Annotated in this window: 59 protein-coding genes and 1 pseudogene (1 of these 60 cut by a window edge); 24 read left to right on the forward strand and 36 right to left on the reverse strand. The window is 70.5% G+C overall.

Annotation, left to right across the window (positions count from 1 at the left end):
- Positions 1-11 precede the first annotated feature (11 nt).
- Positions 12-1,046 carry a heat-inducible transcriptional repressor HrcA gene (gene hrcA, locus ACFQS9_RS22745; RefSeq protein ID WP_378408828.1) on the reverse strand — a complete coding sequence of 345 codons (1,035 nt, stop codon included), beginning with the start codon at positions 1,044-1,046 and terminating at the stop codon, positions 12-14.
- Positions 1,047-1,246: 200 nt separating this feature from the next.
- Here hrcA and ACFQS9_RS22750 point away from each other — a divergent pair, with 200 nt between their 5' ends.
- A complete protein-coding gene (locus ACFQS9_RS22750) occupies positions 1,247-1,549 on the forward strand; it encodes a type II toxin-antitoxin system VapB family antitoxin (RefSeq protein WP_027499959.1) in 303 nt (100 codons plus the stop codon).
- A 6-nt stretch (positions 1,550-1,555) separates the two neighbouring features.
- Here ACFQS9_RS22750 and ACFQS9_RS22755 read toward each other — a convergent pair whose 3' ends face one another.
- A complete protein-coding gene (locus ACFQS9_RS22755; RefSeq protein ID WP_378408829.1) occupies positions 1,556-1,882 on the reverse strand; it encodes a hypothetical protein in 327 nt (108 codons plus the stop codon).
- Positions 1,883-1,955: 73 nt separating this feature from the next.
- A complete protein-coding gene (locus tag ACFQS9_RS22760; RefSeq protein WP_378408830.1) occupies positions 1,956-2,714 on the reverse strand; it encodes an endonuclease/exonuclease/phosphatase family protein in 759 nt (252 codons plus the stop codon).
- Between the two features lie 78 nt (positions 2,715-2,792).
- Here ACFQS9_RS22760 and ACFQS9_RS22765 point away from each other — a divergent pair, with 78 nt between their 5' ends.
- Positions 2,793-3,185, forward strand: a complete 393-nt coding sequence (locus tag ACFQS9_RS22765; RefSeq protein ID WP_378408831.1) for a hypothetical protein — start codon at positions 2,793-2,795, stop codon at positions 3,183-3,185.
- 46 nt (positions 3,186-3,231) lie between these two features.
- On the opposite strand, the gene hemW is transcribed toward ACFQS9_RS22765, so the two are convergent.
- Positions 3,232-4,428 (reverse strand): radical SAM family heme chaperone HemW, encoded by a 1,197-nt coding sequence (gene hemW, locus ACFQS9_RS22770; RefSeq protein WP_378408832.1) that lies wholly within the window; start codon positions 4,426-4,428, stop codon positions 3,232-3,234.
- A 143-nt stretch (positions 4,429-4,571) separates the two neighbouring features.
- Here hemW and ACFQS9_RS22775 point away from each other — a divergent pair, with 143 nt between their 5' ends.
- From ACFQS9_RS22775 to ACFQS9_RS22805, 7 genes are all read left to right on the forward strand, one after another.
- Positions 4,572-4,655 (forward strand): Ms4527A family Cys-rich leader peptide, encoded by an 84-nt coding sequence (locus ACFQS9_RS22775; protein WP_354581628.1) that lies wholly within the window; start codon positions 4,572-4,574, stop codon positions 4,653-4,655.
- Positions 4,656-4,776: 121 nt separating this feature from the next.
- A complete protein-coding gene (locus ACFQS9_RS22780) occupies positions 4,777-6,474 on the forward strand; it encodes a nitrite/sulfite reductase (protein ID WP_378408833.1) in 1,698 nt (565 codons plus the stop codon).
- A gap of 23 nt (positions 6,475-6,497) precedes the next feature.
- The gene (locus ACFQS9_RS22785; protein WP_378408834.1) at positions 6,498-7,223 is read left to right on the forward strand and encodes a phosphoadenylyl-sulfate reductase; all 726 of its coding nucleotides are present in this window, start codon (positions 6,498-6,500) and stop codon (positions 7,221-7,223) included.
- A complete protein-coding gene (gene cysD, locus ACFQS9_RS22790; protein WP_378408835.1) occupies positions 7,220-8,155 on the forward strand; it encodes a sulfate adenylyltransferase subunit CysD in 936 nt (311 codons plus the stop codon). Before ACFQS9_RS22785 ends, cysD begins: the two co-directional genes overlap by 4 nt.
- A 106-nt stretch (positions 8,156-8,261) precedes the next feature.
- On the forward strand, positions 8,262-9,545 hold the full coding sequence (locus ACFQS9_RS22795; protein WP_378408836.1) for a sulfate adenylyltransferase subunit 1: 1,284 nt from the start codon (positions 8,262-8,264) through the stop codon (positions 9,543-9,545).
- 40 nt (positions 9,546-9,585) lie between these two features.
- Positions 9,586-10,350, forward strand: coding sequence for a sirohydrochlorin chelatase (locus ACFQS9_RS22800; RefSeq protein WP_378408837.1), 765 nt, complete (start codon positions 9,586-9,588; stop codon positions 10,348-10,350).
- Between the two features lie 116 nt (positions 10,351-10,466).
- Positions 10,467-11,381, forward strand: a complete 915-nt coding sequence (locus ACFQS9_RS22805) for an esterase/lipase family protein (protein WP_378408838.1) — start codon at positions 10,467-10,469, stop codon at positions 11,379-11,381.
- Between the two features lie 11 nt (positions 11,382-11,392).
- Here ACFQS9_RS22805 and ACFQS9_RS22810 read toward each other — a convergent pair whose 3' ends face one another.
- The 8 genes from ACFQS9_RS22810 to ACFQS9_RS22845 all read right to left on the reverse strand — a co-directional run bounded on the left by ACFQS9_RS22810 (position 11,393) and on the right by ACFQS9_RS22845 (position 17,545).
- Positions 11,393-12,643: an RNA polymerase sigma factor gene (locus ACFQS9_RS22810; protein ID WP_378408839.1), complete on the reverse strand. Its 1,251-nt coding sequence runs from the start codon at positions 12,641-12,643 to the stop codon at positions 11,393-11,395.
- A 5-nt stretch (positions 12,644-12,648) separates the two neighbouring features.
- Positions 12,649-12,990: a YciI family protein gene (locus ACFQS9_RS22815; protein ID WP_378408840.1), complete on the reverse strand. Its 342-nt coding sequence runs from the start codon at positions 12,988-12,990 to the stop codon at positions 12,649-12,651.
- Positions 12,991-13,154: 164 nt separating this feature from the next.
- Positions 13,155-14,147, reverse strand: a complete 993-nt coding sequence (locus ACFQS9_RS22820) for a sulfate/molybdate ABC transporter ATP-binding protein (RefSeq protein WP_378408841.1) — start codon at positions 14,145-14,147, stop codon at positions 13,155-13,157.
- 19 nt (positions 14,148-14,166) lie between these two features.
- On the reverse strand, positions 14,167-14,943 hold the full coding sequence (gene cysW, locus ACFQS9_RS22825) for a sulfate ABC transporter permease subunit CysW (protein ID WP_378409054.1): 777 nt from the start codon (positions 14,941-14,943) through the stop codon (positions 14,167-14,169).
- A gap of 26 nt (positions 14,944-14,969) precedes the next feature.
- Complete coding sequence (gene cysT, locus ACFQS9_RS22830) at positions 14,970-15,764, reverse strand: sulfate ABC transporter permease subunit CysT (RefSeq protein ID WP_378409055.1); 795 nt, start codon at positions 15,762-15,764, stop codon at positions 14,970-14,972.
- 127 nt (positions 15,765-15,891) lie between these two features.
- Positions 15,892-16,938: a sulfate ABC transporter substrate-binding protein gene (locus ACFQS9_RS22835; RefSeq protein ID WP_378408842.1), complete on the reverse strand. Its 1,047-nt coding sequence runs from the start codon at positions 16,936-16,938 to the stop codon at positions 15,892-15,894.
- Between the two features lie 177 nt (positions 16,939-17,115).
- Positions 17,116-17,205, reverse strand: a complete 90-nt coding sequence (locus tag ACFQS9_RS22840; RefSeq protein ID WP_354003507.1) for an Ms4533A family Cys-rich leader peptide — start codon at positions 17,203-17,205, stop codon at positions 17,116-17,118.
- A gap of 133 nt (positions 17,206-17,338) precedes the next feature.
- Positions 17,339-17,545 (reverse strand): hypothetical protein, encoded by a 207-nt coding sequence (locus tag ACFQS9_RS22845; RefSeq protein ID WP_378408843.1) that lies wholly within the window; start codon positions 17,543-17,545, stop codon positions 17,339-17,341.
- 125 nt (positions 17,546-17,670) lie between these two features.
- Between ACFQS9_RS22845 and ACFQS9_RS22850 the strand changes: the two genes are divergently transcribed.
- The gene (locus ACFQS9_RS22850) at positions 17,671-19,614 is read left to right on the forward strand and encodes a glycoside hydrolase family 15 protein (RefSeq protein ID WP_378409056.1); all 1,944 of its coding nucleotides are present in this window, start codon (positions 17,671-17,673) and stop codon (positions 19,612-19,614) included.
- Between the two features lie 22 nt (positions 19,615-19,636).
- Here the strand turns inward: ACFQS9_RS22850 and ACFQS9_RS22855 are convergent, their stop codons facing one another.
- The 3 genes from ACFQS9_RS22855 to lepA all read right to left on the reverse strand — a co-directional run bounded on the left by ACFQS9_RS22855 (position 19,637) and on the right by lepA (position 23,540).
- Positions 19,637-20,614, reverse strand: coding sequence for an ABC transporter substrate-binding protein (locus ACFQS9_RS22855; RefSeq protein ID WP_378408844.1), 978 nt, complete (start codon positions 20,612-20,614; stop codon positions 19,637-19,639).
- Between the two features lie 79 nt (positions 20,615-20,693).
- Positions 20,694-21,623 (reverse strand): NAD(P)H-dependent flavin oxidoreductase, encoded by a 930-nt coding sequence (locus ACFQS9_RS22860; protein ID WP_378408845.1) that lies wholly within the window; start codon positions 21,621-21,623, stop codon positions 20,694-20,696.
- A gap of 33 nt (positions 21,624-21,656) precedes the next feature.
- The gene (gene lepA, locus ACFQS9_RS22865) at positions 21,657-23,540 is read right to left on the reverse strand and encodes a translation elongation factor 4 (protein WP_378408846.1); all 1,884 of its coding nucleotides are present in this window, start codon (positions 23,538-23,540) and stop codon (positions 21,657-21,659) included.
- Positions 23,541-23,622: 82 nt separating this feature from the next.
- Between lepA and ACFQS9_RS22870 the strand changes: the two genes are divergently transcribed.
- Complete coding sequence (locus ACFQS9_RS22870) at positions 23,623-24,180, forward strand: type II toxin-antitoxin system PemK/MazF family toxin (RefSeq protein ID WP_378408847.1); 558 nt, start codon at positions 23,623-23,625, stop codon at positions 24,178-24,180.
- A gap of 72 nt (positions 24,181-24,252) precedes the next feature.
- On the opposite strand, the pseudogene ACFQS9_RS22875 reads toward ACFQS9_RS22870, so the two are convergent.
- A pseudogene (locus ACFQS9_RS22875) lies at positions 24,253-24,438 on the reverse strand (DUF3224 domain-containing protein); the annotation flags it as partial.
- Between the two features lie 258 nt (positions 24,439-24,696).
- Between ACFQS9_RS22875 and ACFQS9_RS22880 the strand changes: the two are divergent.
- Positions 24,697-26,139, forward strand: coding sequence for an RNA-guided endonuclease InsQ/TnpB family protein (locus ACFQS9_RS22880; protein ID WP_378408848.1), 1,443 nt, complete (start codon positions 24,697-24,699; stop codon positions 26,137-26,139).
- A 55-nt stretch (positions 26,140-26,194) separates the two neighbouring features.
- Here ACFQS9_RS22880 and ACFQS9_RS22885 read toward each other — a convergent pair whose 3' ends face one another.
- Positions 26,195-26,971 carry an aquaporin gene (locus ACFQS9_RS22885; RefSeq protein ID WP_378408849.1) on the reverse strand — a complete coding sequence of 259 codons (777 nt, stop codon included), beginning with the start codon at positions 26,969-26,971 and terminating at the stop codon, positions 26,195-26,197.
- A gap of 219 nt (positions 26,972-27,190) precedes the next feature.
- On the opposite strand from ACFQS9_RS22885, the gene rpsT reads away from it, so the two are divergent.
- Complete coding sequence (gene rpsT, locus ACFQS9_RS22890) at positions 27,191-27,451, forward strand: 30S ribosomal protein S20 (protein ID WP_378408850.1); 261 nt, start codon at positions 27,191-27,193, stop codon at positions 27,449-27,451.
- A gap of 60 nt (positions 27,452-27,511) precedes the next feature.
- Here rpsT and ACFQS9_RS22895 read toward each other — a convergent pair whose 3' ends face one another.
- Both ACFQS9_RS22895 and holA read right to left on the reverse strand, forming a co-directional pair.
- Positions 27,512-28,279, reverse strand: coding sequence for a class I SAM-dependent methyltransferase (locus ACFQS9_RS22895; protein WP_378408851.1), 768 nt, complete (start codon positions 28,277-28,279; stop codon positions 27,512-27,514).
- Positions 28,276-29,250: a DNA polymerase III subunit delta gene (holA, locus tag ACFQS9_RS22900; protein ID WP_378408852.1), complete on the reverse strand. Its 975-nt coding sequence runs from the start codon at positions 29,248-29,250 to the stop codon at positions 28,276-28,278. Before holA ends, ACFQS9_RS22895 begins: the two co-directional genes overlap by 4 nt.
- 186 nt (positions 29,251-29,436) lie before the next feature.
- Between holA and ACFQS9_RS22905 the strand changes: the two genes are divergently transcribed.
- Positions 29,437-30,435: an AurF N-oxygenase family protein gene (locus tag ACFQS9_RS22905; protein WP_378408853.1), complete on the forward strand. Its 999-nt coding sequence runs from the start codon at positions 29,437-29,439 to the stop codon at positions 30,433-30,435.
- 15 nt (positions 30,436-30,450) lie between these two features.
- Here ACFQS9_RS22905 and ACFQS9_RS22910 read toward each other — a convergent pair whose 3' ends face one another.
- The 11 genes from ACFQS9_RS22910 to ACFQS9_RS22960 form a co-directional block, all read right to left on the reverse strand.
- The gene (locus ACFQS9_RS22910) at positions 30,451-31,191 is read right to left on the reverse strand and encodes a TetR/AcrR family transcriptional regulator (protein WP_378408854.1); all 741 of its coding nucleotides are present in this window, start codon (positions 31,189-31,191) and stop codon (positions 30,451-30,453) included.
- Between the two features lie 28 nt (positions 31,192-31,219).
- Positions 31,220-33,568, reverse strand: coding sequence for a ComEC/Rec2 family competence protein (locus ACFQS9_RS22915; protein WP_378408855.1), 2,349 nt, complete (start codon positions 33,566-33,568; stop codon positions 31,220-31,222).
- On the reverse strand, positions 33,569-34,450 hold the full coding sequence (locus ACFQS9_RS22920) for a ComEA family DNA-binding protein (protein ID WP_378408856.1): 882 nt from the start codon (positions 34,448-34,450) through the stop codon (positions 33,569-33,571).
- 69 nt (positions 34,451-34,519) lie between these two features.
- Positions 34,520-35,422, reverse strand: a complete 903-nt coding sequence (locus ACFQS9_RS22925) for a DegV family protein (RefSeq protein WP_378408857.1) — start codon at positions 35,420-35,422, stop codon at positions 34,520-34,522.
- A gap of 4 nt (positions 35,423-35,426) precedes the next feature.
- Positions 35,427-36,200 (reverse strand): diglucosylglycerate octanoyltransferase, encoded by a 774-nt coding sequence (octT, locus tag ACFQS9_RS22930; RefSeq protein WP_378408858.1) that lies wholly within the window; start codon positions 36,198-36,200, stop codon positions 35,427-35,429.
- On the reverse strand, positions 36,190-36,858 hold the full coding sequence (locus tag ACFQS9_RS22935) for a histidine phosphatase family protein (protein WP_378408859.1): 669 nt from the start codon (positions 36,856-36,858) through the stop codon (positions 36,190-36,192). Before ACFQS9_RS22935 ends, octT begins: the two co-directional genes overlap by 11 nt.
- Positions 36,855-37,289, reverse strand: a complete 435-nt coding sequence (gene rsfS / locus ACFQS9_RS22940; protein ID WP_136910151.1) for a ribosome silencing factor — start codon at positions 37,287-37,289, stop codon at positions 36,855-36,857. The genes ACFQS9_RS22935 and rsfS overlap by 4 nt, the downstream gene beginning before the upstream one ends.
- The gene (gene nadD / locus ACFQS9_RS22945; protein WP_378408860.1) at positions 37,289-37,963 is read right to left on the reverse strand and encodes a nicotinate-nucleotide adenylyltransferase; all 675 of its coding nucleotides are present in this window, start codon (positions 37,961-37,963) and stop codon (positions 37,289-37,291) included. Before nadD ends, rsfS begins: the two co-directional genes overlap by 1 nt.
- A gap of 124 nt (positions 37,964-38,087) precedes the next feature.
- Entirely contained in the window at positions 38,088-39,530 is a 1,443-nt protein-coding gene (locus ACFQS9_RS22950) for a vWA domain-containing protein (protein ID WP_378408861.1), read from the reverse strand.
- 31 nt (positions 39,531-39,561) lie between these two features.
- On the reverse strand, positions 39,562-40,440 hold the full coding sequence (locus ACFQS9_RS22955) for an AAA family ATPase (RefSeq protein WP_378408862.1): 879 nt from the start codon (positions 40,438-40,440) through the stop codon (positions 39,562-39,564).
- Positions 40,441-40,488: 48 nt separating this feature from the next.
- Positions 40,489-41,796 carry a glutamate-5-semialdehyde dehydrogenase gene (locus ACFQS9_RS22960; RefSeq protein ID WP_378408863.1) on the reverse strand — a complete coding sequence of 436 codons (1,308 nt, stop codon included), beginning with the start codon at positions 41,794-41,796 and terminating at the stop codon, positions 40,489-40,491.
- Between the two features lie 71 nt (positions 41,797-41,867).
- On the opposite strand from ACFQS9_RS22960, the gene ACFQS9_RS22965 reads away from it, so the two are divergent.
- Positions 41,868-43,262 (forward strand): amino acid permease, encoded by a 1,395-nt coding sequence (locus tag ACFQS9_RS22965; protein WP_378408864.1) that lies wholly within the window; start codon positions 41,868-41,870, stop codon positions 43,260-43,262.
- Between the two features lie 22 nt (positions 43,263-43,284).
- Here ACFQS9_RS22965 and folE read toward each other — a convergent pair whose 3' ends face one another.
- Both folE and ACFQS9_RS22975 read right to left on the reverse strand, forming a co-directional pair.
- Entirely contained in the window at positions 43,285-43,908 is a 624-nt protein-coding gene (folE, locus tag ACFQS9_RS22970; RefSeq protein ID WP_378408865.1) for a GTP cyclohydrolase I FolE, read from the reverse strand.
- A complete protein-coding gene (locus ACFQS9_RS22975) occupies positions 43,905-44,339 on the reverse strand; it encodes a DoxX family membrane protein (RefSeq protein WP_378408866.1) in 435 nt (144 codons plus the stop codon). The genes folE and ACFQS9_RS22975 overlap by 4 nt, the downstream gene beginning before the upstream one ends.
- Before the next feature lie 87 nt (positions 44,340-44,426).
- Between ACFQS9_RS22975 and ACFQS9_RS22980 the strand changes: the two genes are divergently transcribed.
- From ACFQS9_RS22980 to ACFQS9_RS23015, 8 genes are all read left to right on the forward strand, one after another.
- Positions 44,427-45,113, forward strand: a complete 687-nt coding sequence (locus ACFQS9_RS22980) for a helix-turn-helix transcriptional regulator (protein WP_378408867.1) — start codon at positions 44,427-44,429, stop codon at positions 45,111-45,113.
- A gap of 9 nt (positions 45,114-45,122) precedes the next feature.
- Entirely contained in the window at positions 45,123-46,007 is an 885-nt protein-coding gene (locus tag ACFQS9_RS22985) for a ribokinase (RefSeq protein WP_378408868.1), read from the forward strand.
- Complete coding sequence (locus ACFQS9_RS22990) at positions 46,004-46,279, forward strand: DUF1905 domain-containing protein (protein WP_378408869.1); 276 nt, start codon at positions 46,004-46,006, stop codon at positions 46,277-46,279. Before ACFQS9_RS22985 ends, ACFQS9_RS22990 begins: the two co-directional genes overlap by 4 nt.
- Before the next feature lie 37 nt (positions 46,280-46,316).
- Positions 46,317-48,410, forward strand: a complete 2,094-nt coding sequence (locus ACFQS9_RS22995) for a RecQ family ATP-dependent DNA helicase (RefSeq protein WP_378408870.1) — start codon at positions 46,317-46,319, stop codon at positions 48,408-48,410.
- A gap of 120 nt (positions 48,411-48,530) precedes the next feature.
- A complete protein-coding gene (gene ectA / locus ACFQS9_RS23000; protein ID WP_378408871.1) occupies positions 48,531-49,067 on the forward strand; it encodes a diaminobutyrate acetyltransferase in 537 nt (178 codons plus the stop codon).
- On the forward strand, positions 49,064-50,326 hold the full coding sequence (gene ectB, locus ACFQS9_RS23005) for a diaminobutyrate--2-oxoglutarate transaminase (RefSeq protein ID WP_378408872.1): 1,263 nt from the start codon (positions 49,064-49,066) through the stop codon (positions 50,324-50,326). The genes ectA and ectB overlap by 4 nt, the downstream gene beginning before the upstream one ends.
- Positions 50,327-50,339: 13 nt before the next feature.
- Complete coding sequence (locus tag ACFQS9_RS23010; RefSeq protein WP_378408873.1) at positions 50,340-50,738, forward strand: ectoine synthase; 399 nt, start codon at positions 50,340-50,342, stop codon at positions 50,736-50,738.
- A gap of 26 nt (positions 50,739-50,764) precedes the next feature.
- Entirely contained in the window at positions 50,765-51,688 is a 924-nt protein-coding gene (locus ACFQS9_RS23015; protein ID WP_378408874.1) for a D-isomer specific 2-hydroxyacid dehydrogenase family protein, read from the forward strand.
- Here ACFQS9_RS23015 and ACFQS9_RS23020 read toward each other — a convergent pair.
- Together ACFQS9_RS23020 and ACFQS9_RS23025 are read right to left on the reverse strand one after the other, a co-directional pair.
- Positions 51,682-51,855 (reverse strand): hypothetical protein, encoded by a 174-nt coding sequence (locus tag ACFQS9_RS23020; RefSeq protein WP_378408875.1) that lies wholly within the window; start codon positions 51,853-51,855, stop codon positions 51,682-51,684. The two genes, ACFQS9_RS23015 and ACFQS9_RS23020, sit on opposite strands and share 7 nt — an antisense overlap.
- Positions 51,856-51,896: 41 nt before the next feature.
- Positions 51,897-52,376: a VOC family protein gene (locus ACFQS9_RS23025; RefSeq protein ID WP_378408876.1), complete on the reverse strand. Its 480-nt coding sequence runs from the start codon at positions 52,374-52,376 to the stop codon at positions 51,897-51,899.
- Between the two features lie 68 nt (positions 52,377-52,444).
- Here ACFQS9_RS23025 and ACFQS9_RS23030 point away from each other — a divergent pair, with 68 nt between their 5' ends.
- Positions 52,445-53,296 (forward strand): NAD-dependent protein deacetylase, encoded by an 852-nt coding sequence (locus ACFQS9_RS23030; RefSeq protein ID WP_378408877.1) that lies wholly within the window; start codon positions 52,445-52,447, stop codon positions 53,294-53,296.
- On the opposite strand, the gene proB is transcribed toward ACFQS9_RS23030, so the two are convergent.
- Together proB and obgE are read right to left on the reverse strand one after the other, a co-directional pair.
- Positions 53,293-54,414 carry a glutamate 5-kinase gene (gene proB, locus ACFQS9_RS23035; protein ID WP_378408878.1) on the reverse strand — a complete coding sequence of 374 codons (1,122 nt, stop codon included), beginning with the start codon at positions 54,412-54,414 and terminating at the stop codon, positions 53,293-53,295. The two genes, ACFQS9_RS23030 and proB, sit on opposite strands and share 4 nt — an antisense overlap.
- Positions 54,414-54,680: the end of a GTPase ObgE gene (obgE, locus tag ACFQS9_RS23040; RefSeq protein ID WP_378408879.1), read on the reverse strand. It continues 1,194 nt past the right edge of the window; the window shows 267 of its 1,461 coding nt (coding positions 1,195-1,461); its start codon lies off the right edge, out of view — the gene reads right to left on this strand; its stop codon occupies positions 54,414-54,416. Before obgE ends, proB begins: the two co-directional genes overlap by 1 nt.

The raw sequence follows: 54,680 nt of genomic DNA on the forward strand, positions 1-54,680 counted from the left end.
CACCGCGCGCGTCAGCGCTCGGCGAGCACCTCGCCGATATACCTCGCAACGGCGGCGACCGAGGCGATTGTTCCCGGGTAGTCCATCCGGGTGGGACCGAGCACGCCCATGCCGCCGAAGACGTTGCCGCCCGCGCCGTAACCGGTGGTGATCACCGAGGTGCCGCGGATCTGCTCCATCTGCGTCTCCTCGCCGATCCGGACGGTCACCTTGCCCGCGTCGCCGGTGGCGGCCAGCAGCTTGAGCACGATCACCTGCTCCTCGAGCGCCTCGAGGACCGACCGCAGCGAACCGGGGAACCCGGTGAAGTCCGCCGCGTTGCGGGTCAGGTTCGAGGTGCCCCCCAGGACCAGTCGCTCCTCGGGGTGCTCGACGAGGGTCTCGATCAGCACGGTCGCCGAGCGGACCACCGCGTCGCGCAGGTGGTCCGGGGCGTCGGCGGCGAGCTCCGAGACCGCGATGGAGGCGGCGGCCAGGCGCTTGCCCTCCAGCGCGCCACCCAGCAGGTCCCGCAGCCGGGACAGGCTCTCGTCGTCGATGACGTCGCCCAGTTCGACGATGCGCTGGTCCACGCGGCCGGAGTCGGTGATGAGCACCAGCAGCAGCCGGGCCGGGGTCAGCGCGACCACCTCGAGGTGGCGGACCGAGGAGGACGAGAGGGTCGGATACTGCACGACCGCGACCTGCCGGGTCAGCTGGGCCAGCAGCCGCACCCCCCGGCGGAGCACGTCGTCCAGGTCGACGCCGGATTCGAGGAACTCCAGGATGGCGCGGCGTTCGGCGGGCGAGAGCGGCTTGACGTCCGCGATCCGGTCCACGAACTGCCGGTATCCCTTGTCGGTCGGCACCCGGCCGGAACTCGTGTGCGGCTGGGCGATGTAGCCCTCGGCCTCGAGGACGGCCATGTCGTTGCGCACGGTGGCGCTGGAGACGCCCAGGTTGTGGCGTTCGACGAGGGCCTTCGAGCCGATCGGTTCCTGGGTGGCGACGTAGTCGGCGACGATCGCGCGCAGCACCTCGAAGCGTCGTTCATCGGTACTCGACACAGCGGCCACCTCCGTCACCCAACTCCCCCGTCCGGAAGTCCGGCGAGACCATCGTCACGGCCGACGTGGTTCACACCCCCGCGACCGGCTACCAGTCTAATCGCCCTGCCGGGCACTCCCCCCTAGGCCTTACTGTGTGTGGTGCGCGAACGGCGCCAGGTGCCGACCGCGCACCCCCGACTACCGCGACGGAAGCACCGATGATCTTCAAGGGAGTGAGGGACGGCAAGCCGTACCCGGACCATGGGCTGTCGATCCGAGACTGGTCGAAGATCCCGCCGCGACAGGTGCGCCTCGACGAGATCGTGACCACCACCAAGGTCCTGGAGCTGGACCGCCTGCTGTCCGAGGACTCCACCTTCTACGGCGACCTGTTCCCGCACGCGGTGCTCTGGGACGGCGTGATCTACCTGGAGGACGGCCTGCACCGCGCGGTCCGCTCCGCCCTGCGCAACAGGGTCGTCCTGCACGCGCGGGTCTTCGACTACGACGCGATCCGCTGACGCGACCTAGCAATACCGGTCGAGATCGAAGATCGGGATCGGGATACACAGGGGCGCGGGCGTGGTTTCCTGCCTCGGCTTGGACTCCCGCTCGGGATCGGGCGGCGGCGGGGGCGTGGGGGTCGGCGGCGTGAGTTGGATCGGACCGAGGAGCTCCAGGATCCATTCGAGACCCCCGTCTCCGCCGGTCTGGGTTATCGGGAGACCGGCCCGCGTGTCCGCTGCCGGGGCCGGCCCGAGCGGCAGCGGCGCGGCGTTGGCGCCGGCGAGCCCGAGCGTCGCGGCGGCGGCGGCCGTGAGTGCGAGGGTTGTCGTGATTCGTCGAAGGTACATCTCTTGCATCCAATCGCGTTGTGGGAGAACACAAGTGTCGCAAGCGGTGCGCGTGCCCGAGAGATGAAATCCCTCAGCCCTTGGTGTCGCGAATTTCCCCACTAGGAGCGAGATCGGACTGGATGTCCCCCGAATGCAACCGAGCGACCACGCCTGCGTGATCGCTCAGCCGGCCGTCGTCGTCGTGGCCGGGCCAGGCCTGCACCGCGCTGCAGGCAAGATCCGACGCGATGTGGTCGATCAGCGGACCGTGCTCGATCTCACCGGCCGTGTGTAACTGCCAGGGACCCCGAACGTCCGCGAGCCGCTGCGCCACCCGAATCGGCTGCCGACCGCGAGGGACGCGCTGATTGAGATCGCCTGCGACGACGGTCGGGACGCGCGGGTCGAATCCCGAGGCCAGCTGCTGAATCTGGTCGCAGCACTCGAGGTGCTCGGACCAGTTGCTCGCGTCTCGGCGCCCGGTGCTGACGTGGGCACTGGCCCACGGGATGCAGACCGCGAGGACCCGGATCCGCCCGATCGACGACTCGGTCTCGGCCACCACCACTCTGCCCTTGCCCGCGCCCTCGCCTATCGGCGCCACCTCGGTCAGCGGCCACCGCGACCAGAGCATCGTCTTGCGCCGATGCGGCGGCGAGGCGTAACCCCAATCCGTTCCAGCATCGATCGCATGCCCACCGGGCGGCAGCAGGTCGCGACTGCCCTCGGTCACCACCATGAGGTCCGCGGCCACGTCGCGCAGGCGCGCTGCCACCCGAATGCCGCGCGGGCTGGACCCGGTCGCCCACTCCGCATTCCATGCCGCGACGGTGATCTGGCGCGCATCCATGGCCGAACCCTAGTCGGGTCGCTCGCACCCCTGGTCCCGACCGGCCCGCACTGGCATGATTCCTGCCGACCGTCGCCCTTGACGCAAGGAGCCACCATCAACATCGCCAGCGCATTCATGCTGCCCGAACGCGTGGTCACGCGCGGGTTCGGTGAGCTCCGCGACCTGGAGCGCCAGTTCATGGCGACCCTCGCCGCGGCCCGCGGCGTTTTCGACGCGTTCGACCCGATCGTGGACCGCGCGCAACAGCTCGGTGCGCTCATCGACCGGCTCGGACCCGCCCTCGACGACCTCTCCGAGCTACTGGTGGCGGCCCGGCAGATCGCCGAGAGTGCAGAACGGATCGCGGTGAGCGCACAGGGCATCGACGGCAGCGCCGCGATCATCGCGCGCGACGCCGAGATACTCGCCCGCGACGCGGGCCGACTGGCGCGGTTCACCGATCGGATCCCCGGAGGCGGGAAGCGCTAGTCGCCCGCCCGTGCCGCGGCGACGTGAAGGACCCGACGGGGCGGGGTCAGCTCAGGATGTCGCGGATGACGCCGTCGGCCAGCAGCCGGCCGCGGTCGGTGAGCACCAGACGGTCGTCGGCGCGCGCGAGCAGCCCGTCCGCGACGGCCCGCTCGGCCGCCACGAGCTCGCCGGGCCGCAGGTCCGCCGCCGGCAGCCCGGACCGCAGCCGAAGCGTGAGCATCACCCGTTCCATGTGCCGATCCTCCGCGGTGAGGTGCTCGCTGTCCGCCACCGGCAGCTCACCCGCCGCGAGCTGGTCGGCGTATCGGGCCGGGTGCTTGACGTTCCACCACCGCACGCCGCCGACGTGGCCGTGCGCGCCGGGACCCGCACCCCACCAGTCGCCGCCGTCCCAGTAGCCGAGGTTGTGCCGGCACGCCGCGTCGTCCTTCGCCCAGTTCGACACCTCGTACCAGCTCAGGCCCGCCTCCGCGAGCCGCGCATCGATCCGCTCGTATCGGGCCGCGAGGACGTCGTCGTCCGGGGCGGGCAGGTCCCCACGCCGGACCTTCCTGGCCAGTGCGGTGCCGTCCTCCACGATCAGCGCGTACGCCGACACGTGGTCGACGCCTGCGGAGAGCACCGCGTCCAGGGACGCGTCCAGGTCCTCGTCGCGCTCTCCCGGCGTGCCGTAGATCAGGTCCAGGTTCACGTGCTCGAATCCCGCCGCGCGCGCCTCCTGGGCCGCGGCCACCGGCCGACCGGGGGTGTGGGTGCGGTCGAGGATCCGCAGCACGTGCTGCGCCGCGGACTGCATGCCCAGCGACACCCTGGTGAACCCGGCCTCCCGGAGGCGGCCGAAGAACTCCGGCGAAGTCGACTCGGGGTTCGATTCGGTGGTCACCTCCGCGCCCTCGGCCAGGCCGAAGCTCGAGCGCACCGCGCCCAGCACGTCGGCCAACCCGTCGCCACCGAGCAGCGACGGCGTGCCGCCTCCGACGAACACCGTCTCCGCGGCGGGCACCGCGCCCGAGGCACCGAGCATCACGGCGGCCGCATCGAGTTCGCGGCGCAGACCCTCGAGCCACGACTGCGGCGACGCGGAGGTACCCAGCTCCCCCGCCGTGTACGTGTTGAAGTCGCAGTACCCGCAGCGCGTCGCGCAGAACGGGACGTGGATGTAGATGCCGAACGGCCGCGACCCCACTCCGGCCAGGGCATGGTCCGGCAGCGCAAACGCAGCAGCCACCGGCTCGGTCATCGATCCACTCACCCCACCAGTGTCCCCTACCCGACGACGTGACGAGCGCCACACATCGACCCTGCCTGCGCATTCCCCCCGAAATCGGGGGAAATAGCGTCCGGGTGTCGGAATCGGCGAGGTGATCTGGCACAATTGGCCGGGTGACCGGACTTGGGATTGCGCTCGTGGCTCGACGCCACGTCGATCTCAAGCGTGTCTGTAGCTGTCTGCCCTTGCCTGCGTAGACGCCATTCCGCCAGCCCCCTCTCAGTCCCGGCCGGTCTCGGATGTGCCTGCGGGGACAGCCCTCCCCGTCGGCGTTGCATTACAGACCGGCGCACCGAAGAAGATTCTGGAGCGCCTCCGATGTCGCAAAGTGTCGACACTCCTCCTCCCGCCCGCGCGCCGCGGCCGGCCAAGCGCCGCGCCGAGGGCCAGTGGGCCCTCGGCTACCGCGAGCCGCTGAACGCCAACGAGCAGGCCAAGAAGGACGACAACCCGCTCAACGTGCGTGCCCGCATCGAGAACATCTACTCGAAGCAGGGATTCGACAGCATCGACAAGTCCGACCTGCGCGGCCGGATGCGCTGGTGGGGCCTCTACACCCAGCGCGAGCAGGGCTACGACGGCACCTTCACCGGCGACGAGAACATCGACCTGCTCGAGGCCAAGTACTTCATGATGCGAGTGCGCTGCGACGCCGGCGCCCTCAACGTCGAGCAGCTGCGCACCATCGCGGGCATCTCCACCGAGTTCGGCCGCGACACCGCCGATCTCTCCGACCGCGAGAACGTCCAGTACCACTGGATCGAGGTCGAGAACGTCCCGGAGATCTGGAAGCGACTCGAGTCGGTCGGCCTCAAGACCACCGAGGCCTGCGGCGACTGCCCCCGCGTCGTGCTCGGGTCCCCGCTGGCGGGCGAGTCGCTCGACGAGGTCCTCGACCCCACCCCGGCGATCGACGAGATCGTCCGCCGTTACATCGGCAAGCCCGAGTACTCGAACCTGCCGCGCAAGTTCAAGACCGCGATCTCCGGCCAGCAGGACGTGGTGCACGAGATCAACGACGTCGCGTTCATCGGCGTGAACCATCCCGAGCACGGACCGGGCCTGGACCTCTGGGTCGGCGGCGGCCTGTCGACGAACCCGATGCTGGCGCAGCGCGTCGGCGTCTGGGTGCCGCTCGACGAGGTGCCGGATGTGTGGGAGGCCGTGGTCTCAATCTTCCGCGACTACGGCTACCGCCGGCTGCGGTCCAAGGCACGGCTGAAGTTCCTCATCAAGGACTGGGGCATCGAGAAGTTCCGTGAGGTGCTCGAGACCGAGTACCTCAAGCGGAAGCTGATCGACGGCCCGGCGCCCGAGCAGCCCAAGCGGCCCATCGACCACGTCGGCGTGCAGAAGACCCGCAACGGCCTCAACGCCGTCGGCTTCGCGCCGATCGCGGGCCGGGTCTCCGGCACCATCCTCGCGAAGGTCGCCGACGCCGCCGAGAAGGCCGGCAGCGACAAGATCCGCTTCACGCCGTACCAGAAGCTGATCATCCTCGACGTCGCCGACGACAAGCTCGATCAGCTGATCGCCGACCTCGACGAGCTGGGCCTGCCTGCCCGCCCGTCGCACTGGCGGCAGAACCTGATGGCCTGCTCCGGCATCGAGTTCTGCAAGCTGTCGTTCGCCGAGACCCGCAAGCGCTCGCAGGTGCTGGTGCCCGAGCTCGAGCAGCGCCTCGCGGACATCAACGCGCAGCTCGACGTGCCGATCACCATCAACATCAACGGCTGCCCCAACTCCTGCGCCCGCTCGCAGGTCGCGGACATCGGCTTCAAGGGCATGCTCATCGACGACGGTGAGGGGAATCAGGTGGAGGGCTTCCAGGTTCACCTGGGAGGCAGCCTCGGATTCGACGTGGCGTTCGGTCGCAAGCTGCGCCAGCACAAGGTCGCCAGCACCGAGATGGGCGACTACATCGACCGGGTGGTCCGGCAGTTCGTCAAGCACCGCAATGCGGGCGAACGCTTCGCCGAGTGGGCCGTCCGAGCAGGCGAGGGGGATCTCCGATGAGCGAAGCGAAGAGCGTAGACACGATGACCGACAGCACAAAGCTCGACCTGGCCACCGCGACCGCGGACGACCTCCGCGCGCTGGCTGCGCAGGGTGCGGCGAGTCTGGACGGCGCGTCCGCGCAGGAACTCCTGCAGTGGACGGAGGACACGTTCGGGACCGACTACATCGTCGCGTCGAACATGCAGGACGGCGTCCTGGTGCACCTGGCCGCCCAGGTGCATCCCGGCGTCGACGTGCTGTTCCTCGAGACCGGCTACCACTTCGCGGAGACGATCGGCACCCGCGACGCGGTCGAGGCGGTGTACGGGGTGAACGTCATCAACGTGCAGGCCGAGGCCAGCGTCGCCGAGCAGGACGCCGCCGAGGGCAAGGACCTGTTTGCGCGCGATCCCGGCCGGTGCTGCGCACTGCGCAAGGTCGCGCCTCTGAAGAAGGCGCTCACCAGCTATAAGGCCTGGGTGACCGGCATCCGCCGGGTCGAATCCCCCACCCGCGCCAACGCCCCGCTGATCTCGTTCGACGAGGCGTTCGGGCTCGTGAAGATCAACCCGATCGCCGCGTGGTCCGACGACGACATGCAGGCCTACATCGACAAGCACTCGATCCTGGTGAATCCGCTTGTCGACGAAGGCTATCCATCAATCGGGTGCGCACCGTGCACCGCCAAGCCAGCCCCCGGCGCCGATCCGCGCAGCGGACGGTGGGCCGGTAACGCCAAGACAGAATGCGGGTTGCACGCCTCATGACTGCTGAACTGACCGACATCCGACCGCAACTCGACGGCACCGACTTCGATACGCTCGCTGCCCTCGAGTCAGAGGCCATCCACATCTTCCGTGAGGTGGCGGGCGAGTTCGAGCGCCCGGTGATCCTGTTCTCCGGCGGCAAGGACTCCACGGTGCTGTTGCACCTGGCCATCAAGGCCTTCTGGCCGGCGCCGCTGCCGTTCGCGCTGCTGCACGTGGACACCGGGCACAACCTGCCGGAGGTGCTGGCCTTCCGCGACCACGTGGTCGAGAAGTACAACCTGCGCCTGCACGTGGCCAAGGTCGAGGACTACCTCGCCGACGGCCGGCTCACCGAGCGGGCCGACGGCATCCGCAACCCGCTGCAGACGGTGCCGCTGCTGGACGCCATCGCCGAGAACCGCTTCGACGCGGTGTTCGGCGGCGCCCGCCGCGACGAGGAGCGGGCCCGCGCCAAGGAGCGGATCTTCTCGCTGCGCAACGCGTTCGGCCAGTGGGACCCGAAGAAACAGCGTCCCGAGCTGTGGAACCTGTACAACGGCAAGCACTCCCCCGGCGAGCAGGTCCGTGTGTTCCCGCTGAGCAACTTCACCGAGCTCGACATCTGGCGCTACATCGCCCGCGACAACGTGGAGCTGGCCAGCATCTACTACGCCCACCAGCGCGAGGTGTACCAGCGCGACGGCATGTGGATGACCTCCGGTGTCTGGGGCGGACCGCGTGAGGGCGAGCAGGTGCAGACGCTGTCGGTGCGCTACCGCACCGTCGGCGACGGCTCCACCACCGGCGCGGTGCTCTCCGATGCGGCCGACAACGAGGCCATCCTGGCCGAGGTCGCGGCGTCCCGACTGACCGAGCGCGGCGCCACCCGTGGCGACGACCGAGTTTCCGAAGCGGCCATGGAAGACCGCAAGCGAGAAGGCTACTTCTGATGCACATCACCGAACCGAGCGCGGCGCACAGCGTCCATCCCTGGGTGAGCGACGACCGAGTTTCCGAAGCGGCCATGGAAGACCGCAAGCGAGAGGGCTACTTCTGATGAGCGACCTCCTTCGACTCGCCACCGCCGGCAGCGTCGACGACGGCAAGTCCACCCTGGTGGGCCGGCTGCTGTACGACACGAAATCCGTTCTCGCCGACCAGATCGACGCCGTCACGCGCGCCTCGGTTGACCGTGGGCTCGACACCCCGGACCTGTCGCTGCTGGTCGACGGCCTGCGCGCGGAGCGTGAGCAGGGCATCACCATCGACGTGGCGTACCGCTACTTCGCGACGCCCAAGCGCACCTTCGTGCTGGCCGACACCCCCGGCCACGTGCAGTACACCCGCAACACCGTCTCCGGCGCGTCCACCGCGCAGATGGTGATCCTCCTGGTCGACGCGCGCAAGGGCGTCATCTCGCAGACCCGCAAGCACGCCGCCGTGCTCGCGCTGCTCGGCGTGCCAAAGCTGGTGCTCGCGGTCAACAAGATCGACCTGGTCGAGAACCCCGCCCAGGTGTTCGCGGACATCTCCGAGGAGTTCAACGCGCTGACCACCTCGCTGGGGTGGGCATCCGAGGACGTCGTGGAGATCCCCGTCTCGGCGCTGCACGGCGACAACGTGGCCGTGCGCTCCGAGAACACCCCGTACTACAACGGCCCCACCCTGATCGAGCACCTCGAGTCGATCCCGGTGGACGCCGAGCCGCACCGGGTGGGCCTGCGCTTCCCGGTCCAGTACGTGATCCGGCCGCGCACCGCCGAGTTCCTCGACTACCGCGGCTACGCCGGTCAGGTGGCCGCGGGTTCGGTCCGCCCGGGCGACGAGGTCGTGATCCTGCCGTCCGGCACCCGCACCACGGTCGAGCGCGTCGACACCGCCGACGGTGAGCTCGACGTCGCGAACGCCGGACGCAGCGTCACGCTGATCCTGGCCGACGACGTCGACGTCTCGCGCGGCGACACCATCGCCTCCGTCGAGGACGCGCCCGAGCCGATCGGCGAGTTCGAGGCGACGGTCTGCTGGCTCGCCGAGAAGCCGCTGCGGCCCGGCGCCCGGCTGCTGCTCAAGCACGGCACCCGCACCACGCAGGCGATCGTCGGGGGCATCGTGGAGCGGTTCGACGAGCAGGACCTCAGCACCGAGCAGAACCCGGACACCCTCGAGCTCAACGAGATCGGCAAGATCTCGGTGCGTGTCGCGGAGCCGATCGTGGCGGACGACTACACCGTCAACCGGCACACCGGCAGCTTCCTGCTGATCGACCCGGCGGGTGGCAACACCCTCGCGGCCGGCCTGGTCGGCGACGCGATCGCCGCCGTCGAGCTCGCCCGCGTCTAGCGCCGTGTTCGACGTCCAGGTCGGGGACCACACCTCCCCGATGTCCGTCCCGGCGCCGCTGATCGCGGTGGCGCACGGCAGCCGCGACCCCCGCTCCGCGCGGGCGGTCGCGGCCGCGGTGGACGGCATCCGGGCGGCGCGCCCCGACCTGGACGTCCGGCTCTGCTTCCTGGACCTGTCCGCCCCGTCGGTGGACCAGGCGATCGATGCGGTTGCCGCCGAGAGACATTCGTCGGCCGTCGTGGTGCCCCTGCTGCTCGGCAGCGCCTTCCATGCGCGGGTGGACCTGCCCGCGCTGCTCGCGGCCGGCCGCCGCAGGCACCCCGGACTCGACCTGGTCCAGGCCGACGTGCTCGGCGACGACACCCGGCTGGTCTCGGCCGTGCGCGACCGTATCGCCGAAACGGGCACCGCCCTCGGCGATCCCGGGGTCGGCGTGGTCCTGGCCGCGGTCGGCTCCTCGTCGGCAGCAGCCAACGAACTGACCTCGCGAATCGGTCCGCGCCTGCGGGCGGGCACCGCGTGGGCCGGCGTCGAGGTCTGCTTCGCCACCACCGAACCGTCTGTTCCACAGGCCGTCTCGCGACTGCGCGCGCACGGCGCCCGCTCCGTCGTCGTCGCCCCGTGGTTCCTGGCCCCCGGCCTGCTCACCGACCGGATCGGCCGGGCCGCCGCCGACTGCGCCCCGGAGGCACTGCACGCCGGCGTGATCGGCGCCCACCCCCTGCTCGCGGAGGTCGCCCTGGACCGCTACCGCACCGCCGTCGAGTTCGTCCCGAGCGCCCGCACCGCGCTCTCCGCATAGCCGCTCGCGCGAACCCTGCGGGGCCGATCCACCGGCTGTGCTCGTGTTGACACTGGCCGCGAGGTCTGTTGCCATGACAGCGGGCGACCGTCCATTGCTGAAGGGGTGTGCAGCACATGATGATCGGGAATCTCGGACGATGCGTGTCCGCGCGGGCGGGCGTCGTGGGACTTGCCCTCGTGAGCGCACTCGCGATCGCGACTGGACCCGCGGGCGCGGTTCCGGACAGTGGCTCGGCCGCTCCGCAGGTGCCGGCCGGGACGGTGGTCGCGCCTCCCGTCGATTGTCGGCCGACCAGCGCCCGTCCGTATCCGGTGATCGTGCTGCCGGGAGCAGACGGCACCACGGCCGACACCGCGGCCCAGTGGGCGGTGATGACATCGGCGCTGCGAGCGCAGAGTGCGTGCACCCTGGTGTTCCAGGGCGGGATCGTCAACGGCCGGCGGTGGGCGGGTGACATGCCCAGTTCGGCACGTCAACTGGCGCAGTTCGTCGCCGAGGTCAAGGAGACCACCGGGGCGGCCGAGGTCGACATCGTCGCCCACTCGGCGGGTTCCTTCGTGGCGAACTACTACCTCAAGGTGCTCGGCGGCGCAGACGTGCACAACGTGGCCCTGCTGGCACCCGAGGCGCGCGGGTGCGACGGCGTGGGCCTGCTGGCCCAGTACGGGGTGACGGATCCGCCGGTCACCCCGGTGCAGGTCCTGCAGGCCATGCCCTGGCTGTTGCCGGTGATGACCGCGGCGATGCCGGACATGGCGCCCGCCCTGCAGCTCAGCCCCGTCTCCGAGGTCTATCGGGCCGTGATGGACAACGGTCCCCTCACCCAGCCAGGGGTGCGCTACGCGGTGATCGCGACCAAGAACGACGCAGTCGCCACCCCTGCCGGGCCCTGCTCGTTCATCACCGAGCCCGGCGTCACCAACGTCTTCTACGAGGACGTGTTCCCCGGCGGTCCCGCGGTGGATCATTCGAGCCTGCGGTCGAGCCCGGATGCCGCGAACTGGGTTGTGGCACAGCTCTACCCGTAGGCCGCCCGACCTCACCCCTCGAGCTCGTCGAGCCTGCGCTGTAGGTGTTCGCGTTCGGCGTCGGTGCCGACCGACCCGAGTGCGGTCCGGTAGGCCGCCGCGGCCTCGGGGAACCGGCCGAGACGCTGGAGCAGGTCCGCACGGGCCACCGCGAACGGATGGTAGTCGCGCAGCCGCGGCTCGCCCGCCAACCCGTCGAGCAGCGTCAGGCCGGCCTCCGGACCGTCCCGCATCGCCACGGCCACGGCCCGGTTCAGCGCGACCACCGGCGACGGCGAGAGCGCGAGCAGCACGTCGTAGAGAGCGACCACCTGCGGCCAGTCCGTCGTCGCGACGCCCGGCGCCTCGTCGTGCAGGGCGGCGATGGCGGCCTGCACCCCGTACACGCCCGGCGGGCCGCCCGTCAGCGCGACCACCACCAGGGCGCCGCCCTCCTCGATGGCGTCGCGGTCCCAGTGTGTGCGGTCCTGGTCGTCGAGCAGCACCAACTCGCCGCCCGGACCGGTCCTGGCGTCGCGGCGCGCGTGGGTCAGCAGCATCAGCGCGAGCAGCCCGGCGACCTCCCGTTCGGCGGGCAGCAACCGCCGCAGGATCCGCGCGAGCCGGATCGCCTCCTCTGCGAGGTCGGGGCGCTGCAGGTCGGGACCCGAGCTGGCCGCGTAGCCCTCGGTGAAGATCGAGTAGATCACCCCGAGCACCCCGGGCAGGCGGTCCGGTAGCTCGTCACTACCTGGCACCCGGAACGGGATCCGGGCCTGCCGGATCTTCTTCTTGGCCCGCACTATTCGCTGCGCCATCGTCGCGGTCGGGACGAGGAACGCCCGGGCCACCTCCGGCGTCGTCAGGCCCGCCAGGCAACGCAGGGTCAGCGCGGCGCGGTCCTCGTCGGCGAGCGCCGGGTGCGTGCAGGTGAAGAACAGCTGCAACCGTTCGTCCGGCAGGTCACCGAGCGCGTCCGCCGGCGGGGCCGGATCCGCCCGATCCGCCTCCACCTGCAGGACGGCGAGCCGCGCGGCGTAGGCCTGGTCGCGGCGCAACCGGTCGACGGCCCGCCGCCGCGCCGTCGTCATCAACCAGGCGCCGGGCTTGGCGGGCACGCCCTCGACCGGCCAGTGCACCAGGGCGGCCTCGACGGCCTCGGAGGTGACCTCCTCGGCCAGGTCGAGGTCGCCGAAGCGCCGGACGAGCGCGGCGAGCAGGCGGCCGCGCTCCTCCCGGAACACCGCTTCCACCGACGACTGCGAGGCCGCCCGCTCGGCCATCGCGGTCACTCCCCGAAGTCGGCGATCGGCCGCACCACCACCGACCCGCCGCCGCGGGCACCCGGGCAGCGGGCGGCCCAGTCCAGGGCGACGTCGAGATCGGGCACGTCGATCACGTAGAACCCGCCCAGCACCTCGCGGCTCTCCGCGAACGGCCCGTCGGTGACGGTCCGCGCCCCGTCCGGACCGACCCGGACGGCGGTGGCGGTGGTCAGGTCCGCCAGCGATTCGCCGGAGACCAGGATGCCCGCCTCGGCGACCTGCTTGTCGTAGATCATCCATTCTTCGGGGTTGCACTGGTCGCCCGCATCGGCGTTGGCCGCGTTGATCAGCATCATGTACTTCATGGTTCGACTCCTGTCGTCTCGTCGTGCGGCGAGGTGCCGTACTCAATGACGACGAACGGAACCCGGTCGAATCGACACGTCCAGAAAATCTTAGGCGCCTGCGGCGCCCGTGCGCGGTTGACGAGTGTCTGGACTCGTCAACCGCGCACGGGCCGCGGAGCGGCCTACGCCGGGATGTTCGGGATCAGGGTCGCGCGGGCGTAGACGGTCTCGCCCTCCTTGAGCTGCAGTGCCTCGCTGTCGCCGCGGGTCACCTGCGCCGCGAACAGGTCGCCGGTGGCGGCGTTGCGCAGCTCCACGCGCACCTCGAAGCCGAGGTGCACCACCCGCTCGACCGTCGCCCGGGTGACGCCCGCGGACTCCGCGGTGCCCGCCTTCTGCGCGACGGCCATGCTCGGATCGCGCCCGACGCGGATGTCGTGCGGGCGCACCAGCTGCCCGTTCAGCTTGGCCACCGGGCCGAGGAAGGACATGACGAAGTCGTTCGCCGGGCTGTCGTACAGGTCCCGCGGCGTGCCGACCTGCTCGATCCGTCCCTTGTTCAGCACCGCGATCCGGTCGGCGACGTCGAGCGCCTCCTCCTGGTCGTGGGTGACCAGCACGGTGGTCACGTGCACCTCGTCGTGCAGACGCCGCAGCCAGGTCCGCAGGTCCTCGCGCACCTTGGCGTCGAGCGCGCCGAACGGCTCGTCGAGCAGCAGCACCTGCGGGTCGACCGCGAGCGCGCGGGCCAGCGCCATCCGCTGCCTCTGACCACCCGACAACTGCGCCGGGTAGCGGTGCTGGAAGCCGTCGAGGCCGACGATGCCCAGCAGCTCGTTCACCTTCTTGTCGATCTCCGGCTTCGGCCGCTTGCGGATCTTCAGTCCGAACGCGACGTTGTCCCGGACGGTCATGTGCTTGAACGCCGCGTAGTGCTGGAACACGAAGCCGATGTCGCGCTTCTGCGGGGGCACGCCGGTGACGTCCTTGCCCCCGATCGTGATGGTCCCCGAGTCGGGGTTCTCCAGCCCGGCGATCGACCGAAGCAGGGTCGACTTCCCCGACCCGGACGGCCCGAGCAGCGCCGTCAGTGAGCCGGCCGGGATCTCCAGCGACAGGTTGTCCAGGGCGGCGAAATCGCCGAAGTTCTTGTTGGCGCCGATCACGGAAATCATGTGTTGCTCCTCAACGTGATCATGTGTTGCTCCTCTTGCGGTCAAGCAGCGTCATCAGCAGCAGGGTCACCAGGGCGATCCCCATCAGCAGCGTCGCCGCGCAGTAGGCCCCGTAGGTGTTGTGGTCGTCGATGTAGCGCGAGTGCACGAGCAGGGTCAGCGTCTGCGAGACACCGGGGAATCCCGAGGACACCATGATCACCGCACCGAACTCGCCGAGCGAACGCGCCACGGTGAGCACCACGCCGTAGGTCAGGCCCCAGCGAATGGCGGGCAGGGTGATCCGCCAGAAGGTCTGCCACTTGGACGCGCCGAGCGTCGCGGCGGCCTGCTCCTGCTCGTCGCCGATCTCGTGCAGCACCGGCTCGACCTCGCGGACCACGAACGGCAGGGTGACGAAGATGGTGGCCAGCACCATGCCGGGCAGGCCGAAGATCACCCGGAACCCGATCGAGTCCAGCGCCCCGAACCAGCCGTTCACGCCCCAGAGCAGGATCAGCGAGACGCCCACGACGATCGGCGACACCGCGAACGGCAGGTCCACGACCGCCTGCACGAGCCCGCGCCCGGGGAACCGCCCCCGCACCAGCGCCAGCGCCGTGACGACGCCGAAGACCACGTTGATCGGCACGACGATGGCGACGATCAGCAGCGACAGGTTCAGCGCGGAGATCGCGGCAGGCGTGGAGATCGACTCGAGGAAGGCGCCGATGCCCCGTTCGAACGTGCGCCACAGGATGACGCCGATCGGCACCAGCAGCAGGAAGAACAGGTAGCCGAGCGCGACGACCCGCATCCCGAGCTTCGATCCGGTCGAGAGATTCACTGGGCCTGCTCCTCACGGCGCTGGTTGCGGCTCGAGAGCACCCGCAACACCAACAGGGTGACGAAGGCGATCGCCAGCAGCGCCACCGACACGGCGGCCGCGTCCACCGGCCGGTCGATCTCGATCTGCTGCTGGATGTACTGCGAGGTCACCTGCGTCTCGCGCGGGATGTTGCCGCCGATCAGCACGACCGAGCCGTACTCACCGATGGCCCGGGCGAAGGCCAGGCCCGCGCCGCTGATGATCGCGGGCGAGAGGATCGGCAGCACCACCTTCCGGAAGATGGTCCAGTTGCTCGCGCCCAGGGACGCGGCGGCCTGCTCCACCTCCCGGTCGGTCTCGATCAACACCGGCTGCACCGACCTCACCACGAACGGCAGCGTCACGAACGCCAGCGCGACGATCAGGCCGGGCTGGGTCGCGTTGAGCTGCACACCGATCGGGCTGTTCGGCCCGTACAGCGCCAGCAGGACGATGCTCGCCACGATGGTCGGCAACGCGAACGGGAGATCGATGAGCGCGTTGACGATTCGTTTGCCCGGGAACTCGTCGCGGACCAGCACCCAGGCGATCAGGGTGCCCATCACCACGTTGATCAGGGCGACGATCGCGGAGACCATGACGGTCACCCGCAGCGAGGCCAGCGCGACCGGGCTGGTCACCGCCTCCCAGAAGCCGGCGATGCCGTCCTCGAACGAGGTCACCGTCAGCGCTGCGAGCGGGAGCAGCACGATGACGCTGAGCCAGAGCATCGCGACACCGATGCCCAGCGGGCCGACGGTGCCGGTCACGGCGGTCCACTTGCGCTTCTTCGGGCGGGCGGGCCGAGCGGGGGGACCGGCCTCGGTCGACTGCTGTCCTGCGGTCTCGGACACCAGTCCCCCCGTCGTCGTTTCAGTAGTGCTGGTCACGGTCAGATTACTTGGTGGCGTTGTCGTAGATCGCCGCGATCGAGCCGGTGTCCTTCTTGAACAGGCTGTCGTCGACCGCCTTCCAGCCGCCCAGGTCCGCGATCGTCCACAGCTTGGCGGGCGCCGGGAAGTCGGCGGCGAACTCGGCGGCGACGCCCGGGTCCACCGGGCGGAATCCGGCCTCGGCCCACAGCTTCTGGCCCTCGGTGGTGAAGAGGAAGTCCTTGAAGGCGTTGGCCTTCTCCAGGTTCTTGCTGTTGTTGATCACCGCGACCGGGTTCTCGATCTTGAAGGTGGTCGGCGGGGTGACGTGCTCGACCGGGTCCCCGTTGCGCTCGGCGAACAGGGCCTCGTTCTCGTAGCTGAGCAGCACGTCGCCGGTGCCCTGCAGGAAGGTCTCGGTGGCCTCGCGGCCGGACTTCGGCTGCACCTTCACGTGGTCGGTGACGAGCGCGTTCAGGTAGTCGAGGCCCGCCTGCGGGTTCTTGCCGCCGTCGCTCTTGGCGGCGTACGGCGCCAACAGGTTCCACTTCGCCGAGCCCGAGCTGAACGGGTTGGGCGTGACCACCTCGAGGCCCGGCTGGAGCAGATCGTCCCAGTCCTTGATGCCCTTCGGGTTGCCCTCGCGGACGACCACGGTCACGACGGAGCCGAACGGGATTCCGTTGTAGGCGTCCTTGTTCCAGTCCTCGCTCACCAGGCCCGCGTCGACGAGACGGGTGACGTCCGGCTCGACGGAGAAGTTGACGAAGTCGGCCTGGGCGCCGTCCTTGACCTTGCGGGACTGATCGCCGGAGGGGCCGTAGGACGGCAGGAACTCGACGTTCGCGCCCGCCTCCGTCTCGTTGAACGCGGGGATCAACTTGTCGAAGCCGGGCTTGGGGACCGCGTAGGCGAACAGGCTGATGGTGCCGCCGCTGCCGTCGCCCGAGCCACTCTCGGAGCCGACGGTGTCGCTCGAGCCTCCGCTGCATGCGGTCAGCGCGACCGAGCCGGCGGTGACGGCGGCGGCCAGGAGGAGGCCGGAACGGGTGATGCGGGAACGCGCGCTCATGTGAATTTGCCTTTCACAGGTGTGCCACGAGGGCAAGGAGGTGGTGTCCGGTCCTCGGACCGCAGCGCGGGACCACCGCCGTCGTCGGCGTGGTCTCGCGGGACACAGAATGGGGGTTGTCGCCCGCTACGTGGGGCGGACCGGCCGCGGCTCAGGTGGCTCGCGCGGCTTCCGCGATCAGCAACAGTCGATATCGGCGACCGCAAGCATGCCGACAGCGATCAACGCCAGCTCATGGCGGACCTGGTGCACGGCGGTTGCAGACACGCCGACGAATCTAGCAGAGCGATCGGCCGCGATCGAACCGGAGGGGCGCCGGTCCCCTACCTGGTCAGCAGCCAGCCGACCAGGACCAGGATCATCAGCGCGATCAGGGCGAGGGTGACGCGGGAGCGGGGCATCAACGGGCACCGTCCGCAGGCGTTGCGTCCGCGACGGAGTCCCGGCCGAGCAGCACGAAGATGCGGGCGAGCAGCAGGTCGATCCCACTGGCGATCCCGATCGCGAGCGGCATCAGCACCGCCATCACGAGGATCAACTGCGGGATGAAGGGCAGCCCGATCACCCAGAGCTCTAGTCCGTCCCACCAACTGGCAATCTGCGTCACCCGACCAGCCTATCGCCCCCGCTGCGGTGGACGCCCACGCCCGTCGGGCAGATGATGAGCAGATGGCCCCCCTCGATGATCAGACGGCCCCCCTCGATGACACCGAGACGCTCACCGACGGCGAGATGGTGCCCGGGAACCTGCCGGCGCTCATCGACCTGGAGCACCGCAGCACCTTCCCGCCGATCGACGATTACGCCTTCCTCTCCGACTGCGAGACCACCTGCCTGATCGCCCGCAACGGCTCGGTCGAGTGGATGTGCGTGCCCCGTCCCGATTCGCCGAGCGTCTTCGGCGCGGTCCTCGATCGGAGCGCCGGCCACTTCCGGATCGGCCCCTACGGGCAGAACGTGCCCGCGGCGCGGCGCTACCTGCCGGGCGGTCTGATCGTCGAGACCACGTGGCAGACCGAGACCGGCTGGCTCATCGTGCGCGACGCCCTGGTGATGGGACCGTGGCACAACACGCAGGAGCGCTCGAAGACCCATCGGCGGACCCCGACCGACTGGGATGCCGAGGGCATCCTGCTGCGCACGATCAAGTGCGTCAGCGGGACCATCGAGCTGGAGATGAGCTGCGAGCCCGCCTTCGACTACCACCGCGCCGCCGCGAAGTGGGAGTACACCGGCAAGGTCTACGAGGAGGCCACCGCCACCTGCGACGGCAGCGTCATCGGCGCGCACCCCACCCTGCGGCTGACCACCAACTTCAAGCTCGGCCTCGAGGGCCGCGAGGCGCGGGTCCGCACCCGGATGCGCGAGGGCGACAACGGCTTCGTCGCGCTGTCCTGGTCGGACGTGCCCGCGCCGGGCACCTTCGACGAGGCCGCGGAAAAGATGTGGAAGACCGCGGAATGCTGGCGGCAGTGGATCACCATCGGCCGCTTCCCCGACCATCCGTGGCGCGGTTACCTACAGCGCAGCGCGCTCGCCCTCAAGGGCCTCACCTACAGCCCGACCGGTGCGCTGCTCGCCGCCTCCACCACCTCCCTGCCGGAAACCCCTGGCGGCGAGCGCAACTGGGACTATCGGTATGCGTGGGTGCGCGATTCCACCTTCGCGCTGTGGGGCCTGTACACCCTCGGCCTCGACCGCGAGGCGAACGACTTCTTCTCGTTCATCTCCGACGTGTCCAGGTCCGAGGACGGTCACCCGAACCCGCTGCAGGTGATGTACGGCATCGGCGGCGAGAAGACCCTCGAGGAGGAGGAACTCCGCCACCTGTCCGGGTACGACGGGGCTCGCCCGGTACGCATCGGCAACGGCGCCTACAACCAGAACCAGCACGACATCTGGGGCACCATGCTCGACTCGGTGTACCTGCACGTGCGCTCACGCGACCGGGTCCCCGAGTCGCTGTGGCCGCTGCTCAAGCGGCAGGTCGAGGAGGCGGTCAAGCACTGGCGCCAGCCCGACCGCGGGATCTGGGAGGTACGCGGCGAACCGCAGCACTTCACCTCGTCGAAGGTGATGTGCTGGGTCGCCCTCGACCGCGGCAGCAAGCTGGCGATCCTGCACGGCGAGAAGGCGTATGCCAGGCAGTGGGCCGAGATCGCCGACGAGATCAAGGCCGACATCCTCGAGCACGGGGTGGACAGCCGGGGGGTCTTCACCCAGCGCTACGGCGACGATTCGCTCGATGCCTCGCTGCTGCTGGTCCCGTTGCTGCGCTTCCTGCCCCCGCACGATCGGCGGGTGCGTGCCACCGTGCTGGCCATCGCCGACGAGCTGACGGACGACGGCCTGGTGCTGCGGTACCGGGTGGAGACCACCGACGACGGGCTGAGCGGCGAGGAGGGCACCTTCACGATCTGCTCGTTCTGGCTGGTGTCGGCGCTGGTGGAGATCGGCGAACTGGCCCGCGCCAAGCGGCTGTGCGAGCGGCTGCTCGGATTCGCCAGCCCCCTCAAGCTGTATGCCGAGGAGATCGACCCGCGGACGGGCAGGCATCTGGGGAACTTCCCCCAAGCCTTCACCCACCTGGCCCTGATCAACGCCGTGGTGCACGTGATCAGGGCCGAGGAGGCGGGCGACACCGGCGCGTTCCAGCCCGCTCACGGTCCCACCTGAGCCTGCCCGGCCCGGCCCGCGGTCAGCGTCCGATGGCCTCGAGCTGCGGGGTGATCCGGCCGAGCGAGTACCGCAGCGAGGCGCTCGAGGGGGTGTTGAAGCCGACCACCGTCGGGTAGTCCTCGACGGCCAGGCCGCCGCTGCCAACCGACGGCAGCGTGGCGAACCCGGGCAGTTTCATGAGGTCGTCGCGGGTGCCGCCGTTCGGCAGCATCACCACCAGGTCGGCGGTCAGGGCGTCGACCCGCTCGGGGCTGAGCAGCAGGCGCCCGCCCGTCGCCCCCGCCTCGTCGACGAGGCGCTGCGGCACCGTCATCCCGAGCCGGGCGAACGTCTGGCTGGCGCCGTCCTTCGGGTCGGCGACCACGACCAGCTGGTTGGTCTTGAAGACGAACTGGGACAGCACCGCCGTCTTTCCCTTCAGCCCCGGCAGGCGCGCGGCGAGCCCGTCGATCTCGTCGTTGGTGGTGGCGATGATCTCCTCCGCCCGGTCCTGCTCACCGAGGATCCGGCCGAGGACCGTCACCTGCTCCTCCCAGGAGTCGACCTGTGCGTCGCCGATCTCCCCGACGGTGGGCGCGATCTTGCTGATGCGATCGAAGTCGCTCTGGCCGGCCACGAAGGACCCGAGGATCAGATCCGGCTTCTGCGCGGCGATCTCCTCCACCGGGAGGGGCGCGCCGAGCTGACCGAGGACCGCCCGGTCGAGCTCCACCGCCGACTCGGCGAGCGAGCTCTCCCAGGGGTAGAGGCCCCGATCGTCGCCCCGATCCCCCGCCGACAGGTAGGCCACCGGCTGCACCCCGAACTCGAGCAGGGCGTCCAGCCACTGGCTGCCGGCGGCCACGATCCGGGTCGGGGTTCCCTCGATCGTGGTGGAACCGAACCTGTGCTCGATCGTGGTCGTCCGCTCGGGCCCATCGTCGGCACCGGCGTCTGCGCCACACCCGGCGACTGCGACCGCCACCGATCCGAGCAGGGTCGCCGCCACAAGTCTCACCGCACGCACCTGACATCACTCCCTAGAAATTAGCGAAGGCTAACCTTCGCAGATTTCGGTGGGTGGCGCCAGGGGTTGCTCAGGCGAACCGCCGCAGCAAGCGCTCGGCGTCCGCCGCGATATGCCGGACCACCTCGCCCGCGGGACGCGCCGAGTGCACCAGGCCGACGGCCTCGCCCGCGTAGACCACGCCGAGGTCGGGGTCGGCCGGATCGTAGGCCGCGGCGAGGGTCTCCTCGGATCCCTCCGCGCCGTGCCAGGCCTCCGTGAACTCGTTTGCGATCGCCCGGCCGCCCCAGCGGCTCGGCCACGGCTGACTGCGGGCCTGGTCGAAGACGGAGGTGTACACGGTGTCCGCGCTGCCGGCCTCGACCACCCGGTCGCGGGCGTAGCCGGGGCCGATGGTCTCCGGGCTGGCGAGCAGGGCGGTGCCGATCAGCGCGCCCTCCGCGCCCGCGGCTATCACCGCGGCCAGTCCCCGGCCGGTCCCGATACCGCCGGCCGCGACCACCGGCAGGTCCGTCGCATCGAGCAGCTCCTGCAGCAGCGGCAGCGTGCCGATCCGGCCGGTGTGCCCGCCCGCCTCGCCGCCCTGGGCGATGACCAGGTCCACCCCGGCCCGCTCGGCGACCCGCAGGTCGTCGAGGGTGTTCACCTGCGACACCACTGGGATGCCCGCGGCGTGCACTCGCGGCACGTAGGCCGCCGGATCACCGAAGGACAGCGACACCAGCGCAGGCTCCTCCGCCAGCGCCGCGTCGAGCAGCGTGTCGTCGTCGTCGAGCGCCCACGTCATCAACCCGACGCCGAACCGCCCGCCGATCTCGCGGGCGACCGCCGCCTCCTCGGCCACCCACTGCGGGGTCGCGTACCGCGCCGCGCCGAGCAGCCCCAGCCCACCCGCCTTGGACACCTCGCCGGTCAGTTCGCCACCGGCACGGCCCCCCATCGGCGCGCCGAGGATCGGCACCTCGATCCGCAGTTCCCTGGTCAACCAGGTTTCGAGCATGCCGAAATCCTCTCCTGTCGCGGCTACTAGCGCCTACTTCTTCGGCTTGTCGGCCACCGACTCGTTCGACAGCGCCGCCACGAAGGCCTCCTGCGGGACCTCGACCCGACCGATGGTCTTCATCCGCTTCTTGCCCTCCTTCTGCTTCTCGAGCAGCTTGCGCTTACGGCTGATGTCGCCGCCGTAGCACTTGGCGAGCACGTCCTTGCGGATCGCGCGAATGTTCTCGCGCGCAATGATCTTCGCGCCGATCGCCGCCTGGATCGGCACCTCGAACTGCTGGCGCGGGATCAGCTCGCGCAGCTTGGTGGTCATCTTGTTGCCGTAGGCGAACGCGGCGTCCTTGTGCACGATCGCGCTGAACGCGTCGACGGCCTCGCCCTGCAGCAGGATGTCCACCTTCACCAGCGCGGCCTGCTGCTCGTCCGTCGGCTCGTAGTCGAGGCTGGCGTAGCCCTTGGTCCGCGACTTGAGGGCATCGAAGAAGTCGAACATGATCTCGCCCATCGGCAGCGTGTAGCGCAGCTCGACCCGCGTCTCGGAGAGATAATCCATGCCGCCGAGCTCGCCGCGACGGGACTGGCACAGTTCCATGATCGCGCCGGTGTACTCGCTCGGAGCGATGACGGTGCACTTGGCCATCGGCTCGTACACCTCGCGCACCCTGCCCTCCGGCCAGTACGACGGGTTGGTCACCTCGTGCTCGGCGCCGTCCTCCATCGTCACGCGGTACACCACGTTCGGCGCCGTCGAGATCAGGTCGAGGCCGAACTCACGCTCGAGCCGGTCCCGGGTGATCTCCATGTGCAGCAGCCCGAGGAAGCCGCAGCGGAAGCCGAAGCCAAGGGCCACAGAGGTTTCCGGCTCGTACGCCAACGCCGCGTCGTTGAGCCGCAGCTTGTCGAGCGCGTCGCGCAGCACCGGATAGTCGGAGCCGTCCATGGGGTACAGGCCCGAGTACACCATCGGCTTGGGATCGCGGTAGCCGACCAGCGGCTCGGCCGCGCCGTTGCGGAAGGTGGTGACGGTGTCGCCGACGCGCGACTGGCGGACGTCCTTGACGCCGGTGATCAGGTAGCCGACCTCGCCGACACCCAGGCCGACGGTCGCCTTGGGTTCGGGCGAGATGATGCCCACCTCGAGCAGTTCGTGCGTGGTGCCGGTCGACATCATGGTGATCTTCTCGCGGGGACGGATCTTGCCGTCCACCACTCGCACATAGGTGACCACGCCGCGGTACGCGTCGTACACCGAGTCGAAGATCATCGCGCGCGCCGGGCCGTCGGCGTCGCCGACCGGGGCGGGCACCTGCTTGACGACCTCGTCGAGCAGTTCCTTGACCCCGACCCCGGTCTTGCCGGAGACCCGAAGCACGTCGCCCGGCTCGCAGCCGACGATGTGCGCGATCTCCGCGGCGTAGCGGTCCGGGTCGGCGGCGGGCAGGTCGATCTTGTTGAGTACCGGGATGATGGTGAGGTCCTTCTCCATCGCCAGGTACAGGTTCGCCAGCGTCTGCGCCTCGATGCCCTGCGCGGCGTCGACCAGCAGCACGGCACCCTCGCAGGCCTCGAGCGCGCGGGACACCTCGTAGGTGAAGTCGACGTGACCGGGCGTGTCGATCAGATGGAGGACGATCTCCTCCTCGGTGCCGTCCTCCTTCTCGACCACCCAGGGCAGCCGAACGTTCTGCGCCTTGATGGTGATGCCGCGCTCGCGCTCGATATCCATCCGGTCCAGGTACTGGGCGCGCATCTGCCGCGGATCGACCACTCCGGTGAGCTGCAGCATCCGGTCCGCGAGAGTCGACTTGCCGTGGTCGATGTGCGCAATGATGCAGAAGTTCCGGATCCGTGCGGGATCCGTGAACGTCGTGTCGGCGAAGCTGCTGATTTCGGGGCCCCTTAGCTGGACTGGCACCGACCCGAATTCGGGTCACTGTCACCTCAGAGGATATCCAAGCGACGCCGGGCTCCGTCGGACGGGCAGATAGGTTGATCGCATGGCACGAAGCTGGACCTCGATCGGCAAACAACTCGGCGCTATCGCACTGACGCAGGGACCGCGCCTTCTCAAGGAGCTGCAGAAGTCCGGTGTGTTGCCCGGCAAGTCGCGCACCGCCCCGAAGTCGGGTCGGCCGACCATCACCCCGGGCCGGCCCGTCGCGTCCACCGCGGTGCCGACCGCGCACCGCGCCCGGCGGGTCGAGTACTCCCCCGACCTGGACGGCCGAGCGGATCCCGGCGAGGTGGTGTGGACGTGGGTGACCTACGAGGAGGACGCCCACCAGGGCAAGGACCGGCCCGTCCTCGTCGTCGGGCGCGACGGGAGCACCCTGCTCGGCCTGATGCTGTCCTCGAACGCCGAGCGGGACGGCGACCGGAACTGGTTGGGCGTCGGCTCCGGAGCGTGGGACAACGGCGGCCGCCCGAGCTGGGTGCGCCTCGACCGGGTGCTCGACGTCCCCGAGGCCGGCATCCGCCGCGAGGGCGCGATCCTCGACAAGCGCCGGTTCGACCAGGTCGCCGCCCGCCTTCGGTCCGACTTCAGCTGGAGCTGAGACGCGCGGTCCGTGACGCGGATCAGCCGGCCGCGAACTCGACGTCGAGCCGGAGGCGGTGGTGCCGTCGGCCTCGAGGACCAGCTCACCATTCCCGCCGATCCCGGCCAGACCCGCGGTGCCGCTTGTCGGGACGATGACGAGCTGGTGGTTGGTGCGCCGGACGCCGTCCGTGGTCGCCATGTGCGCGAAGTTGAGGGTGCCGCGACGCCCGACGATCCATCCCTCGAAGGACTCCATCGCGACATAGGTGCCGACGCCGGTCTCCTGGGAGAACTGCGGTCAGCACATGGCCGGCCACCGACACCGCACTTGCAACAAGCGCGCCACGCACAGCTGAGAAGCTCGTATCCGAGTCCGGCCAGGGTGTGTCTCCAGAATCGGGGTGTCGGGTTCGGCTCGCTGACCGTGTGCTGGTGGCACGGTAGGTGCCCGTCACGTATGGGATCTGCCCTGAGGTAGGCGTGCACGCCTGCTGCCGCCGTCGTGTCGGTGGTCGCTGGCACACTGCGGGGTGTGGTGCGGCACACAACGTTCCGATACTGCCTCGACCCGACGGTCGAGCAGCAGACGGTGCTGGCCCGTCACGCCGGGGCGGCACGGTTCGCGTTCAACCAATCCCTGCGCGCGGTCAAGACCGCGCTCACCCACCGCCGCGCCGATCCCGATGTGGTGGTGCCGTGGTCGGGGTTCGACCTGATCAACGCGTTCAACACCTGGAAGAAAACCGCGGACGCCGGCCGGGTGTTCGTCGTTGATGCCGACGGGGTCGCGGAGATCCGGGTGACCGGCCTGGCGTGGCGCACCGAGGTATGTCAGCAGGTGTTCGAAGAAGCGGCCGTGGACTGCGGCCGCGCCCTCGCCGCGTGGTCGGCCTCCCGGACCGGGGCACGGAAGGGCCGGAAGGTCGGATTCCCCCGATTCAAGAAGAAGAATGGTGGACCGCCGTCGTTCCGGTTGCGCAACAAACAGCCGGCAGGCGGCAGGCCCGCGATCCGGGTCGGCGACGCGCGACCCCGTTCGGTCACCCTGCCCGGCATCGGAGCGGTACGGGTGCACGACGACACCCGCCAGCTGCGGCGGCTGATCGGCGGTGGCCGAGCGAGGATCCTGTTCGCCACCGTCAGCTTCCGCGGCGGACGGTGGTGGGTCAGCCTGAACGTCGAGGCCACCGACCTGCACCCAGCACACCACCACCCGACCCGTGACGAGCAGGACCGTGGTGGCTGGGTCGGGATCGACCGCGGCCTGACCGCGTTCCTCGTCGCCGCCACCGCCGACGGCCGTGAGGTAGCCCGCATCGATGATTCACCGAAGGCCCTCGCCGCCGGGATACGCCGTCAGCGGCGCCTCGCCAAGTCCGTCTCCCGGAAGGAGAAGGGATCACACAACCGCAAAGCCGCGGCCGCCCGATTGGGGCGGCATCACCGCAAGGTTCGCGACATTCGCCGGCATTTTCTGCATGAGGTGTCGAACGCACTGGTCAAGGCCCACGACCGGATCGCGCTCGAAGACCTTCATGTGGCCGGGATGCTGGCCAATCACCGGCTCGCCCGCGCAATCTCCGACGCCGCCTGGGCGGAGTTCGCCCGCATGCTGCGCTACAAACAGGCCTGGCGACAAGGCGACATCACCGTGGTCGACCGGTGGTTCCCATCGAGCAAGACCTGCTCGACCTGCGGCACCGTCAACGCCGCTCTGACGCTGTCGGATCGGGTGTTCGTCTGCGCGAACGGACATAGTCTCGACCGCGACCAGAATGCCGCGATCAACCTCGCCGCCTGGGCCGAGAACCATCACCACGATCACGATCGCGGTGATTGGCCCGCCCGGGACCCCCAAGCAGGAGGCCCGGTCATCAATGCCCGCCGACAGGACGGCTCTGGCCCACACCCTCGTGTGGGTGAAACCAGCCTGAACGACGCGGGAACGGACGCCCACCCCACACCAGGGACCTGAGCAGACGACGCCCGAGAAGGGCGGTGCCTCACAAAGAACGAACCGAGGCCACGCTTTAGATGTTGATGCGGTCGTACCGGCCGAAGACCCCGCGGTAGGCGAGCGCGCCGAGCGCGCCGCCGATCAGCGGGAACACGATGAACGCCCACAACTGGACGAGTGCGCCATCCTGGTAGGGCGCCACCGCGATGCTCCGCGCGGGATTGACCGAGGCGTTGTCGATCGGGATCGACACCAGGTGGATGACCGCAAGGGTGAAGCCGATCGAGATGCCGGCCAGCGGCACGTCCGAGATCTGGTCGGTCGAGGCCATCACCACGAAGACCAGCAGCGCGGTGAGCAGGACCTCGATGATGATCATCGCGGCGAGGCCGTACCCGTCCTGCAGGACGTCCAGTCCGAGGGGACCCTTGATCGCCGACGGGCTGTTCTCACCCCATCCGTTCGCCCCGAGGCCGGAGGCTTCGCGATCGTACGAGGGCAGCGACTTGGCCACGGAGTAGAGGACGACGCCCGCGAGCAGGCCGCCGAGCAGCTGGGCCACGACGTACAGACCCGCCTTCGCCACGGCGATCCGGCCGAGCAGGAGATGCCCGAAGGTGACGGCCGGGTTCACGTGGCAGCCGGAGATGGGCCCGATGGAGTACACGAGGAACAGCAGCGTGAGGCCGAACGCAAGCGCGACGCCGAGGTTGCCGACCTTGTCGCCCGCGATCACCGCGGTTCCCACGGATGCGAACACCAAGACAAAGGTGCCGATGCCCTCGGCGATGTACTTCTTGGTGTCCGAGATCGGTTCCTTCTCGGCGATTTCCTGCGCAGTTGGAGACATGTGCCACCTTCGATGAGATCGGTTTAGGGCGTACCACAAGGACTCGGGCCGGACGCTACGCGAGGCCGGTACCCTGCACAACGACATCGAGGCCGTTTCGTGGGAACGTGCGCCAGTTTGGGTTCACACCGCCATCCCTGGTAATCTCGACCGTCGGCGCCCAAGTGCGCCCGAAGCTTCTTAGACAAGAAACCGAGCGAAAACGACAGGATTCTACGCGTGGCCAACATCAAGTCCCAGGTGAAGCGGATCGCTACCAACGAGCGCCGGCGACTGCGCAACCAGTCGGTGAAGTCCTCGCTGCGTACCGCGATCCGGTCCTTCCGTGAGGCTGCGTCTGCGGGCGACAAGGCGAAGGCCGACGAGCTCCTCCTGGTCGCGAGCCGCAAGCTCGACAAGGCAGCGAGCAAGGGCGTCATCCACGCCAACCAGGCCGCCAACAAGAAGTCGGCCCTCGCGCTGGCCGCCAACAAGCTCTGACGTAAACCGTCTGGCAGAAGCCGCCCGGTCCACGACCGGGCGGCTTTTCGCGTTCCCCGCTCAGGGCCTGCGGGCGCTGACGAACTGGGTGACCCCGCGGATCTGCTGCGCCACCTCGGTCAGGCCCGCCGCGGCGAAGGCGTCCGGCAGGGTCGCGCGGTCGTACATGCGGACGCCGAGGGTACCGGCCACCAACCCGAGCGCCGACCGTAGCAGCGGGTGCTCGCGGCCGTAACTGGTCATCACGGCGATCCGCCCGCCCGGCGCGAGCACCCGGATCATCTCGTCCACGACGGTCATCGGTTCCGGGACGAGGTAGAGCGCGGCGTGGCAGCAGACGGCGTCGAACGTCCAGTCGTCGAACGGCAATCGCCTGGCGTCGCCCCGCAGGTAGGCGACACGTGGGCCGCGACCGCTGCGTACCGCCTGATCGAGCATGGGCCGCGAGAGGTCGAACCCGACCGCGATCCCCTCCCCCGTGAGTCGCTCGCCGAAGTAGCGGGTGAAATTGCCCGGGCCACAAGCCACGTCGAGGACCCGCTGCTCACCGCCGAGGCGCAGATCGGCGGCCGCCTTCGCGCGCTCGTCGCCCGCCGACAGACCGTTGGCCCCCATCGCGGCGGTCCAGACCGGGCGCCAGATCCGCTCGTACACGGCGGCGACGAGTCGATTGTTCATCGCGTGCTGAGCCGCGGTGGATCGGGGCGGGCCGGTGTCCGGGAGCAGGTCGAGGTAGCCCGCGTCGGTGCGCTCACTCGCGCGCAGCGCGTCCGGGCGGACGAGCGCACGCGCACGCTCGAGTGCGCCGCCGTCGGACGCGGGACTCACCGGTACAGCTCCGCGACGCGCCGCACCGCGTACTCCACGGCGTGGTCCGGGTCGGCGGCGGCACCCTTGACGTCGGCGTTGAGCTGGGCGACGACCCCGAGGGCCTCACCGATGGACTCGGAGCCCCATCCGCGCGCCTGCCCCTGCGCCTTCTTGATCTTCCAGGGCGGCATGCCCAGCTCCGATGCCATCCGGAACGGGTCGCCGCGGCCGGCGGAACCCACCCGGGCCACGGTGTGCACGGCATCGGCGAGGGCGTCCGCGAGCAGCACGTGCGGGACGCCCCGCAGCATCGCCCACCGCAGGGCCTCCATGGCGCCGGTCCGGTCTCCCGACACCGCCAGCTCGGCGACGTCGAAGCCCGACACCTCGGCCTTGCCCGTGTAGTACTTCTGCACGGCGGCGGCGTCGATCATCCCGCCGGTGTCCGCCGCGAGCTGCGAGCAGGCCGCGGCCAGCTCCCGCAGATCGGACCCGACCGCGTCGATCACCGTCTGGATCACCTCGGGCGAGACCCGGACGCCCGCCGCGCGGAACTCGCCGCGTACGAAGTCGGCCCGCTCGCCCTGCTTGGTGAGCTTGGCGCACTCATGCACCACGGCGCCCGACTTCTGCAGCGCCCCCACCATCGCCTTGGCGCGGCCGCCGCCCGAATGCAGGATCACGAGGACGAACCCCTCGGGGGGCGCCGCGGCGGCGCCCTGGACCAACGCCACCGAGTCCTTGCCCGCCTCGGCGGCGGCCTCGAGCACGATCACCCGGTCCTCGGCGAACAGCGAGGGACTGAGCAGCTCGGCGAACTCGGCGACGCTCACGTCACCCGCCCGCAGCCGGGTCACGGGTAGCTCCTCGGCGTTCGTCGAGCTCGCCCGGACCGCCGCGACGATCGCGGCGACCGCCCGTTCGACCAGGAGTTCCTCGTCGCCGAGTACCAGGTGTAGCTGCGCGGGCGCGGGGGATGCGGGACTCACCCGACGATGGTCCCACGATGCGCCGACAGTGCGCGGCGCGGAGCCGCTCCCACGCGCGCCCGACCCTCCCACCGGGTCTTGCATGGGACGTGGAGTCTCAGTAAATTGAGGCACATCACCGGCCCGGCCGAGGCCGGACTCACGCAATCGGGAACCGCACCGAACCCACGACCACGGAGACCATCGATGGCGCCGTCAACGACACCCACGTCCGAGTTGCTCGATCCCGACTACCACGAGGTGCTGCAGACTCTGTCCGAGGGATCCGTGCACCGCCGCTTCGACCCCTACCTCGACATCGACTGGGATGCAGAGGAATTCACCATCGACCCGGCGGACCCGCGCTGGGTCCTCTCCCCCGAGATCGATCCGCTCGGCGCCACCCGCTGGTATCGGGATCAGCCGCTGGCGCGGCAGATCGCGATCGGGAAGTGGCGGCAGGCGAACTCCATCAAGGTCGGGGCCGCCTTCGAGAGCATCCTGATCCGCGGGATGATGCAATACATCATGAAGCTGCCCAACGGGTCGCCGGAGTTCCGCTACTGCCTCCACGAGATGACCGAGGAGTGCAACCACATCCAGATGTTCCAGGAGCTCGTCAACCGGATCGGCGTCGACGTCCCCGGCATGCGGCGGCCGTTCCGCGCGCTGTCCCCGTTCATCGGGGTGGCAGGTGGCTACGCGCACGTGATCCTGTTCATCGGCATCCTCGGCGGCGAGGAGCCGATCGACCACTACCAGAAGGCGCTGATCCGCGAGGGCGCGAACATCCCGCCCGCGATGCTGCGCACCATGGAGATCCACATCGCCGAGGAGGCACGGCACATCTCGTTCGCCAACGAGTTCCTCAAGGCGCACGTCGACAAGATGAGCGCCGCCTCCAAGGCGGTGTGCGCGGTGACCTTCCCCCTCGCCATGCGCTGGCTCGCCGGCGAGATCATGACCCCGCCCAAGGCATTTGCCAAGGAGTTCGGGATCCCGCGCACGGTCATGCGGGACGCGTTCTGGCGCAGCGAGCACTCCCGCGCCATCTTGAGCGGCTACTTCGGCGACATGCGCGCGCTCGCAGAGGAACTCGGACTGATGAACGCCGTCACCACGCGGTTGTGGCGTCGGCTGCACATCGACGGACCGCGCTCTCGCTACCGGAGCGAGCCGGACCGTCAGGCTCGCAACGCGGCCTGACGCCTGCGGCCGCGGTCAGACCGCCACGTCGCCGCTTGCCCCCGACAACCGGGCGATGACCGCGGACAGCTCCGCCGTGGGGTCGACGGTCACGCCCGCCGAGCGTGCGGCGCCGTCCAACACGAACCAGGCGAGCCTCGCGAGGTCGGCCACGATCTGCGACCGGTCGCGGGTGGGCTCCGGATCGGTGGCCCACTGTGTCAGGGTTCCCTCGACCATCGTCACGACCGCGAACGGCACCGAGTCGAAGGCGCTGTCGTCGACGTCGATCAGCGTCGCGATCGATGCGATCAGTTCGCGGGCCCGGACCGACATCCGCATCTTCAGACTGCTGACGGCGTCGATGTCCGCACCACGGACGGTCGGCCCGGTACGGGCGAACTCGTTCAGGCGCGGATGGTCGGTCATCCAGTCCGCCACCGCACGAATCGTCCGGACCAGGATCTCCTCGACCGACCCGGTGGAGATGTCCAGTTCCGCGTCCAGGGTCCGGGAGAACTCGTCGACCAGGTGCGCCCGTATCCGGCAATCCAGGTCGTCGCGGCCGTCGAACTGCCGGTACACCACCGATTTGGCGAGGCCTGCGCGCTTCGCGATCTCCTGCACGGGGATGTCCGCGCCCGCCGGCCTCTCCTCGAGCATGGCGACCGCCGCCTCGAGGATCCGGGTCTGCCGCTCGAGGTTGTGCTGCTCCCACCGGGCCTCGTGCCCGCTGGGCGACCGCGACTCCTCGGGCCGCTTCGCGGTGATCGACATGGCCCGAGTCTAACGATCGGGGGTGGGGTCACCGCCGTCCGACGGCGATGGCCCCGCCGCCGGATCTGCTCACCGCGACGTCGCCGCCCCGGTCGGTCCGGACGAGCGTGGCACCGGTCGACCGGACCTCCTGCACCACCGCGGGATCGGGGTGGCCGAAGGTGTTGCCCGCGCCTGCGGACGCGATCACCAACCGGGCCCCGACCGACCGCAGGAACTCCGCGGTGGTGGTGCGCGAGCCGTGGTGCGGCAGCTTGAGGATGTCCGCGGCGACCGGCACCCGGTCCCGCAGGAGGTCGCGCTGGCCATCCGCTTCGACGTCGCCGGTGAGCAGGACCCGCCCGACGGCGGTGTCCACCGACAGCACCAGGGACTGGTCGTTCGCCACCTCCGCTCCTGCCGCCGGGCTGCGGGGCACGGGCAGCGTCGGGCCCAGGACCCGGAACGTCAGCGTCCCCAGCCGCAGGCCCTGCCCGGCACGCGCCTCCCGGATCGCCACGCCCGCTGCCGCGGACTGCTCGCTCACCTGACGAAAACCGCTCTCCGGCAAGCGCATCGGTCCGAGGATCACGGCATCGACCCGCCGTCCGCGCAGCACACCCGGCAGACCGTCGATGTGGTCGGCGTGCAGATGGGTCAGCACCACCGCCGCGATCGTCCGCACGCCCAGCCGATCGAGGCAGCCGTCGACCAGCCGCGGCTCCGGGCCCGCGTCGACCACCACCGCGGTGCCGTCGCCCGCGGCGAGCACCATCGCGTCGCCCTGCCCGACGTCGCAGGCCACCAGCGTCCAGTCCCCGGCGGGCCAGCCTGGCCACAGGACGCGGACCGGCACCCACACCACCGCCAATCCGAGCACCGCGGCCGCGAGCACCCGCCGCAGCCACCGGGATCGGATCGCGAGCAGCAACCCGGCGGCGACCCCCGCCACCGCCGCGGCGCCGGCGAGCCCGACCGGAACCGCGAGGGTCGCGCCGGGCGCGCCCGCCGACCATTCGGCCACCCGTAGCAGCCACCACAGCGGTGGCCCGGTCGCCCGAATCGTCAGTTCGCCGAGCGGCTGCCAGACCACCGCAGCCGCCGCCCCGGCCGCACCGATCACGGTGACCGGCGCGATCACCGGGGCGACGGCCAGATTCGCGATGACCGCCACCGTGCTGAGGGTCCCGGACATCGCCGCGACGATCGGCACCGTCGCCACGTAGGCGGCACCGGCCACCGCCACCGCCTCGGCCGGCGCCCGAGGCCACCCACGGGCCCGCAACCACTGGGTCCACGCAGGCGCGAGCAGCACCAGCGCCGCGGTCGCGGCGACGGACAGCGCGAACCCGAAACTCAACGCCAACGCAGGAAAGAGCGCGATCAGCCCGATCACGGCGGCCCCGAGCGCGGGCATCGCCTGTTTGCGACGCCCGGTCATCATGGCCAGCAGCGCGATCGAGCCCATCGCCGCGGCCCGCAGGACGCTCGGCGACGGCCGGGCCAGGATCACGAAGGCCACCAACGCCGCTGCCGCCAGCACCGCCGACGTGCGCGGACCCAGCGCCATCGTCCGCATGAGCAGCAGCACGGCGCCGATCAGGATCGAGATGTTCGCGCCCGAGACCGCCGTCAGGTGCGAGAGACCCGCCGCGGTGAAGTCGTCCCGGACCCCGCCCGGCAGCGCGGAGGTGTCCCCCACCACCAGGCCCGGCAACAGGCCGGCGGGCTCGGGCGGCAGCGCCGAGCGCGCGGCCGTGGCGAAGCGCTCCCGCACCACCCCCGCCGCCCGCTGCGTCCACGGCGCCGGTTCGACGGACAGGGGCGCCCCCGTGGCGCGGATCGTCGCGACCGTGAGGTCGCGGCGGGCCGCGCGGCTCACCTTCCCCCGCAGCGTCACCTCCTGCCCCGGCAGCAGCTCCTGCCATTCGCGGGCGGGCGCGAAGATCACCACCGCGCCGCCCACGGCGTACCCGCCTTCCCCCGGACCCCGCGCGTCGACCGACCGCAGCGACGCCCGGATCATCACCGTGTCGCCTGCCGGTGAGCGGACCGGCCGGGGATCGTCCACCGGCACGACGGTGAGGTTCACGTGGCCTCCGCGCGACGCGATCGCGGCGAGCGGGTGCTCGGCCACGGCGCGTTCGCGGGCCCCGGCCGCGACCGCGAACCCGGCACCGACCAGCAGTGCCGCGATGAGCACTCCCGCGGCCGATCTGCGGATGCCCGACACCGCGACGATCGTCGCCGCGAGCGCCGCCCCTGCCGCCACCCACAGCGCGGCCCGCCATCCCAGCTCGATCCCCAGGATCGTTGCGCCCCAGCATGTTCCCGCCGACGGCAGCAGTCGGAGATCGAGCATCCGGCCACCGGGAACCGGGCCGCCGGACGTGCTCATCTACACGCTCACCAGCGCGCGGAGCTTCTCCAACCGAGCCGGTCCGATCCCGTCCACCTCGCCGAGCTGTTCGACATCGGTGAACCGCCCGTTGGCCTGCCGCCACGCGACGATGGCCGCCGCCGTGACCGGCCCCACCCCGGGCAGCGCGTCGAGCTCCGCCTCGGAGGCGGTGTTGAGGTTCACCGGTCCCGCCGCCCCGGGCGAATGCGCGGCGCCGGACGCTCCCGGGCCCGCGCCGATGGTGGCGCTGCCCACCGAGACGGGTGCCCCGTCCGGGGGCGCCAGCCCGACCAGGATCTGGTCACCGTCGACCAGTCGCTGCGCCATGTTGAGCCCCAGCAGGTCGGCGCCGTCCCGGGCACCTCCCGCGGCCGCGAGCGCGTCCGCGACGCGCGCCCCCGCGGGCAGGTGCACCAGGCCCGCGCTCCGCACCAGTCCCACGACGCTGACCACGAGCTCCGCGGGCGGCGGCGCGCCCGCGGGTTCGGCCGTGGTCGGCTCCGGCGTGGGGGCGCCGGATGCTTCGACGGGCTCGGCGGACTCGACGGCCGCCGCCGGCAGCGGCTCGACCGCCTGCGCGACGGGCCGGTCCCGCCAGGCGGCGAGGACCCCGATCACCGCGGCGACGAGCGCGACCGCCGCCAAGGCCGCGACCCCGCGTCGGCCGGGCGCCAGCCGCGACCGCGGCCGGGTCGGGCCCGCCGGATCGGTCAGCCACTCGGGAGTGCGCAGACCCGGATCGGCGTCACCCGGATCCGGCCCGGGGTTCGCCCGATCAACCGGATCCCAGGTCGCGGGGCCCGTGTCGACCCGGCCCCCGGCAGCAATCGCGTCGAGTCGTCGCCTGATCCGGTCACGGGCCTCGTCGGTGCTGCGCATGGCAGCGACGTTAGGAGCGTGATCCGCCCGAACCGGGTCGGCCAGGCCCGATCCCGGGCCTCCTGTGGATCAATTCTCGGGCTGTGGATGGGCGGGGTCGGCCTGTTCGGCGGCCCCCGGCGACGCGTCCTCGGCGCCCGCACCGCCCGGGCACACCAACACTCCGATCGCGCCCGGGCCGACATGCGCGCCGATCACCGACCCGATCTCGGAGACCACCATCTCGCTGATCGACGGGATCCGCTCCCGCAACGCCTCCGCGATCTCCTCGGCTCGGTCCGGCGCCTGCAGGTGGTGCACGGCCAACGCGGCGGGACCGTCGCCCGCGTACTCGGCCGCACTCTCCACGATCTTGGCCAGGGCCTTGGTGGCGGTACGGGTCTTCTCCCTGAGCACGAGCTTGCCGTCCACCACGTGCAGCACCGGCTTCATGGCCAGCGCGGTGCCCAGCAACGCCGCGGCGGTGCCGATGCGCCCGCCCCGACGCAGATGGTCGAGCCGGTCGACCATGATCAGCAGCCGACCACGGTTGGCGACGTCCACCGCGCGTTGATAGACCGCTCGGAGATCGCCGCCCGCCTTCGCCACCCGCGCAGCGGCCAGCGCCGGATAGCCCAATCCCATTGCCGTGGACTGGGAATCGACGATGCGGACCCGGTCACCGAAACCCTCCGCGGCCTGACGTCCCGCCTCCCAGGTGCCGGAGAGCTGGCGGGAGATGTGCACGGCGAGGACGCCGTCGCCTGCACTCTCCGCCAGGGCACGGGCGTAGGCCTCGGTCAGCTCGCCCGGTGAGGCCCCCGAGGTGCTGACCGTGGCGCCCTGCGGGATTGGATGCGGCATCTCGTCCACGCCCTCCCGGACATCGCGTCCGTCGACCAGGACGTGGAGCGGCACGACACGAATCCCGTACCGCTGCGCCACTTCGGGGGCGATACAGGCCGAGGAATCGGTGACGACGACGACGGGCACAGCCTTACCGTATGCCCTCCACCGGGTCCCGGCCGGGAACCGCCGCGCGGATCGCGCTCAGCATGGCGGCGGCGACCCGTTCGTGCCCCTCCCAGCCCCAGTGGATGCCGTCCGGGTTGCCGGCGTCGGAGAAGACGTTCTCGCGGACCGCTTCGGCGAGATCGACGAGCGGCACCTTCTTCTCGGAGCCCCACCGCTCGAGCGCGCGGACCGCGTCGGGCCGACCCGAATGCACCTTGCCGTAGGCGTCGCAATCGTGGACAGAGGGAAGGGTGCCGATCACCGGGAGCTCGGGGCGCATGTATTCCAATGCGTTCCTTGCACTCTCGAGATACTCGACGCTCAGCTTCGGGGGCAGCGCCACGGGCCAGCCGAGGGGCGACAGGCGCGGCTGCAGCCACCCGTAGGCGGACCGGACCGCGCGCCGCAGCGCGGGCGGCCGCAGGTACCGGATCTGTTCACGCAGCGCGGTGGGCAGCGGTGAGGGCAGCGAATCCATGCCACCGACGGCGAAGACGACGGCACCCGCCCGCGGCACCGTCGCCCACACGCGTGGGTCCTGGATCAGCGCCCAGTAGGCGTCGCGACTCGTCCAGCCGATCCGGGCGACCAGTTCGACGTCCCAACCGAGCTCGGCCGCAACGATGTTCGGCCAGATCCGCGGGTGATCGGCGGGCAGGCCGCCCTTCGGCCCGAAATAGGACAACGAATCGGCCAGCACCAGCAGGACGGGCCTGCCGGCGTCGACGGGGAGTTCGTCCACGAGTTCAGAGGACATCGCTGGCCACCGTCGCCGAGGCGTTCCACACGTCGAGACGCCAGCTCGGTTCGTCCGGTTCGCCGTGCCCGCTCAGCTGCACCCAACTGGTGTTGCCCAGCCCCCCGAGCACCGGCCAGCGGTCGACGGGCAGATCCAGCAGCGCGGCCGTCAGGGCCGCGATCAGGCCACCGTGCGCGACCAGGACGATCGGCTCGTCGCCCCAGCGCTCCTGCTGGGCAACCAGTTCGGTCACCACCGGCGTCGCGCGCCTGGCCACCTCGATCCGGCTCTCGCCGCCGGGTGGGGCCCAGCGGGCATCGGCACGCCAGGCCATGCGCGCGCCCGGGTCCCGCTCGTCGACCTGGGAGTGGGTCAGACCCTGCCACTGCCCGAGATGGGTCTCACGCAGGCGCTCGTCGAGTCCGACCTCGAGGCCGGCATGCTCGCCCAGTTCGGCGGCGGTGTCGTGGGCCCGTCGCAGGTCCGAGGAGAAGATGGCGATGGGGCGGCGGTCGGCCAGCACCCTGGCCGCCGACTTCGCCTGCACCCGTCCGAGTTCCGAGAGGTCGGTGTCGAGCTGGCCCTGCATCCGGTCACCGGCGTTGTACTCGGTCTGGCCGTGCCGCAGCAGGATCAGCTGCCGGACGGCCCGGCCGCGGGTGGGGCGTTCGGTCACTGAGCGGACTCCGGGTAGTCGGGGGACTCCACGGCCTCGTCCTCGGGGGTGCCGGCGATCTTCGACCGCGGCTCGATGCCGTCGACCGGGACGACCGGGCAGTCCTTCCAGAGCCGCTCGAGCGCATAGAAGTTCCGCTCCTCGTCGTGCTGCACGTGGACGACCATGTCGACGTAGTCGAGCAGCGCCCAGCGGCCCTCGCGGGTGCCCTCCTTGCGCACCGGCTTGTGGCCGGCCTCGCGCAGCTTCTCCTCGACGTTGTCGACGATGGCGTTGACCTGGCGCTCGTTCGCCGCCGACGCGATGACGAAGCAGTCGGTGATGACGAGCTGCTCGGAGACGTCGAGCACCACCACATCGCTCGCCAGTTTCTCGTCTGCTGCCAGCGCCGCGATTCGCGACATTTCAAGGGCTTCGGCGGATGCGCTCACTACGTGTTCTCCCGGTTCTGCGGATGGGTACTGATCTTGTGCGGTGCCGGTTGCGACACGGTGACGGCGCCGTCGAGACGCTCGGAATCGTGCGGTCGGTACAGATTGCGTTTCGAGATGTACTGCACGACCCCGTCCGGCACCAGGTACCAGACGGGGCGGTCCTCGGCGGCCCGGAGCCGGCACTCGGTCGAGGAGATCGCCAGGGCGGGGACCTCGATCAGCGTGACCGCGTCCTCCGGGAGGCCCTCCAGGTGTTCGGCCAGGTGCCCGACGCCGAGCTCGAATCCCGGCCGGCTCACGCCGACGAACTTCGCGAGCTCGAACAGTTCCTCCCAGTCCTGCCAGGACAGGATGCTCTCCAGCGCGTCCGCACCGGTGATGAAGAACAGTTCGGCGTCGGGATGCTGGCGGTGCAGATCGCGGAGGGTGTCCACCGTGTAGGTGACCTTCTCTCGGTCCACGTCCACGCGGCTGACCGAGAAGCTCGGGTTCGAGGCCGTCGCGATGACGGTCATCAGGTAGCGGTCCTCGGCCGGGCTGACGGTGCGCGCGGCCTTCTGCCACGGCTGCCCGGTCGGCACGAAGATCACCTCGTCGAGTGCGAACCGGTCCGCGACCTCGCTGGCCGCGACCAGGTGACCGTGGTGGATCGGGTCGAAGGTGCCGCCCATCACCCCGAGGCGACGCGGTCGCCGTCTGGGGGCTGCTCCTGGTTCCTGCTGCACGAGTGTCGAGCTTACTGGCTGCCGCCGCGCGGCCCGACCGTGCGCCGCCCCGCCGCCCACCGCCGGGCAATCACACCGGGAGCAGACCCTCGACCACCGCGGCAAGCTGCTGCGCCGACCGGCACTCGTGCATGGTCACCGCATCCGCATAGACGAAGGCGGCGGAGTCGCCGCTGCCCCACTGCCCGCGCGGCTCCGGGTTGAGCCAGTGCGTGTGCTTGGCGACCGCGGCGAGGTGGGTGAGGGCTGCGACGTTCGGGTCGCGGTAGTTGTTGCGCGCGTCGCCGAGGATCAGCAGCGAGCTCTTGCTGGTCAGGGTGTGCGCGAAACGTTCGGCGAAGACACCGAGCGCGTTGCCGTAGTCGGAGTGACCGTCATACGTGATCAGGTCGGCCTCGCGGATCATCCGGGACATGGCCACGCCGAGGTCGGCACCGGCGTCGAAGAACCGGGTGACCTCGTCGGTGGTGTCGATGAAGGCGAACACCCGCACCCGGGAGAACTGCTCCCGCAGCGCGTGCACGAGCAGCAGCGTGAAATTGCTGAAGCCGGCCACCGAACCGGAGACGTCGCAGAGCACGACCACCTCCGGCCGCGCCGGACGCGGCTTGCGCTGCACCAGGTCGATCGGCACCCCGCCGGTCGACATCGACTTGCGCAGCGTCTTGCGCAGGTCGATCGCGCCCGCCCGGCTGCGCTTGCGCCTCGCCGCGAGCCGGCTGGCCAGCTTGCGCGCCAGCGGGCTCACGCTGCGACGCAGCGCCACGAGCTCGGAATCGGAGGCCCGCAGGAAGTCGACCTCCTCGGCCAGCCGGGGCACCCCGTACGTCGCCACCCGCTCCTTGCCCAGCTGCTCGGCGGATCGGCGGCGGGTCTCCACCTCGACCATCTTGCGGAAGTCCGCGATCCGCTGCGCCGCGGTCCGCCGCGCGACCTCGGTGGCGTAGTCGCCGTCCGGGTGCTCCCCGTCGACGCTGTTGCCGATCAGTCTGTCGAGGATCCGGGCGAGCAGCGTCTCCGGGGCCACGTCGCGGAGCGCCTGGTAGGCGGAGAAGGACGGACCCTTGGATGACTCGTATTTGCCGAGCTCCTCGACGAGTTGCCCGGTGAGCAGCTCGGTCAGCGCCAGCGACTCCGGCGATCCGTCCGCCAGCAGCCCGGCGATCAGCTCCCGCAGGGCGTCGAAGTCCACCTCGCCCTCGGGGGTGCGCGGGATCGCCACCTCGGCGCCGCCGTCCGCGCGCAGTCCCACCCCGGCGGGGAACCAGAGGTCGAACAGCGCGTCGAAGGTCGCGCGGTGGGTGGGCCTGCGCAGCAGCGAACAGGCCAGCCCCTCACGCAGCGACTCCCGGTCCAGCAGGTCGAGCACCGCCATCACCCGGCCGGCGTCGACGGTTTCCGACGGCCCGACGGCAATCCCCCGCTTGCGCAACGCCTCGACGAAGTCGACGAGGTGGCCGGGCAGCCCGTGCGGCGACGCGAGGGCCCCGGGCGTGTGGGGCGTTGCGGCCATGTCGGATTCCGTCCTCTCGGTTCGGGACGAGCTAGTTCAGCCGGAGTTCGGCGGCGGCCCGCTGCTGATCGGACTGGTGCTTGAGGATCACGCCCATCGTGGCGCGGACCGCATCGTCGTCGAGGGTGTCCATGCCCAGCGCGAGCAACGTACGACCCCAGTCGATGGTCTCGGCGACCGACGGCAGCTTCTTGAGCTGCATGCCCCGCAACACCCGGATGGTTCGCACGAGCTGCTCGGCCACCGCCTCGGGCAGCTCGGGAACACGGCTGGCGAGGATGCGACGCTCGAGGTCCGCATCGGGGAAGTCGAGGTGCAGGAACAGGCAGCGCCGCTTGAGCGCCTCGGACAGTTCGCGGGTCGCGTTCGAGGTCAGCACCGCGAACGGCTTGCGGCTGGCGACGATGGTGCCGAGCTCGGGAACGGTCACCGCGAAGTCGCTGAGCACCTCGAGCAGCAGGCCCTCGATCTCGACATCCGCCTTGTCGACCTCGTCGATCAGCAGCACGGTCGGGTCATCGCGCCGGATCGCGGTGAGCAACGGCCGCGGCAGGAGGAACTCCTCGGAGAACACGTCCTGCTTGGTCGAATCCCAATTGTCGCTTCCGGCCTGGATGCGCAGGATCTGCTTGGCGTGGTTCCACTCGTACAGGGCGCGGGACTCGTCGACCCCCTCGTAGCACTGCAGGCGCACCAGCTCCGCATCCGAGACCTGCGCGACCGCGCGGGCCAGCTCGGTCTTGCCGACACCCGCCGGACCCTCGATGAGCAGCGGCTTGCCGAGTCGGTCGGCGAGGAACACCGCCGTGGCGGTGGCCTTGTCGGAGAGGTACCCGGTCTCGGCGAGCCGGGTGATCACCTCATCGACGCTCGCGAAGATCGGCGGCGTCGTCGGAAGTGCGCGGTCCACACTCGCTCCTTGTGCTTGTCGGTGTCGGTCGGTCGTGTGGCGCGGGGCCTACACCGGTCGGGTGTGCCCGTCGCCCCAGACGGTCCACTTGGTGGAGGTCAGCTCGGGCAGGCCCATCGGACCGCGGGCGTGCAGCTTCTGCGTGGAGATGCCGATCTCGGCACCGAACCCGAACTGCTCACCGTCGGTGAACGCGGTGGAGGCGTTGACCATCACCGCTGCGGCGTCGACCCGGGCGGTGAACTCCCGCGCCGCGGCCAGGTCCGCGGTCACGATGGCCTCGGTGTGGCCGGTGCCGTAGCGGTCGATGTGGGCGATCGCCTCGTCGATCCCGTCGACGACCTTGAGCGCGACGTCGAGCGAGAGGTACTCCTCGGACCAGTCGGCCTCGGTGGCGGGCACCTGCCCGGGCAGGTCGCCGTGGATGATCACGCCCTGCGACTGCAGCGCCTGGGTCACGGCGGGCACCGCGGTGTCCGCGATGGCCTTGTCGACGAGGACGGTCTCGGCGGTGTTGCACACGCTCGGGCGCCGGGTCTTGGAGTTCAGCACGATCTTGACGGCCATCGCGAGGTCGGCCGCGGCGTGGACGTACACGTGGCAGTTGCCGACGCCCGTCTCGATGGTCGGCACGGTGGCGTCGCGGACGACGGCGTTGATCAGCCCGGCGCCGCCACGCGGGATGACCACGTCGACCAGGCCGCGGGCCTGGATCAGGTGGGTCACGCTGGAGCGGTCCTCGCTGGAGAGCAACTGCACCGCGTCGGCGGGCAGGCCCTGCGCGGTGAGGGAGGCGCGCAGCACCTCGACGAGCGCGACGTTGGAGTGGACGGCGGAGGACGATCCGCGCAGCAGCGCCGCGTTGCCGGATTTGAGCGCGAGACCGAACGCGTCGACGGTGACGTTGGGGCGGGCCTCGTAGACCATGCCGATCACACCGAGCGGCACCCGCACCTGGCGGATCTCCAGGCCGTTGGGCAGCGTCGCGCCGAGCACCACCTCGCCGACCGGGTCCGCGAGTCCCGCGACCTGCCGCAGGCCCGCCGCGATGCCCGCGACCCGCTCGGCGGTCAGGCGCAGCCGGTCGAGCAGGCTCTCCTCGGTACCGGTCGCCCTGGCGGCCTCGATGTCGAGGGCGTTGGCGGCGAGCACCGCGTCGGTCGCGGCGAGCACGGCGTCGGCGGCCGCGTGCAGGGCAGCGTTCTTCTGCGCGGTCGTCAGCTGGGCCAGCGCCCGCGACGCCACGCGGGCGCTGCGGGCGGCCGCGTGCACGGCCTCGCGGCCCGGATCGGCGGGCCCTCCGCCTTCGCCCTGGGCAGCGCTGTTCGTCTCCACCGTCTTGCTCACCGCGGTCATGAGTACAGGGTAACGACCGGCCGGGAGCATAATCGTTCAGCCCAAGTCGTTAACAGAGGAAATGACGTCCCATGACCCAGACCCGTACCGAGGCGCTCGTCGAGGACCCGTCCGAGGGCTACAGCCGCGGACTGAATTCTCGGACCATCCAGATGATCGCCCTCGGCGGCGCCATCGGCACCGGCCTGTTCTACGGGGCGGGCGGCGCGATCGAGGACGCCGGACCGTCGCTGATCCTGGCCTACCTCGCGGCGGGGCTGGTGATCTTCGTGATCATGCGCGCGCTGGGCGAGCTGCTCAGCTACCGACCCGTCTCGGGCAGCTTCGCCGAGTACGCGGAGGAGTTCCTCGGCCGCTTCTTCGGTTTCGTCACCGGCTGGACGTACTGGGCGGTGTGGGTGGCCACCTGCATGGCGGAGATCACGGTGGCAGGCAAGTACGTCGAGTTCTGGTGGCCGTCCATACCGACCTGGCTGACGGCGCTGGTGGTGCTGATCGTGCTGTTCGGCGCCAACCTGATCTCGGTCAAGTTGTTCGGTGAGGCCGAGTTCTGGTTCGCCGCCATCAAGATCACCGCCATCCTCGGCATGATCCTGATCGGTATCGGCGTGCTCACCCTCGGCTTCGGTCACGCCACCAACCCGACGGTGACCAACCTGTGGGCGGACGGCGGGGTGTTCCCGAACGGTTTCGGGGCCTCGCTGATGACCCTGCAGATCGTGATGTTCGCGTACGTCGGCGTCGAGCTGGTCGGCGTGACCGCGGGCGAGGCGAAGAACCCGCGACCGACCCTGCGCAAGGCGATCAACACGCTGCCGTTCCGGATCGGCCTCTTCTACATCGGCTCGCTGCTGGTGATCCTCTCGGTGGCGAGCTGGCGCGACTTCCACGCGGGCGTGAGCCCGTTCGTGGAGGTGCTGCAGCAGGTCGGCATCCCTGCGGCGGCCGGGATCATGAACTTCGTGCTCCTCACGGCCGCGCTGTCCTCCTGCAACTCGGGCATCTACTCCACCGGCCGGATGCTGCGGAGCCTGTCGCTCCGCCACGAGGCACCCGCGGCTCTCGGGGCGCTGAGCAGGCGGTCGGTCCCGGTCGCCGGCCTCACGCTGTCCGCCGCCGCGATGGTGATCGGGGTGATCGTCAACATCGTCTCGCCCGACCGCGCATTCCTCTACGTCACCTCGGTGTCCACGGTGGGCATCATCTTCGTCTGGGGCGTCATCCTGGTCTGCCACCTCAGGTTCCGGGCGGCGGTCCGGGCCGGCCTGCTGCCCGCCGCGGACTACCGCCTACCGGGAGCGCCGGTCACCAACTGGCTCGCCCTCGCCTTCCTGGCGATGGTCGTCGTGCTGCTCTTCTTCACCTCCACCGGGCGCACCGCGCTGGTCGTCGGCGTCGTGTTCGGGGCCGCCGTGTGCGGCGGGTACGCGCTGCTGGGTTCGCGTCGCGGCGCCGACACGAACTGAGCGCGGCGCCCGCGGCCGACCGTCACCCCCGGATCAGGTCCAGGAACTCACGGCGAGCCGCGGGGTCCTCGCGCAGCACGCCGCGCACCGCCGAGGTGACCGTCCGCGTTCCCTCTGCCTGCACGCCCCGCATCGACATGCACAGGTGTTCCGCCTCGATGACGACGCCGATCCCCCTCGGGTCGAGGTGCTCCGACAGCCAGTCGGCCACCTGCATGGTGAGCCGCTCCTGCACCTGGAGATCCCGCGCGAACAGTTCGACGACACGGGCGAGCTTCGAGAGCCCGAGGATCCGCCCGCCGGGCAGGTAGCCGACGTGCGCGACGCCACGGAACGGCAGCAGGTGATGCTCGCAGAGCGAGGTCATCGGGATGTCGCGGGCCAGCACGAGCTCGTCGTATCCGGCGTCGTTGGGAAACGTCGTCAGGTCGAAATCACGAGGCGTGAGCAGTTCCTCGTACGACGCGGCCACCCGGCGTGGCGTGTCGGACAGGTGGTCGCCGTCCGGATGCCTTCCCAGCGCGCGCAGCAGGTCACCCACCGCGCGCTCCGCGGCGGGAAGGTCGACCGGCGGACGCAGGTGTCCCGCCCGCACCTGCGTCACCGGTAGCGCGGTCGCCGGCAGCGCGCCGACCGGGGCGCTCATCCCGACACCCGCGCCGGGCCGGTGTACACGACGGCGAGCCGCGCGAGCGCGATCGCCGCGACCATCAGCCCGAAGTCCCGCAGCGCGACGTCGTAGAACCCCGACAGGGTCAGCAGGTTGACGATGATCCCGGCCAGCCAGGCGGCCACGAGCCAGGCGCCGTATCTCGGTGCCACCGCGACCGCGATGCCCGCGATGACCTCGATCACCCCGACCACGTACATCCCCTGCTGCGCGGTCCCGGGCAGGATTCCGTCGATCCACGGCGCCAGGTACTGCGGCCAGTCGGTGAGCAGATTCGTGAATTTGTCCAGGCCGAACAGGATCGGCGCCACCGCGAAGACCGTGCGCAACGCCAGAAATGCCTGATATCCGGGGTCGGCGAGTCGGGCCGAAACGCCGCTCACCTGCCCCTTCGAGGCGGTAGTCATGACATCCTCCTTCTAAAATCAATGTATATTGACTATAGAACTCACAGGAGAATTTCGTCAACGACGGTTGGTTTTACAATGACGACCATGGATCCGACCCCGCACTCGGACATCTCGGCCGTGTCGGCCCTCGACGAACCGGCCCGCCGACGGCTGTACGACTTCGTCCGCAGGCACCCGGGGCCGGTGAGTCGCGACCAGGCCGCCGAGGCACTCGGCCTCGCACGCCAGACGGCCGCGTTCCACCTCGACAAATTGGTCGACGAGGACCTGTTGGCGGTCGAGTTCGCGCGGCGCAGCGGGCGGACCGGCCCCGGGGCGGGCCGGCCGGCCAAGCTGTACCGGCGCTCCGACCGCGAGGTGGCGGTCCAACTGCCCGAACGCTCCTACGAGCTGGCGGGGCGACTGCTCGCCCAGGCCATCGTCGACGCCGAACTCACCGGGGCATCGCCCCGGACCGCCCTGGGCCGGCGGGCGAAGGATCTCGGCATGACCCTCGGCGCCGATGCGGGGCCGACCGACGCCGATCTGCTGGCGGCACTCGAGCAGTGCGGCTACGAACCCCGCGCCGAGGGGGACGACATCGCGCTGGTGAACTGTCCCTTCCACGCCCTTGCCGAGCAGCACACCGAGATGGTGTGCGGCATGAACCTCGAGCTGATCGAGGGGCTGCTCGAGGGGGCCGACTGCCCGGGCCGCCGTGCCCGACTGGCCCCCGCCGACGGGTACTGCTGCGTCCGGATCGAACCCACCGCGGCCGCGGAATCCGACTAACCTCGGCCCATGTCAGCTCCCCGCACCTCAGCAACGCGGATCACCGTCCTCGGCAGCATCAATACGGACCTGGTCGCGACGACCCCGCGACTGCCCGCGCCCGGCGAGACCATCCTCGGCCACACCTTCTCGACCGGATCCGGCGGCAAGGGCGCCAATCAGGCGATCGCCGCGGCCCGCGCCGGCGCCGAGGTGCGGTTCCTCGGCGCGGTCGGCGACGACGCGTTCGCACTCGACCTACGCGAGGCCCTGGTCGAGGCGGAGGTGGATGCCACGCTGTTGCGCGAGGTCGCCGGACCGAGCGGGGTCGCGATCATCACCGTCGACGACGCCGGCGAGAACTCGATCATCGTCGTCGCAGGCGCGAACGCCACCGTCGTCGAGCTCACGGACCCCGAGCGGGATGCGATCGCGGGCGCGGCCGTCCTGCTCTGCCAGCTCGAACTCCCGCTGACCGCGATCACGGCCGCCGCCCGGCACGCACGGGCGCACGGGACCACCGTCGTCCTCAACCCGTCACCGGCGGTGCCGCTGCCCGACGAGCTACTGGACTGCGTCGACGTGCTGGTCGTCAACGAGACCGAGTCGGCGCAGCTCGGGGCCACGACGCTGGACCGGATGCCCCACGTGGTCACAACCCTCGGCGCGCGGGGCGCCCGGTGGCGCGGACCCGACGGGGCCACCCACCACTGCGGCGCCCCCACGGTCGACGTGGTGGACACCACCGGCGCCGGGGACGCGTTCGCAGGCGCGCTGGTGGCCTGCTGGGACCTCGGGCCGCACGAGGCCCTCCGTCACGCGTGTGCGGCGGGTGCGTTGACCGCCGCGAGGCCCGGGGCCGGGTCGTCGCCGACTCGCGAGGAGATCGACGCGATGCTCGGTTCCGCCCGATGAAAGGCATCGCATTCGACGCGCTGGTCGACCTGTTCCCCGGCCTCGGGGGATGGCACTACGTTCCGGTACCGACGGAGGTCAGGGACGCGATCGGCGGCCACACGACCCGAGGCCTGATCCCGGTGCGTGCCGCCATCGGCACTACCGCCTGGGACACCTCGCTACAGCCCATGGGCGACGGAAGCCATTTCATTGCACTCAAGGCCGCCGTCCGCAGGGCCGAGGGCATCACCGTCGGCGACCGCGTGACGGTCACCGTTTCGCGACGCTGACCGATCCGTGTCGGCCCCATCCGGCACCATGGACACCATGACCACAGCCACCGACCTGCGCCCCGACGCCGAACAGCTGCTGCGCGAGCTCGCCGGCCCCGACGCCAGGCTGCGCGAGGATCAGTGGACCGCGATCGAGGCGCTGGTGGTGCAGCGCAAACGCGCGCTGGTGGTGCAGCGGACCGGCTGGGGCAAGTCCGCGGTGTACTTCATCTCCGCCAAGTTGCTGCGGGCGCGCGGGCACGGACCCACCGTGATCGTCTCCCCCCTGCTGGCGCTGATGCGCAACCAGGTTGCCGCCGCGGCGCGCGCCGGGGTCCGCGCCGCGACGATCAACTCCGGCAACGTCACCGAGTGGGACGAGATCCACGCCGCCATCGCCGACGGCACCGTCGACGTGCTGCTGGTCAGCCCGGAGCGGCTGAACAATCCCGACTTCCGCGACCAGGTGCTGCCCTCACTCGCCGCGGACGCGGGACTGGTCGTGGTCGACGAGGCACACTGCGTCTCCGACTGGGGCCACGACTTCCGCCCCGACTACCGACGGATCCGCACCCTGATCGGCGAACTCGGCGAGGGCATCCCCGTGCTGGCCACTACCGCGACCGCGAACGACCGCGTGGTGGCCGACGTGTCCGCGCAGCTCGGCGTCGGCGGCTCCGAGACGCTGGTGCTGCGCGGCGGCCTCGAGCGGGAGTCGCTCCGGCTGTCCGTCGTTCACATCGACGAGGCGAGCAAGCGCGCCGCCTGGCTCGGTCAGCAGCTGGACCGGCTGCCCGGATCCGGCATCATCTACACCCTCACCGTGTCCGCGGCCCGCGACCTGGCCGGGTTGCTCTCCGAGCAGGGCCACCAGGTGGCCGCCTACACCGGCCAGACAGATCCGGCCGAGCGCGAGAGCCTCGAGGCCGACCTGCTCGAGAACCGGGTCAAGGCGCTGGTCGCGACGTCCGCCCTCGGGATGGGATTCGACAAGCCCGATCTCGGTTTCGTCGTCCATCTCGGTGCGCCCTCCTCCCCCATCTCCTACTACCAGCAGGTCGGTCGCGCGGGTCGCTCCACCGACCGCGCCGAGGTGGTGCTGCTGCCCGGGTTCGAGGACCGGCAGATCTGGAGTTACTTCGCGAGCGTCGCGTTCCCGCGCGAACACCTGGTGCGCAAGGTGATCGAGGTGCTCGACCCCGAACGGCCGCAGTCCACCCAGGCCCTCGAACCGCTGGTGGAGCTCAGCCGGAACAGGCTGGAGATGGTGCTCAAGGTACTGGACGTGGACGGCGCCGTGAAGCGGGTCCGCGGCGGCTGGATCAGCACCGGACAGCCGTGGGCATACGACGCACCGCGCTACCAGCGACTCGAGCAGGCCCGCGAGTCCGAGCAACAGGCGATGGTGGAGTACCAGCGAACCCCGATGTGCCGCATGGAGTTCCTGCGCCGGCAGCTCGACGACCCCGGGCTGTCCGCCGCCCCGCAGCCGTGTGGACGCTGTGACAACTGCGCGGGCGCCGCGTACTCCGCCGAGGTGGACGAGGACGCCATCGCGCGGGCGCGGGCGAGGCTGGACCGGCCCGGCGTCGACCTGGCGCCGCGCAAGCAGTGGCCGACCGGCCTCGCCAAGCTCGGCATACCGCTGTCCGGCCGGATCACCGACGGCCCGGAGACGGGCCGGGTCCTCGGACGGCTGTCCGACCTCGGCTGGGGCCAGCGTCTGCGCGCGCTGTTCGACGAGCCGGACGGACCGGTGCCGGCCGCGGTGGTCGACGCGTGTGTCACGGTGCTCGCCGCCTGGGACTGGCAGCAACGCCCGACCGCGGTGATGGCCCTCGAATCGGCGACCCGACCCCACTTGATCTCGTCGCTCGCCGATCGACTCGCGCAGGTCGGCAGGCTGCGCAACCTCGGCACCCTCGCGCGCGACCCCGAGCGCCCACCGGTCTCCGCGGCCAACTCCGCCTACCGGGTGGCGGGGCTGACGGGGGCCTGGTTGGCGCCGGACCTCAGCGGCGCCGACGGCCCGATCCTGCTGCTCGACGACCTCGCCGACACCGGCTGGACGCTCACGATGGCGGCCCGCGAACTCCGCGCGGCGGGGGCTCCGGCCGTCCTGCCGTTTGCCCTGGCGAGCGTCAGCTGAGCACGTCGATGTGACGAGCATCACTTAGCAGTGCTCACCAGTGCGGGAGCGTGTTTATCGCACGCCGATACGCCGGGGCAGCTGTAATCCGTTGCGCCCATTGTTACGTTCGTTCGACAGATGAGCCCCGTTACAAAGAGTGCGACCCCGACCACCGTTCCCGGAGCGGTGACGACAAGGCAGCCCGATATCGATGACGCCGTGCGCATGTGGGAGATTGCCCGCGATTCGCAGGTACTCGATCTGAACTCAAGCTATGCATACCTGTTGTGGTGCAGGGATTTTCGTGACACATCAGTGGTCGCGGAACAGGACGGCAGGGTGGGCGGTTTCGTCACCGGTTTCGTCCGTCCGGAAGACCCCCGGACGGTCTTCGTCTGGCAGGTGGCGGTCGACGAATCGCTGCGCGGCCGCGGAGTGGCCGCGGCGATGCTGAACGACCTGCTCGATCACCTCGCCCTCCAGGGCGTCACCAGACTCGAGACCACGATCAGCCCGGACAACACCGCGTCCCGTGCCCTGTTCTCGTCGCTGGCGCGGATGCGATACGTCGCCATCACGAAACGAGAACTGTTCACCAACAGTCACTTTCCCGACCAGCACGAATCCGAAGAGCTCTACATCATCGGCGATGACACCACCGGAGGAGAGCAATGACCACCCTCGAAGACACCAGCATCTTTGCCACCCTCGAGTCCGAGGTCCGCAGCTACAGCCGGAGCTGGCCGACCGTGTTCCACTCCGCCTCCGGTTCCTGGATTCGAGCCGAGGACGGCCGCGACTACCTGGACTTCTTCGCCGGCGCCGGCGCGCTGAACTACGGCCACAACAACCCCGTGCTCAAGCAGGCGCTCGTCGACTACATCGTCGGCGACGGCATCACCCACAGCCTCGATATGTCCACCGTGGCGAAGCGCCGGTTCCTCGAGACCTTCCAGCGGTACATCCTCGAACCCCGCGGGCTCGACTACAAGGTCCAGTTCCCCGGGCCGACCGGCGCGAACACCGTCGAGGCGGCGCTCAAGCTGGCCAGGAAGGTCACCGGCCGGGAGTCGATCATCAACTTCACCAACGCCTTCCACGGCATGACCCTCGGCGCCCTGTCGGTCACGGGCAACTCGATGAAGCGTGCGGGTGCGGGGGTTCCGCTGGTACACGCCACGCCGATGCCCTTCGACAACTACTTCGACGGCGCCACCGAGGATTTCCACTGGTTCGAACGGGTCCTGGACGATTCCGGCAGCGGGCTCAACCGTCCGGCCGCGGTCATCGTGGAGACCGTGCAGGGCGAGGGCGGGGTGAACGTCGCACGACCCGAATGGGTGCGCGCGCTCGCCGAGCTCTGCCGGAGCCGCGGCATCCTGCTCATCGTCGACGACGTCCAGATGGGCTGCGGCCGCACCGGGCCGTTCTTCTCCTTCGAGATCGCGGGGATCACCCCCGACATCGTCACGCTGTCCAAGTCGATCGGCGGCTACGGCCTACCGATGGCCCTGACACTGTTGCGGCCCGAGCTCGACGTGTGGGCTCCCGGCGAGCACAACGGCACCTTCCGCGGCAACAATCCCGCCTTCGTGACGGCGACGGCCGCCATCGAGCAGTACTGGACCGACGACACGCTGGAGCGCTCCACCGCCGCGAAGGGCAAGCGCATCGCGCAGATCTTCGCCAACCTGTCGGACCAGTTCCCCGGGGTCAGCACCCGCGGCCGCGGCATGGTCCAGGGCCTGGTGTTCGACGATCCGGGCCGGGCGGTCAAGGTGTGCGGGCTCGCGTTCGACGAGGGCCTGCTGGCCGAGACGTCCGGCCCCTCCGACGAGGTGGTCAAGCTCCTGCCGCCGCTGACGATCACCGACGCCGAACTCGACCACGGCCTGAGCATTCTCGCCGAGGCCACCGCCAAGGTCTGCGCCTGAGGAGGGCCCGAAGATGATCGTCCGCACCACCGAAGAGATCACCGGCACCGACCGCGACGTCACCAGCGCCGATGGGAACTGGCGCAGCAAGCGCATCGTGCTCGGCGCGGATCGCGTCGGATTCTCGTTCCACGAGACCACGATTCGGGCCGGTTCCGTCAACGAGTTCCACTACGCCAACCATGTCGAGGCCGTCTGGCTGATCGAGGGCGACGGGATCCTCACCGACCTGGACAACGGCGTCGTCCACCAGCTCGGTCCCGGCTCGATGTACCTGCTGGACGGGCACGAGCGGCACCGGGTCGAGCCGGTCACCGAGATGCGCATGCTGTGCGTGTTCAACCCCCCGGTCACCGGCCGCGAGGTCCATGACGAGAATGGCGTCTATCCGCTGATCGAGATCCCCGGCTAGCGGGACCGGCACCCGAGGAGACCGACATGACGCCCGTGCCCATCGCCCTCGGCCCGCACGCCGACCCCCTGCTGATGGAGGCCATCGTTCGGGGCGGGGGCGAGTGGGCGCCGATGGCCGACGCCCGGGCGCTGGTCTGGGCGGCGGAGCCCGATCGGTTCCCCGACGACCTGCCGGAGTCGATCCGGTGGGTCCAGCTCTACTCCGCCGGGGTCGAGGACTGGTTCACCGCCGGGATCATCGCGCGGCACCCGGACGTCGTGTGGACCTCGGCGGCGGGCGCCTTCGCCGCGACCGTCGCCGAGCACGCGTTCGCGCTGCTGCTCGCAGGCGTCCGGGCGCTGCCCGAGCACCTGGCCGCCACCACCTGGCGTCAGCGGGAGTTCTTCGACAAGGTCGGGACGCTGCGCGGGGCGCGGGTCGCGATCATCGGCGCCGGCGGGATCGGGCGGGCCCTGATCCCGATGCTCGCCTCGGTGGGGGCGATCGTGGTCGCGGTGAACCGGTCCGGCCGGCCGGTGCCGGGCGCCGCGGAGACGCTGGCCGCCGACCGGGTCGACGAGGTGTTCGGCCGCGTCGACCACGTGGTGGTCGCGGCCCCCGCGACGGCCGCCACGCGGCACCTGGTGGGCGCACCGCAAATCGCGGAGCTCGGTCCGCGGTCGTGGCTGATCAACGTCGCGCGGGGCTCACTCGTCGACACGGATGCACTGGTGACGGCGTTGCGGGACAACACGATCGGCGGCGCCGGACTCGACGTCACCGACCCGGAGCCGCTGCCCGACGGTCACCCGCTCTGGACGCTGCCGAACGCCATCATCACCCCGCACGACTCGAACCCGCCGGCAGTGCGCCCGCCCGCCTTCGCCGACCACGTCGCGACGAACGTGCAACGGTTCGTGGCCGGCGAGGAACTGCTGGCGCGGATCGACCCGGTCGCGGGTTACTGAGAACCGGACTCCTCGTCCGGAGTGACGGGCTGTTTCGCCGGAGACACCCGGATCACGCCCGCGTCCAGGTCGAGTTCGAGGCGCGGCTGATGCATCTGCCCGCCGCCGTCCTGGCTGTCGTCGTTCTCCAGCTTCTTCCCGGGGAACATCTCACCGATAACACCCATGCGATCGACCGTACTCGCGGCGCGTCGGGTCCGCCCGATCCTCAGGGTCGTTCCGCGCCCGACGGGTAGAACAGCTCGCGGGCGCGGCGGGCCACCTCCGCGGCGGGCACGTCCTCGACCTTCGTGCACACCGCCCACCGGTGCCCGAACGGGTCGACGAACACCCCGTGCCGGTCACCGGAGAACGTGTCCGCCACGGCGCTCACCAGGGTGGCGCCCTCGCGAACCGCCCGGTCCACGAACGCGTCGGCGTCCTCGACGTACACCACCACCGAGCTGTGCACCCAGCCCTGTTCGGGTGCCTTGAGTCCGTACTCCGGCATGTCGTCCGAGAGCTGCAACGTGGAGTCGCCGATCCGCAGCTCGGCGTGCATCAGACCGCCGTCGGGGGCGTCCATCGCATCGACGACCTCGGCGCCGAGGCCGCGACGGTAGAAGTCCAGCGCCGCCTGACCGTCCTTCACGGCGAGGTAGGGCGTGAGAGTCCGGTATCCGGCGGGAACGGGGTTGACTGTGCTCATGTCCACCAGTGTCGATCGGAGCGGCGGGTGCGGGATTGAAGATTCGCGACACGGCTAGCCTGGATGCCATGTCGGCTCCCCCGCTCGCGACCGCTACGCCCGGCGAGGCCCACGCGCGCCTGGTCGGCCTGCTCGCCGGGCGCCGCACGGTCGCGCTGACCGGCGCAGGCATGTCCACCGACTCCGGCATCCCCGACTACCGGGGTCCGGACTCCCCGAAGCGCACCCCGATGACCTATCAGCAGTTCATGGGTGACGCCGCGTTCCGACGGCACTACTGGGCCCGCAACCACCTCGGCTGGCGGTTCATGGACGCCTCCCGCCCCAACGCCGGACACCGCGCGCTCGCCGGGCTCGAACGCGCGGGCGTGGTCGGCGGCGTGCTCACCCAGAACGTGGACCTGTTGCACACGAAGGCCGGCAGCAGGAACGTCATCGACCTGCACGGCAGCTATGCGCAGGTGCGCTGCATGGGGTGCGAATCCCGCATCTCGCGCTTCACGCTCGCGCAGCGACTCGAGGAGGCGAACCCCGGTTTCGCCGAATCCGTCTCCGCGGCAACGGGAGTCGAGATCGCACCCGACGCCGACGCGGTGATCGACGAGACCGCGCACTTCCGGATGGTGGACTGCGAGCGCTGCGGCGGGATCCTCAAACCGGACATCGTGTACTTCGGCGAGAGCGTCCCCAAACATCGGGTGGAGGCCGCCTTCGCCATGGTCGCCGGCTGCGAGCTGCTGCTGGTGCTCGGGTCCTCGCTGACGGTCATGTCGGGACTGCGTTTCGTCCGCCACGCCGCGAAGAACGAGATCCCCGTCGTGATCGTCAACCGCGGTCCGACCCGGGGCGACGAGTACGCCACCCTCAAGCTCGAGGACGGCTGCTCGCAGACACTCGAGACCGTGACCGCCGCTCTCTAGAGCGGGACCAGATCGTCCGCGTGCACCACGGGACGCTGCAGCTCGGACGGCAGTTCGACGGTGGACCGGCCCAGCATCTCGCCCAGCTCCACCGAGTCGTAGGCGACCACGCCGCGCGCGACCGCCGCGCCGTCCGGCCCGAGCAGCGACACCACGTCGCCGCCGTAGAACCGGCCGTCGATGCCGGTGATCCCCGCGGGCAACAGCGAGCGCCGCCGGTCGACCACGGCCCGCACGGCGCCGGCATCCAGGTGCAGCCCGCCCCGGGTGTCCGCGGCGTGCCGCACCCAGAACTTCCGCGCGGACAGCCGGGTCGGCCGGGCCGCGAAGGCGGTCCCGACGGCCGCACCGGTGAGCGCGGCGGCGGCATCGGTGGCCGCGGCCAACAACACCGGCACGCCGGAGTCGGCCGCGAGCCGGGCCGCGGAGAGCTTGGAGGCCATCCCGCCGGTGCCGAGCGCACCCCCGGACCCGGCGACCACGCCGTCGAGGTCCTCGGGGCTGGTCACCTCGGGGATCAGGGTCGCGCCCCCCTTGCGGGGGTCACCGTCGTAGAGGCCGTCGACATCGGAGAGCAGGACCAGCGCGTCCGCCCCGACCAGGTGCGCGACCATCGCGGCCAGCCGGTCGTTGTCACCGAACCGGAGCTCGGTGGTGGCGACCGTGTCGTTCTCGTTGACGATGGCGACGGCGCCGAGGGCGCGGAGCCGGTCGAGGGTGCTCTGCGCGTTGCGGTGCTGGGTGCGCCGGGCGATGTCGTCGGCGGTGAGCAGCACCTGGCCGACGGTCCGGCCGTACCGCGCGAACGAGGTGCCCCAGGCGTGCGCGAGCGCCAGCTGCCCGACGCTCGCCGCCGCCTGCTTGGTGGCGAGATCCCGTGGCCGCTTGGTCAGCCCGAGCGGGGCGATGCCCGCCCCGACCGCGCCCGAGGACACCACCACGACGTCGGAGCCGGCCCGCATCCTGGCCTCGATCGCGTCCGCGAGGGCATTGAGGGCCCGCAGGTCGATCCCGGACTCCATGCTGGTGAGCGCCGAGGAGCCGATCTTCACGACCACGCTGCGCGCGGCGGCGATGGTGGCGCGGGTCTCCGAGAGCGAACGAACCGCCTCGTCCATCACTGTTCTTCGGGATCCAGGCCTTCGAGGCCACGCCGGATCCGGTGCGCGTGCTTGCGTTCGGCGGCGCCGATGCGATCCACCTGATCGAGTCGCGGATCGGTGCCGCGGCCCGTGCGGGTCAGGTCGATGCCCGCCGGGGTCTGCGGCTCCCATTCGAAGCTCACATCGCCGATGGTGACATAGCAGCCGGGCTCGGCACCCTGCTTGACCAGCGCGTCCTCGACACCGAGCCGGGCGAGCCGGTCCGCGAGGTAGCCGACGGC

This window comes from Rhodococcus daqingensis, from assembly GCF_042665615.1.
GTDB classification, from domain to species: domain Bacteria; phylum Actinomycetota; class Actinomycetes; order Mycobacteriales; family Mycobacteriaceae; genus Rhodococcus_G; species Rhodococcus_G daqingensis.

What these genes read in the sequence shown, in the direction of transcription:
- ACFQS9_RS22750 (WP_027499959.1), top strand. Translation starts at nt 1,247, where the DNA reads ATGATCTTCAAGGGAGTGAGGGACGGCAAGCCGTACCCGGACCATGGG.
- ACFQS9_RS22755 (WP_378408829.1), bottom strand. Translation starts at nt 1,882, where the DNA reads ATGTACCTTCGACGAATCACGACAACCCTCGCACTCACGGCCGCCGCC.
- ACFQS9_RS22760 (WP_378408830.1), bottom strand. Translation starts at nt 2,714, where the DNA reads ATGGATGCGCGCCAGATCACCGTCGCGGCATGGAATGCGGAGTGGGCG.
- hemW (WP_378408832.1), bottom strand. Translation starts at nt 4,428, where the DNA reads ATGACCGAGCCGGTGGCTGCTGCGTTTGCGCTGCCGGACCATGCCCTG.
- ACFQS9_RS22780 (WP_378408833.1), top strand. Translation starts at nt 4,777, where the DNA reads ATGTCGCAAAGTGTCGACACTCCTCCTCCCGCCCGCGCGCCGCGGCCG.
- ACFQS9_RS22785 (WP_378408834.1), top strand. Translation starts at nt 6,498, where the DNA reads ATGACCGACAGCACAAAGCTCGACCTGGCCACCGCGACCGCGGACGAC.
- cysD (WP_378408835.1), top strand. Translation starts at nt 7,220, where the DNA reads ATGACTGCTGAACTGACCGACATCCGACCGCAACTCGACGGCACCGAC.
- ACFQS9_RS22795 (WP_378408836.1), top strand. Translation starts at nt 8,262, where the DNA reads ATGAGCGACCTCCTTCGACTCGCCACCGCCGGCAGCGTCGACGACGGC.
- ACFQS9_RS22800 (WP_378408837.1), top strand. Translation starts at nt 9,586, where the DNA reads ATGTCCGTCCCGGCGCCGCTGATCGCGGTGGCGCACGGCAGCCGCGAC.
- ACFQS9_RS22805 (WP_378408838.1), top strand. Translation starts at nt 10,467, where the DNA reads ATGATGATCGGGAATCTCGGACGATGCGTGTCCGCGCGGGCGGGCGTC.
- ACFQS9_RS22810 (WP_378408839.1), bottom strand. Translation starts at nt 12,643, where the DNA reads ATGGCCGAGCGGGCGGCCTCGCAGTCGTCGGTGGAAGCGGTGTTCCGG.
- ACFQS9_RS22815 (WP_378408840.1), bottom strand. Translation starts at nt 12,990, where the DNA reads ATGAAGTACATGATGCTGATCAACGCGGCCAACGCCGATGCGGGCGAC.
- ACFQS9_RS22820 (WP_378408841.1), bottom strand. Translation starts at nt 14,147, where the DNA reads ATGATTTCCGTGATCGGCGCCAACAAGAACTTCGGCGATTTCGCCGCC.
- cysW (WP_378409054.1), bottom strand. Translation starts at nt 14,943, where the DNA reads ATGCGGGTCGTCGCGCTCGGCTACCTGTTCTTCCTGCTGCTGGTGCCG.
- ACFQS9_RS22835 (WP_378408842.1), bottom strand. Translation starts at nt 16,938, where the DNA reads ATGAGCGCGCGTTCCCGCATCACCCGTTCCGGCCTCCTCCTGGCCGCC.
- ACFQS9_RS22850 (WP_378409056.1), top strand. Translation starts at nt 17,671, where the DNA reads ATGGTGCCCGGGAACCTGCCGGCGCTCATCGACCTGGAGCACCGCAGC.
- ACFQS9_RS22860 (WP_378408845.1), bottom strand. Translation starts at nt 21,623, where the DNA reads ATGCTCGAAACCTGGTTGACCAGGGAACTGCGGATCGAGGTGCCGATC.
- ACFQS9_RS22870 (WP_378408847.1), top strand. Translation starts at nt 23,623, where the DNA reads ATGGCACGAAGCTGGACCTCGATCGGCAAACAACTCGGCGCTATCGCA.
- ACFQS9_RS22885 (WP_378408849.1), bottom strand. Translation starts at nt 26,971, where the DNA reads ATGTCTCCAACTGCGCAGGAAATCGCCGAGAAGGAACCGATCTCGGAC.
- ACFQS9_RS22905 (WP_378408853.1), top strand. Translation starts at nt 29,437, where the DNA reads ATGGCGCCGTCAACGACACCCACGTCCGAGTTGCTCGATCCCGACTAC.
- ACFQS9_RS22910 (WP_378408854.1), bottom strand. Translation starts at nt 31,191, where the DNA reads ATGTCGATCACCGCGAAGCGGCCCGAGGAGTCGCGGTCGCCCAGCGGG.
- ACFQS9_RS22915 (WP_378408855.1), bottom strand. Translation starts at nt 33,568, where the DNA reads ATGAGCACGTCCGGCGGCCCGGTTCCCGGTGGCCGGATGCTCGATCTC.
- ACFQS9_RS22920 (WP_378408856.1), bottom strand. Translation starts at nt 34,450, where the DNA reads ATGCGCAGCACCGACGAGGCCCGTGACCGGATCAGGCGACGACTCGAC.
- octT (WP_378408858.1), bottom strand. Translation starts at nt 36,200, where the DNA reads ATGTCCTCTGAACTCGTGGACGAACTCCCCGTCGACGCCGGCAGGCCC.
- nadD (WP_378408860.1), bottom strand. Translation starts at nt 37,963, where the DNA reads ATGGGCGGCACCTTCGACCCGATCCACCACGGTCACCTGGTCGCGGCC.
- ACFQS9_RS22950 (WP_378408861.1), bottom strand. Translation starts at nt 39,530, where the DNA reads ATGGCCGCAACGCCCCACACGCCCGGGGCCCTCGCGTCGCCGCACGGG.
- ACFQS9_RS22960 (WP_378408863.1), bottom strand. Translation starts at nt 41,796, where the DNA reads ATGACCGCGGTGAGCAAGACGGTGGAGACGAACAGCGCTGCCCAGGGC.
- ACFQS9_RS22965 (WP_378408864.1), top strand. Translation starts at nt 41,868, where the DNA reads ATGACCCAGACCCGTACCGAGGCGCTCGTCGAGGACCCGTCCGAGGGC.
- folE (WP_378408865.1), bottom strand. Translation starts at nt 43,908, where the DNA reads ATGAGCGCCCCGGTCGGCGCGCTGCCGGCGACCGCGCTACCGGTGACG.
- ACFQS9_RS22975 (WP_378408866.1), bottom strand. Translation starts at nt 44,339, where the DNA reads ATGACTACCGCCTCGAAGGGGCAGGTGAGCGGCGTTTCGGCCCGACTC.
- ACFQS9_RS22980 (WP_378408867.1), top strand. Translation starts at nt 44,427, where the DNA reads ATGGATCCGACCCCGCACTCGGACATCTCGGCCGTGTCGGCCCTCGAC.
- ACFQS9_RS22985 (WP_378408868.1), top strand. Translation starts at nt 45,123, where the DNA reads ATGTCAGCTCCCCGCACCTCAGCAACGCGGATCACCGTCCTCGGCAGC.
- ACFQS9_RS22990 (WP_378408869.1), top strand. Translation starts at nt 46,004, where the DNA reads ATGAAAGGCATCGCATTCGACGCGCTGGTCGACCTGTTCCCCGGCCTC.
- ACFQS9_RS22995 (WP_378408870.1), top strand. Translation starts at nt 46,317, where the DNA reads ATGACCACAGCCACCGACCTGCGCCCCGACGCCGAACAGCTGCTGCGC.
- ectA (WP_378408871.1), top strand. Translation starts at nt 48,531, where the DNA reads ATGAGCCCCGTTACAAAGAGTGCGACCCCGACCACCGTTCCCGGAGCG.
- ectB (WP_378408872.1), top strand. Translation starts at nt 49,064, where the DNA reads ATGACCACCCTCGAAGACACCAGCATCTTTGCCACCCTCGAGTCCGAG.
- ACFQS9_RS23010 (WP_378408873.1), top strand. Translation starts at nt 50,340, where the DNA reads ATGATCGTCCGCACCACCGAAGAGATCACCGGCACCGACCGCGACGTC.
- ACFQS9_RS23015 (WP_378408874.1), top strand. Translation starts at nt 50,765, where the DNA reads ATGACGCCCGTGCCCATCGCCCTCGGCCCGCACGCCGACCCCCTGCTG.
- ACFQS9_RS23020 (WP_378408875.1), bottom strand. Translation starts at nt 51,855, where the DNA reads ATGGGTGTTATCGGTGAGATGTTCCCCGGGAAGAAGCTGGAGAACGAC.
- ACFQS9_RS23025 (WP_378408876.1), bottom strand. Translation starts at nt 52,376, where the DNA reads ATGAGCACAGTCAACCCCGTTCCCGCCGGATACCGGACTCTCACGCCC.
- ACFQS9_RS23030 (WP_378408877.1), top strand. Translation starts at nt 52,445, where the DNA reads ATGTCGGCTCCCCCGCTCGCGACCGCTACGCCCGGCGAGGCCCACGCG.
- proB (WP_378408878.1), bottom strand. Translation starts at nt 54,414, where the DNA reads ATGGACGAGGCGGTTCGTTCGCTCTCGGAGACCCGCGCCACCATCGCC.